The sequence below is a fragment of the Comamonas sp. NyZ500 genome (genome assembly GCF_016772095.1).
In the GTDB taxonomy this organism is placed as follows: domain Bacteria; phylum Pseudomonadota; class Gammaproteobacteria; order Burkholderiales; family Burkholderiaceae_C; genus Comamonas; species Comamonas thiooxydans.
In genome coordinates this window covers 1-53375 of the sequence record NZ_JAEIJE010000012.1, presented here as the reverse complement: position 1 = coordinate 53375, position 53375 = coordinate 1, and the positions used below count along the sequence as shown (strand labels likewise).

Sequence of the window (53375 nt, the reverse complement as noted above, 5' to 3'; positions counted from 1 at the left end):
GGCAACACCTCGGTTGGCTATATCGGCATGGATACCGACATTCCCGTGTCTGGCATGACCTTTGAGGACCTGAAACTGCAGGCCAAGAAGCTGGCGGCTCTGGTGCCTATCAGCAATGACCTGCTCAAGTTCCAGGGCGTCAATCCACAAGTGGACGCGATTGTTGTGGATGATCTTTTTACAAGCGTTGGCTTGTATGAAGACATCACCTTCATCCGCTCCAACGGCAACGGCGGGCTCACCCCTAAAGGTCTGCGCTACTGGGCGCCGGCCTTCAACGTGGTGGCAGCTCCGGCGGGTGCAACCATGGCGGACATTGATGCCTTCTGTGGCAGCCTGATGCTTCGCGTGGAGCTGGCAAACGCCAAGCTGGCTAGTTGCGGCTGGATGATGAATCCGCGAACTGTCCGCTTCCTGCAGACGGTGCGTGATGGCAACGGCAACCTGGCCTTTCCCGAGATCAATGAAGGCCGCTTCAAGGGCTACCCCTACAAGCTGTCCACGCAGATCCCGATCAACCTGGGGGCGGGTGGTGACGAATCCGAAATCTACTTCGGTGACTACTCCGATTGCTACATCGGTGAAACCGGGCAGCTCGCTCTGGCCTATAGCACCGAAGCCTCTTACAAGGACGCCAACGGTGACACCGTCAGCGCCTTCCAACGTGACCAGACTTTGGTGCGCGTTATCAATCACAACGACTTCGGTCCCCGTCACGTCGAATCTATCGCCGTGGGCACTGCCGTGAAGTGGGGCAAGGAGATGCTGGCCTAAGCGTCTTCGCCTCTCCCGCCTGGTAGCAACTGGGCGGAGGTTCAACCTCAAGGAATATTCATCATGAGCAAAGATAAAAAAGTCGCTGTGACGTTCAAGAAGCCATGGCGTGGCTACAACAAGGGCGAGGTGGCCGGTTTCGATGAGGAAACGGCTGAATCCCTGGTCGATGCCGGCCTGGCCGATTTGCAGACTCAAGCCAAGCCCGCGCGCGGAAAGCAGAATGCGGCAGAAGGCGGAGGCGAAAAGACTCCCGCGAATAAGACCGCCGATGGCAAGGGCACCGGCGATGGCAGCGACAAGTCCCCTGATGGCAGCGGCGCCGGCACTGGTGGCTCTGACGACGACCGGCCCTGATCATGGCGCGCCGCATCCGATACACCGGTGAGCCGGTGCTAACACTGGCGGAGGTGGTGGAGTGGGTGCGGGCAGACCCTGCAGCGGCCCAGTCGAACTTGATCACCAACCTGATCATCCCGACTGTGACAGCACAGTGCGAGGCTGAAACTGGCGCGGCAATCCGAGGAGCGGAGTATGTAGAGGTCTGGTCTGTCGGCTCCTGTGCCCGTGCTTTGGACGTGGGTCAGGCCAATGAGATCCTCTCAGTGCAGCCCCTGGATGGCGGTGCACAGCTTTCGCCGGATCAGTACAGCTTGCAGATCGGCCAGCGCGTCAGCGTCTTAACGGTGAAGTCTGGTGGCGCACTGAACATTACCTACAAGGCCGGCCTTGATTTGGCCGTATACCCGTCTGTGCGCTCTTGGATGCTGATGTACGCAGCCACTCTATGGGCGCAGCGCGAGGTCATCGTGCAGGGCGGTGTAGCCCCACTGCCAGGTCCATTCCTTGGTTCCATGCTGGCGGACATAACAGTCCCACCGCGCTTTTAGGTGAGGTGCATTTCATGGCCTGCACATCCTGCGAAGAGCGCCGCCTGTGGCTGCAAAAAATGAAGGAGCTGGCTCATGAGCGAGCGAAGAAAATCCTCGGACATGCACCGTCTGATCCAGAGCAACCTGGCAGTGGCCGAGGCCCTGAATCGACAGACTCAAGCGATGCAGGAGCTGACGGAGGGCATAGCCTGCCTGCTGGATCAGATGGCTGATGATGCGCAGGAAGATGCCCAGCCGCGCATGCTGGACGGGAGCTTGCTGTGATCGCCGCCGGAAAACTGCGTCACCTGGTCAGCTTGCAGTCCCGTCAGACGGGGCGCGATCCTGGCTCGGGCGCCGTGATTGATCTGGGCTGGGTAGAAGTGACCAAGCTCTGGGCGAGCGTAGAACCACTCTCGGCCCGGGAGTTCATCGCAGCTGCAACTAGCCAGTCCAAAGTCACGGCGCGCATTGTCACGCGGCGCGATGCTCGTGTCACCGCAGCCATGCGCTTCGTGCATGTCGGTCGCATCTACAACATCGAGGGCGTGCTGCCAGATCCGGTCAGCGGTCTTGAGTACCAGACACATCCAGTAAGCGAGGGCGTCAACGATGGCTGATATCCAATTCAAGCTGACCGGATTTGATGAGGTCTCCAAGCGCTTGCAGGCCTTGCCTGTGGAGCTGCGGAAGAAGCCCGCGCGCTCGGCATTGGGCAAGGCCGCCACTCTTGTGCGCGGCCAGGCGCAGACCAATGCGATCTGGCTGGATGACAAGGCCACAGGGCGAAAGATTGCGGACAACATCATTCAGCGCTTTCGGTCCCGCTACTCCAAGCGCACGGGCGATGTGATGATCTCGGTCGGGGTGGGGACGGAAAAGGGGCGCATCCCTAAGGGCAACCCTGATGAAGGCCCCAAGGGCAACACCCCGCACTGGCACCTGTTGGAACTGGGCACGGAGCAAGCGAAGCCGCAGCCCTTCTTGCGGCCGGCGGCAGAGCAACAGGCAGAGGCGGCCATTGCCCTGTTTGGCACAGAGCTGGACAAGGCCATCACCCGGCTTGTGAGGCGCATGAAATGAATGCGCCGCCGCTGTACCGCCTGGCCAAGCTGTCGCCCTCTGTGCTGGCCGTGCTGGGTTCCCCAGAGCCTCGCATCTACCCTTGGGGTGAAAACACTGACAAGACTGTTGCCTACCCCTATGCGACCTGGATAGAGGTCAGTGGTGCTCCCTACAACCACCTTGCAGGGCGGCCCAGTGTTGATCGAACCACAACGCAGATTGATGTCTGGGCGAAAGCCGCAGACCCTGCCCAGGCGCAAAGGATGGTCGAGGAGGCGGCCACGGCGTTGCGGGATGCGATTGAGCTGGACTGTTACATCACGGCCTGGCGTCGGCACCCGCGAGATCCCGACACCAAGGTCTACCGCATCAGCTTTGACGCTGAATGGCAACTGAATCGCTGATGCATTGATTACCCACACGGGCCGCCTAGAGCGGCCCTTTCTATTTCTTGAAAGGACTTGCCATGGACCGCATCCTCCCGCAGGGTTCCGACTTTTTTGCGCTCGCACCGAAAAAAGACGCACCTACCGAATATGAGGTCATCAAAGTTGATTGCGCGATCTCCATTGATTTTGGAGAAGACGAGCGTGACGATCTGGAGGACACATGCCTCGAAGAGCGTGACAACCACACCACCATCCCAGGGTTGAATACCCCCGGTGAGTCTGCGGTCACCGTCCGCATCAATCCTCAGAATCCTGGCCACGTGCGTCTGCACCAGCTCTATGACACTGGTGAGCGTCTGCTGTGGGCGCTGGGCTGGTCTGACGGCACTGCTCCGGCGACAGTCAAGGCCGGTTCCACGATGGAGTTTGACCTGCCCACGTCTCGCACCTGGAACGTGTTCCAGGGGCATATAAAGCGCTTTAACTTTGTAGGCTTTGAAGTCGGTGGCGAGCCCATTCAAGGTGCCATCACCATCAAGCGCGCCACCAAGCCCGTGTGGGTAGTGAAGGTGCCCACACCATGAACATTCAAGACCTGATGGAAAAGGGCGGCTTTGTTGATACAGAGCCGGTACGCAAAGAGATCACCTGGCGCGGTCCTGATGGAGTGGAGCGCAAGGGCCACATCTGGGTGGTGCGCCAGCCGTTCGGCGTGATGGAGGGCTTCGCCATGAAGGGGGAGCCGGATCGGAGCCAGGGCGCCAAGATGATCAGCGTCTGCGTTCGCCTGGGCGATGATAAGAAGGAGCAGCTGAGCTACGACCAAGCATTCAACCTGTGGCCTTTGCTGGCCTGGGCAATGGTGGTCGCCATCAATGAGGTGAACTCCCCAAAAAACTCACAGCCGCCGACGAGTTCTTCCACGAGCTTGTCCTCGCCGGCGTCGGCGGCTGGACGGTCGCGCAAGCGAAATGCAACCTCAGTTTCGAAGAGGTCCAGGCCTGGCAAGAGTACAGAAGGCTCCACGGCCCATTGACTCTTGCACCGCATGTTGCCAATGCCGGGGCCACGATGGCTCTGGCGGTCAGCTGCACAGTGCCGCGCAAAAACTCAAGCACAGCACCCAAGTTCAAAGACTTCTTGCCGCAATGGGGACAGCGTTCTGCGAATGATGCAGTGCTGACCCTGGAGGAGGCCATGCGCCTGCTTTGAAGTGGGACTTGCCGGACTGACTAATTAACTATCCATTGCACTGATCGTGCTTCCGCCTTCGGGCGGCTTTTTTTATGGGCGCTTGAAACATGGCACGGCAACTTGGCACACTGACAATCGATCTGATCGCCAAAATCGGTGGCTTTGTCAAAGGCATGACCGATGCTGAACGCGCCGCAGATCGCAAGACCCGAGACATAGAGCGCAAGCTCAAGGCAGGGGCAGAGGCGGTCGAGAAGGCTTGGACAGGGATTGGCGTCGTATTGACGGCTACGCTGGCCGGCATCAGCGTAGGCAGTGTTTTCTCCAAGGTCATCACTGAATCGCGCAATGCCGAGCAAGAGCAGGCGCTTTTGGCCGCAGCGCTCAAGTCCACAGGCAATCAGGCCGGCTACTCGCAAGACCGCTTGAATGAGATGGCTGATGCGATGGAGTCCGTCACCACCATCTCGGCCGGCGACTTTAACCAGGCGCAGACCGTGCTCTTGGGGTTCACCAATATTGTGGGAGAGCAACTGCCCAAGGCTCTCAAGATTGCCGCTGACTACTCAATCCGCACGGGCTCGGATATGAAATCCGCCGCCGAGACCATGGGCCGTGCGCTGGACGTCCCCAGCGCAGGCATGTCCAGCTTGCAGAAGCAGGGCTTCAAATTCAGCGAGTCGCAGATTGAAGCCGCTAAGCAGTTGGAGGAAACAGGTCGAATTGCCGAAGCGCAGCAGATTGTCTTTGATGCACTGGAAGAAACGTATGGTGGGGCTGCAGAGGCTGCACGCGACACGTTCGGCGGTGCACTGGATGGCTTGCGCAACACATTGAACGGGCTTCTGACTGGCGATGCAGGGAGCTTGGCAGAAGCGAAAAAGGCGGTCAATGAGCTTTCAGAGACCCTCTCATCGCAATCCACCAAAGATGCCTTTGCGCAGCTCACCAAGTGGGTTTTTGACCTGGCGAGTGCTTTGGTCACAGCAACGACGCACTTCATCAATTTCGGTACGTTTGTCGGGGAGACTTTCGCAAAGGCGCTTCACGGCAGTGCAGACCCGATTGAGCGATTGGGCGATAGCATCAAGGATGCTCAGGTTGAGTTGGCCGCGCTGAACAAGGAACTCGCGCGTCCACAGAAGTTTGCTGCAGGCAGTGGGTACGATTCGCGTGAGGAGCTGATCAAACGGCGTGATGCACTGCAAAAGCAGGTCAACGCAATGCAAAAGTCCCAACAGGACTTTATCCGCCTGGCAAACAATCCGCCGCCGATATCGGCACCATCCACAGCTCCCGATATGACACCCCGTACTGTCGGGCCAGTCAATTTGAAGGATGGCAACAAGAAATCCTCTACTGGAAAGACGCAAGCCCAGAAGGATCAGGAGGCCGCAGAGAAGTTCCTGCAGGCGCTGCGTGACCAGGCTTTCAAGATTGAGCAGAAATCTGCATACGAGCAGCTGTTCTACGACATTCAAAGCAAGGGTGTAAAGCTGTCGTCGGAGCAGCTTGATTCGGCCATGGGATTGGTCACGGCCATCGATATGGCGAAGGAGGCTGAGCTAACGCGTGCGGCCGCTGTTGAGCGCAACAACGTTCTTTATGAACAGCAAAACCGTCTGATAGCCAAAGAGCAGCAGCTGCAGCTGGAGCTTCTGACCTACGGCATGGGCGACAAGTCTGCCGCTGAGCTGCGCGAAAAGATCTCGCTGATGCAGCAGCACCAGGCAGAGCTGAGAAAGCTGCAGCAAGACCAGGCCAGCGCAGTCATCGGCGCGGATACTGAGAAAGAGCGTCAACGTATCCAGGCCGCGTTTGCTGAGCGTATTCGGATCACGCAGACCGCCCAGCAGCAGGAGCTGCAGCTGTATGAAGACTTCCTAGCTCAGAAGCGTCAGAAAGAAAGTGACTGGGCTGCAGGTGCGGCGTCGGCGCTCAATACCTATCTTGAGAACGCGCGCGATGTGTACTCGCAGACCGAGGATATTGCGGCAAAGGCGTTTGGAGGTATCGCTGATGATCTGACTGATGCAGTCATGACTGGCAAGCTGAGTTTTAGCGATCTGGCTAGCTCCGTCATCAAAGATTTGATTCGTATGGCCATCCAGGCATCCATTGCAAAAGCTGCGATGTCTTTCCTTGGCTTTTTTGGATTTGCTGATGGTGGGGTGGTCAGCGGCGTTGCAAGCATTGGCGCAAGCTTTGGCTTGTTCGATGGTGGCGGCTATACGGGCCCCGGCGGCAAGTACCAGCCAGCGGGGATCGTGCACGCTGGCGAGGGCGTGCTGTCTCAAGAGGACATGGCCGCGCTGGGCGGGCCTGCTGCGTTTGAGGCATTCCGGCGCAATCTGCACGGCATGCCGGGCTATGCCGATGGTGGTGTGGTCGGTGCGCCGCGTATTGCAACGCGTGCCGACTATGCGGCGCAGCTTGCAGGCAGCGCGCCCATCGTCAACGTCATCGAGGACGCCAGCAAGGCCGGCCAGATCGAGCAGACGCAAAACGCTGATGGCAGCTACAGCACGAACGTGTTTGTTCGCAATATCCGCAACGGCGGCGAGGAAGCAACTGCGCTGGAGACAACTTACGGGCTGACGCGCCGAGGACGATAGATGGCAATCACTTCAAACATTGACTGGCCGCAGGGCTTCCCCTGTGTGCTGCGTGAAGGGCACACGACCCGGCACGGCAGCCCGTTGTTGCGCACCAGCATGGCATCGGGCCGGGCGCGGCAGCGCCGTAAATTCACCAGCGTGCCCAGTGTGCACACGTGTGCATGGCTGATGACGCAGGCGCAGGCACAGGCTTTTGAGGCGTGGTTTGCCGAGAAGCTGGTCGATGGTGCGGAGTGGTTCAACATGCCGCTCAGGACGCCCATGGGTTCGGGGAAGCTGCTTTGCCGATTCATGGATATCTATGAAGGCCCCGACCTGGTGGGTATCGACCGCTGGCAGATCTCCGCTCCGATTGAGGTGTGGGCGCGGCCGCTGCTGCCGCCTGGCTGGGGCTTGCTGCCGGAGTTGGTGATCGGCTCCAGCATCATCGACCGGGCGGTGAATCAAGAGTGGCCGGAGGGATAGCGATGGCAACCAGTACAGCTTTGAAGCTGCTTTATGCCGGCGACGATGTGACGACTGTGCGCATCTGTACGCTGGACATCGAGCTCCCGGGTGGCGAGCACATACGCCTTGCGCACAGCTATGAAGACCTCACGCTGGGGGTGGACGGTGTGCCGCAGCTCTTCGAGGCCTGCGGCCTGGAGATCTCCCTGCCGGAGCGCAGCACTATCGGAAACCAGTCTCTGCGCTTTGGCCTGGGGGTGGTCGACGGTCGGGCGCATCGGCTGATCAGTGATGCGCTTGACTCAGGCCAGCCGTCGTATGTGGTCTACCGTGAGTATGTGTCGACCGACACATCGGCGCCGGCGGCCGCACCGAAGCGCATGCTGATCCAAGGCGGCGATCTGAATAGCAACGTCCTGCAGGTGGAGGGCAGCTACTTCGATCTGCTCAATCTGGCCTGGCCGCGTGATCGCTACACGGCGGAAAAGGCGCCTGGCGTCAAGTACCAATGAGGCAGTTCCTGCAGACACGCTATGTGCGCGGCGGGCGCGGCCCTGTGGACTACGACTGCTGGGGCCTGGTGCGCGATGCGCGCTCGGTGCTGTTTGGCCGGGCCTTGCTGCCGACCTTGCAGGGCGCCCGGCCGGGTGATCTGCGCGGCATCACGCGCGCGGTCGACCAGGTCATAGCCCTGCATGGCTTCGCGCCATGCCTCCCTCGGGTGGGCGCGGTTGCCACGGCCTGGAGGGCCAGTCTGTGCGTGCATGTGGGGCTGGTGGTCGAGGTGGACGGCCAGCTGCGAATACTCGAAACCGATGAGCCCGATGGGCCATGTCTGACTGCTCTCAACCGATTTCAGGCCCGCTACACGCGGGTTTTGTTTTATGACGATCAAGATTTACCCCGGTCAGATGCCGAGCCAGCCTGTGGAGTCACACCCATGGGAGGGCACGATTGCGGGCTGGTTTGCGGCGGTCGGCATTGACTATGCGGCACGCGAGGTCCAGCCCATCACGCTGCACCTGAATGGGGTGCTGCTGCCAGTGGAGGCCTGGGCTGAGACGGTGATCAGCAATGAAGACCAGGTTGATATCCGCCCCATCCCTCACGGCGGCGTTTTCAAGCTGGTGGGCAGCATCTTCAACTTCTTCTTCGGCTGGCTGCTCCCATCGACCAGCAACCAGCGCTATGACACGCCGCAGGGCAAGCAGCTGAGCTCGGCCGAAGGCAAGGCCAACACGGCAAAGCTCAACGGCGTGGTGCCTGAGCTGCTGGGCCAGTTCATCCGTTATCCCGACTATCTGACCCCACCGCGCCGCTATTTCAGCACGCCGCGCGAGCAGTGGCTGGAGATGCTGCTCTGTGTCGGCCCCGGCCAGTACCAGATCGATCCGGCCACGGTCAAGATCGGCAACACGCCGCTGAGCACGCTGGAGGGTGCTGAGTTCACCGTGCATGGCCCTGGCGCCGATATCGGCGGCATCACTCAGCATGAAAACTGGTACAGCTGCCCGGAGGTGGGCGGCACCAGCGCCGGCACCGCGGGGCTTGAGCTGAGCGCCATTGACTCGGGTAACGTCAATCCCACGGCTGGCAGCTATACGCTCAACGGCGCACAGATCACTGCCGATGTGGACTGGCCCAATGCCTGGGGCTCTGGCACCGCCATGTCGCTGATGTTTGAGCAGGACGTGACGGTGGCCCTAGAGCTTGAGCCTGGAGAGGGCAGCAACTACTACAACACATTTACCGCCGACTGGCGCGAGATTGCGCCATCGCTGTGGATGCTGCTCACCGCATCCGGTGCGCTTACTGGTTCGCTGCGTGTGGAGTCCGTTGACGGCAACACGATTACCTTGGCTGAAGCGGTCAGTGATGGCGACGGGGGCTTTACTTATAGGCGCATCAGTCACTTGCCCGCTGGTGTCATATCGCTGGCCGTGTGCCGTGCCGGGCGTACCTACACGGCTGCGTCGGTGGCCGGCCAGGTGCTGACGCTTGCACCCAGCGAGGGCGGTAGCTGGGCGGGCTTTGCGCCGCGCACAGTGCCGGCGGCAAAGGCCAGCTTTACCGTGCAGGCAGATACCGTCTACGGTGAGCAGGCTGGCCCCTTTGTAAGCTGCCCGGCCGCTGAGGTCTCCAGCACGCTGGAGGTGGATATCTTCTTCAGCCAAGGCCTTTGCTATGTCTCCGACAAGGGGGAGGTGCAGGGCAGATCCGTGGGGGTGGAGATCCAGTACCGGGACTACGCCACCGGCGGCGCCTGGCAGAGCGTGGTCAAGTGGTACACCGATGCCACCATGGACCAGATCGGCTTCACCGAGCGCATCGCCTTGCCCTATGCCATGCGGCCGCAGGTGCGGGTGCGGCGCCGGGGTGCCAAGAGCACCAGCACGCAGGTGCACGATGAGGTGCAGTGGTACGCCATGCGCACGCGGCTGCCCACGCGCACCAGCTACCCGGACTGGACCACGCTGAGCGTGCGTGTGCGGGGCCTCGGGCAGATCGCAGCCAGGTCTGAGAACCAGGTCAACCTGGTGGCCACGCGCATGCTGCCCGTGCTTCAAGGCGATGGCTCCTGGAGCGTTGAACAGCCTACACGGGATATCTCGGCCGCTCTGCGGCACATCAGCAGCACGGTGGGCTATGGCCTGGACAGCATCGACATGGCGGAGCTGCAGCACCTGCATGGCATCTGGATGGCTCGCGGTGAAACGGCAGACCATGTGTTTGACGAAACCACGGTGCTCGCCGCTCTACAGGCAGTGCTGGCCGCTGGTATGTCCGAGCTGACGATTGATGACGGCCTGCTGCGCTCTGTGCGCGCGGGTGTGCGTACGGTCGAAGACGGCCATGCCTACAGCGCGCAGAACACCACGGAGGGCATTGCGCGGTCATTCAGCGGCATCCGTCCCGACGACAACGATGGCGTGGAGGTGGAGTTCAGCGACGCCAGCGACAACTGGAATACCAAGACGGTGAACTGTGTGCTGCCTGGCTCGCTGGGCATCAAGCTGGAAAAGCTCAAGGTGCTGGGGGTGACAGACCGCACGCGCGCCTGGCGCATTGGCATGCGCCGCGCCCGGCAGCTGCGGTATGAGCGCTGGACGTACAGCTTCACCACGGAGCTTGACGCACTGAACAACAGCTACGGCGACTTTGTCAGCCTGGTGGATGACATCCCCGGCTTCGGCCAATCGGCCCTGCTCACTGGCATCAGCAATGCCAGCGGCCAGGCCCGCCTGGAGGTGACGGAGCCGCTGCGCTGGGATAGCCCAGATCCCTATGTCGTGGCGTTTCGCAGGCCCGACGGCACGCTGGCCGGTCCATGGCCGGCAGCTCAAGGGGTAAGCGCCTATGAAGTACTGGCCCCGATCCCTGCTGAGGAGTGGCCGCAGATCAAGCTGCCGGAGCCGCCTCATGTGTATTTCGGGCCGGTCACCCGCTGGAGCTTCCCGGCCATCGTCAAGAAAGTTAGCCCCAGCGGCACCGATGGTGCCAGCGTGCAGTGCGTGAACTACGACGCACGCCTGTTCGATGACGACAACAACTCGCCACCGCCACTTTGAGTAGCCGGCCACCTGGCCACAGAGATCTTCAACACCCGCCCGCATGGTTCGCCCAGCGGGCTTTTTGTTTTGTGCGAGGACACATGACGACTTACTTCACAGGTAACGCGCCGGGTAGCCAGGACCCGCGCGACCTATTTGATAACTCCAGTAACCTGGACCAGTTCATGCTGAGCCAGCAGCGCACTTTCCCTGATCGTTTGGGGGTTGAGCGCCTCACGCTGAAGGCTCTGGAGGATGCGACGCCTGATGCGATTGAGGCACGCCAGGGCGCTGAGACGGCGCGAGACGTTGCTGTATCAGCCAAAGATGCCGCACTGATTCAGGCAGGTGTCTACGCAACAGAAGCTGCTGGCCGGGCTGCTGTTGCTGATGGCCAGGCGTTCAAGGTTCAGGGTGATGGCATCACCATTGCTGCCTATGAGTTCAGGCGTGTCAACGCTTCAACCTCTACACAAATTGGGGTGTACCCGGCGTCTCAATATGTGTCGAAAGTAGGCCTGCTAGGAGATATAACGTCTCAGGCCCGGTACCAAGAGGAAGTACACCCGTTTCGATATTTGGGTGATTACGCCGCGACTACGTTGTACGGTTATCGCGACATTGTGCGGTTCGGCGACTTCTACTATTACTCGGCCAGTCCTATTACCGACGCGGTGCTGAACTATGCATGGAATCCGCGTTTTGTCAGTACTGGAGCCGGCTGGAGCATTGCCGCCTTTTTAGCGCGCACTGTTTCTGGCGTTGAATTCTCTGTCACGCCGTACACGGCTGCGGGATTGCCAGCGAACTCCGCCCTCCTTAGTGAAGGCAATGACAAGGCTGCGGCAGCAAAGCCCAACGAAGTATTCTCAATGCGGGCCATTGTGCGCAACGATGGCCCGGTTTCCGTCAACGTTTACGGGCGTCTTTTCTTCGTTGGAGCAGGGCTTCCTGTTCGTGGACCGACGATTACTCTTGCTCCCGGTCAAGAGGCCGACGTTACGGCCAGTGGTAGTGCTGCGTCATTGACGACTACAGGCGCTGTCATGGCTGTATACAACGATACAGCTCTTGCGCAGAACCACAAGATAACGATTCGAGAACCAATCATCGTGAAGGGGGCTGTCGTGCCCCCGTATTTCGACGGGAGCAGCCCGACAACTACTGTTGACGCTACCTACTCCTGGGCTGGTACCGCTGATGCTTCGGACTCTGTCAAAACATTGCGCTACAGCACGCGCAAGCTTGGAACTCCCGGAGTCGATGTAGGGTGGCAGAAGCTGATGCCTTCAGTGCAAGCGGAGGTGATTGGCCCAGTTGGCGCTTTAAGTGCGACTCTGACCAGTCGGCAAAGCATGGATATTGTCGACACGCTCAGCGCAGATCGAACTTTAGGCTGGCACATCAATGGGTCCACGCTGCGGCAGACCGCCGACGAGGGAGTGACCTGGACAGCAATATCCACTTTCCCTTCTGAGAACATTGAGTCGGTGATGGAGCTCGCGAACGGTGAGCTGCTTGTGTCTACCGCTCCAGCAGACCTGAGGCGCAAGGTCTATGTTTCCACGGGTTATCGCAAGGGTGGGGCTGTGACTTTTGCAAATGTGCTGACTGCGAGCTCTCCATCGTGCAAATTTTCTTCTTGGGGAATGTTTGTGGATGGGCCCATGGTTTTGCTCAATGAGTATGGTCCAAAGGCGGGCTACACATGGTCTGGTGGTTCGGAAATCATTGAGCCAGGCAAAAACGCGCGCTACACCTACATGAGTCTGGACCACGGCAAGACCTGGCGCACGATCTTCGATCTGAACGCCTGGCTGCCGGGACGCCTCGGCATCCACCTGCACGGCGTAGCCTACGACAAGTGGTGGGATCGGATCTGGCTGACCTTCGGCGACGGCACGCATCGTGGCGACGGACAGGGCGGATCCGGCACTCTTTACAGCGACGACCTGGGTGCGACCTGGCACTGGGCACATGACGGCTGGGATGGTGGCGTCGAAGGGCATCAGTGCGTTGGCATCTTCCCAATGGAGGGGTGCATCCTGTTTGGGTCGGACTGCTTTCCGAATGGTGTGCACCGTATTGACAGATCTCAGGGAAAGCACACCGGGCTGTACTCCATCGAAGTAGCGTTTGCGATATCTGCTGATGACACTTTGACTTACTTGTGTCATCGCATCTGGCAGTCGAAAGATGCACCAGATGCACCGGTCTTCTTTGCCTTTGGCTGTGAAAAGTTGACGCGCCCGTCTTGCATTGTGGCGACGAGAGATGGTTACACGCTTTCAAAGATATGGGAGGACACGGTGGCTCAGCAGACTGGTTACGGTTTGCGTGCTGTTGTGGGGCCCACCCGGCGGGGTCAATTGATCGCGGCAAGTAACGACCAGAGGACTGCGGGAATGTGGTCCGAAATCAAGGGGCCTTGCCCGATTTATTGACAGTGGTTAAAGCTCGCTTCGGCGGGCTCTTTATGCCTGGGAGGGCTATGAGCAACGAAAGCAAGGTTCAAGCATTGATCGAAACCGCCAAGGCCGCGCCGGCCGTGGCCGGGGCAGCAGCGTCCACCATGACGCTAAATCACTGGGTCGCCGTGGCAACGGGCGTCTATATCGTGATCCAGGCGCTCTATCTGTTGCGCAAGTGGTGGCGAGAGGAGCGCGGCAAAGGGGGCTGGCTCAGCGAGGAAGGGGAAGTCACATGATGAACAACAAAACCAGGGTCGCAGCAGCGGCCCTTTCTCTTTCTGCTGCTGCAGGCACGGCTTGGATCACATCGGAGGGGGATGGCCCCAAGAGCGTCAGCCAGTCCGGTGAGGTCCTATTGCACCCGTATGTCCCCACTCAGGGCGATGTGCCCACCATCGGCCATGGATCTACGCACTATGAAGATGGCCGGCGCGTCACCCTGGCGGATCCTCCGATCACTCGCCGGCGGGCAATTGAGCTCGCGCTGGGGGAGTTGGACCGCACCTATGCGCAGTGCGTGCGCGACAGCCTTGGCCAGACGCTGGTGAATCAAACCGAGTTCGACAAGGCCGCGGACTTCGCGGGGCAGTACGGCTGCGGCGCCTGGCGCGGCTCCAGCATGCTGACCAAAACCAGGGCGGGCGACTACCCGGGCGCCTGCCGCGCCTACCTTGGCTACAGGTTCATGACCAGCGGGCGCCGCGAGGGCTCGGGCTGGGCGGCCTATCAGTGGGACAAGGCCGGTCAGGCCACGCGCTGGCGATTTGACTGCAGCACCCCAGGCAACAAGATCTGCGGCGGCGTCTGGACTCGGCAGCTGGCACGCCATAACGCATGCATGGAGTCGCAGACATGACCGGCAAGTCCCGTATTTGGCCGTTGCTGGCCCTGGCGCTGCTGCTGAGCTTGGTGGGCAATTTGGGTCTGGCCTGGCTGTACGTGGGGCAGCGTGACGCTGCAACCCTGGCTAGATCCGATGCCGATCACGCCGCCGAAAAGGAGTCCCTGGCGCGCGGGAGTGCAGACGTGTGCACAAAAGCCGTCGAGGCATTGCAGCTGGTAGGTGAAGGTCTCAAGCGCGAGCGCGACCAGGCCCGCTCACAGGCGGCTGCGGTCGCAGCTGGACACAAGGCCCGCGCGGACAATATCCTGAGCACGCCAGCTTCAGTGCCAGGTGACGCATGCGCAAGCGCACAGGCCCGAGTGGCTGAGCTGCTGGCGTCCCGAAAGTCTGCAGGAGGTCAGTAATGCGCCGTCTACCCCTACTCTCGGCTGCGCTGGCGGCCGCTGTCCTACTGGCTGGTTGCGGTGCTGCGTCGCCGGCGAGGGTTGAGATTCAGCAGGTCAAGGTCCCCGTGCCTGTGCCTTGTGATGAGTCCGAGCCGGAGCGTCCCAATATGCCGACCGAGCAACTGCCGGCCGGTGCTGACCTGGACATGTACGTCCAAGCTGCCGGCGCCGAGATTGAGCGCCGCGAGGGCTACGAAACGGAGTTGCGCGCGGCCTTGGCCAATTGCAAGCGGCCGCTTAAAGCAGACTTCTAATGAAGAAAGCCTCCCCTGATGCTTAGGCGCCAGGGGAGGCTTTTTACTTTTTATGGTCGCACCTTGATTTCGTTTTTATATCTAGTAATATGATGCGACGGCACTAATTAGTTCCGCTTAAAATTGCTGCTTAATGGCGGAGTTTGTAGATGATGAATATAAATGGATGCCTTATTTCGTTTGAAGGAAAAAACCCTGTTCTGATGGACGGCGGTTCAATGAAGATCGAAGAGAGTAATGTCGTATCCACAAAAGATAGCGTTAAGATTTTAAACGCTGACCATGTTGAGATCAGAAAATCAAATTTAGTGTCGAATTCTGATTTCGTCGTTAGAGATGTGGATACTTTTGTCGCAGCTGGAAATAGACATTTCCAGAGTCGAGAGGAGATGGATAAGGAGGAGCATAATAAAAGATCAACCGCGTCCGAATTCAAGATACAGCTTGATCCTTCGGTTGCTAGATCATCAAAATGGCGGGGAGTTAAGTGATTATATTTCTGGGATTGAGAAATGTTTGATATCAAGGGCGCTAAAAAAGTGGATCTTCGGTCTAACAAAACTACTGGCGACAGAGTGGCTAAGGTTAGAGATGTTGACGATCTTACTGCTTATGATAATGAAGCAACTGGTAAGGATAAGAAATCCTGGAGGCGTGAAATAGTAGTCGGTGTAATTATTGGACTAATTATTATGGCTGCGACAGCGTTCGTTAAAAGTAAATATCCTGGATCGCTTTAGCCTGTTCTATGCTCTAGCGATGGGTATCTCACCTATTTTTGTCGTATATCGTGGCGTGCGACGTTCCTGTCGCATGCGCCAGCCGCTTTCATCCTGCTCGGGCACTCCGGTGCTGGCCACATGCACGGTGCCCTTCCCAAAACGCGCATTCACGCGATCCATGGCCTCCATAAGCTTGCTTTGATCGCGGCAGGGTTCCTTAAAAAGCATGTCGCCTTGCTGAACATCTGCAGGGAGCAGGTCTTGAAGCATCACGCCAGCCTTGGAGAGCTGATAGCCAGGCTGGTAGATTGAACGCAATCCGCGCACGGCCGCATTCACAAGCGCCTTGGTGTCGGATGAGGGCGGCTGGAGTTGAAGTACTGCCGTTTCGTAGAACCTGCGGCCTGGCCTGAATGGCGATGTGTGCGCGAAAACATGCAGAGCGCCGGCACGCAACCCGTTGGTGCGCAGTTTCTCGGCTGCTCTGGTTGCAAATTCGCTCACGGCCTCGATAAGGGGCGGCAAGGTGGTGATGGGGTGCCCGAAGCTGCGGGTGCATGCAATCTGCTTTTTGGCTGCAGGGGCCAGCTCCAACGTCATGCAACTCACGCCCTGCAGCTCACGCACGGTGCGCTCCAGCACGACGCTCCAGCCATCGCGCGCGGCATGAGCTGGCAACCTGGCTAGGTCCAGCGCAGTCAGCACGCCTTGCTCGGCTAGCTGGGCCGAGATACGCCGGCCCACGCCCCAGATCTCGCCGGCAGGCGTGCGGCCGAGGATGTCGGTGCGCTGCTGATCGGACAGCTCGGCCCAGTTGCAGACCCGCTGCAGCTCGGCGGGATAGCTGCCAGGCTTGCGCTCCGAATCCTTGGCGACATGGTTGCAGAGTTTGGCCAGGGTCTTCGTGGGGGCCAGGCCCACGCAAGTGGGGATGCCGGTCCATTTCAAGATGCGTGCGCGAATGGCAAAGGCGCGCCGAGTCAGATCCCGTACGCCGTCCAGATCCCCAATGAATGACTCATCGATGCTGTAGATCTCCTGGGTGGGCCCCAGGCCAGCAGCCAGCGACATCATGCGGTCGCTCATGTCGCCGTACAGCTCAAAATTCGGTGAGAGGCAGACTAGGCCCTTGTGCTCGACCAGGTCGCGCAATTGAAAAAATGGCTGCCCCATCTTCACGCCCAAGGCTTTAGCCTCGTCGGAGCGTGAGATGGCGCAGCCGTCGTTATTGCTCAGGACGACCACAGGAATGCCCTGCAGAGCTGGCCTGAACGCGCGTTCGCAGCTGACGTAGAAGTTGTTGCCGTCGATAAGCGCGAACATACATGCTCATGCAAAGCGTTTGATGCAGGACTTAACCACGCCCCAGATCTCTAGCTCTTGGTTTTCTTTTGGGACGATGTCGGGGTAGGTGGGGTTGCCGGCTCGGAGCCTGAAATTGCCGCCAGCGTTGTACAAGACTTTGACAGTGAAGTCATTGTCAAGAACGGCCACGACGATGCTGCCATGGCGAGCGCGCAGTGCCCGATCCACCACGATGAGGTCGCCGTCATCGATGCCGTACTCACGCATCGACGGGCCGGCCACGCGCAGCAGGAACGTGGCCTGCGGGTGCTCAATCAGCAACTCGGCAATGTCCAGCCGTTTGCCTGAGAAGTCCTCGGCTGGAGAGGGAAAGCCTGCGCGCACGCTGCAATCTGCCAGAGGCAAAGCAACTGGGGAGGCAGTGAGTTGGACGGGCATGCCGCTCAATAGTCGATGACTGTACATGCATACAGTATATCGACTGGTGAAAATCAAGCTCTATGAGTCCACATTGGCGCCGCATTTATTGTTCAGCTCCGAAAAGAAGCCGACATAAAAAAACCTCCTGAATAGGAGGTTGGTTGGCGTAGGTTCTAGCGTAGGTTTTACGTTGAAATCAAATCTCTCAGGGGGATTTACGCCGATGCATCATCGGCGTATGCGCCGAGAGGTCAGTCATGTCTGGGGAGTAGGGCAGCGACGGGGATTCTGTGCTTGTCTGGGTCATCGCTTCAGCGGTATGCAAAACAGGGGGCGCCGCGCCGGTGCTGGGCGGGCGCCGAATGCTGCATTATCCGTGATGCCCAATAGCAGGGGGCATGGCTGTTTTTTGGCTATTTGGCAGAGGCCGTCTGCACGCCTTGCTCGGATTGAGAGCCAGAGCCTTGATCGTCGTCATGAATGGGGCGGTAGCCCGGGCCGAAGGACACATCGCCCAGCCTCCAGCCCGCGCGGCAACTGAAGGCTCCCCAGAAGCGCTTCAAGGTGTACCACTGCATGGCGATCAGGCCGCGCTCGTTGTCGGCATCGACCTCGGGGTCGCTCACGCCCGTGGGGCGTAGTTCCTCGTCGTGATAGAGGGCTGTGCCGAACAGCTGATCCCACCAGGGCAGAACCTGGCCGAAGTTGCAGTTGTGGCGCTCGGGGCGCTCGGCATCGCGCAGCATATGGTGATTGCGGTGAAAGCGTGGGCCGACCAGCAGGCGCTCGCCCATTTGGCCCAGCCAGCCCAGACGCAGCGCTACGTTGGCATGGGAGAAGTTCTGCACCAGCTCGCTGAGCAAGCCCAGCATGGCGAACTCGGAGGGCTCCACGCCCATGGCCAGACCTACGCTGGCCAGCACAAAGCTTTGCAGCATGCCGTCCAGATAGTTGCTGCGGTCGTTGCTCCAGCAGCTCATCTGGCGCTGGCTGTGGTGCATGCTGTGCATGGCCCACCACCAGGGAATGACGTGCTGGGCGCGGTGCATCCAGTAATACGTGAAGTCGTAGACCACGTAGTACACGGCAAACAATATATAGGGGTGGCCTTCAAACCAGGGCAGCCAGGCCTTGAGGCCGCTGGCCTCCTCGGTGGCAGGCCCGCCGCCCAGCATATGGGCGACCGGCATGAGGATCAAAAAGCTGAACAGCGGAAACAGGCCCAGCAGCATGAGCAGGGTGTAGTTGCGGTCCACCGTGGTGTGGCGTCGGTCGGCCCAGCGTTCGGCGGGAAGCAGACTCTCCAGCGGCCGCATCACACAGCCGATCAGAAACAGCTGCAGCAGCGCGATCAGGATGCCGGCGGCTATCTCGCGCGGATCGCCTGCTGCCTCTGCAATATGGAGTGCGTTGACCACGGGAGTCACCGCATGCACGGAAACCCAGTCAATGGCCAGCGCCCAGTGCTGGCTGAAGAAGTCCATCATATTGTTCTGCCCATTTGTCGTCGGGCAGATTCTGGACCGGGAGTTTGTGGATTCTGTGGAGAGACGTACACCTCCAGCGCTTGTCCACTGCTTGTGGACTCGGCCTCCAAGGAGTGTTTATTGCCTGGGGGCGGCCTGGCGGCATAAAAAACTGCTCGTGTCAAGCCCTGAGCGCAAATCGCCCAGGGCTTGAAACTCTATATGGGACGCGAGGTTAGCTCTGTTTCGGGCAGTTTGGATTGACTGCTGCGTTGTGGGCTAGGTGCCACATAAGAGCGATGAGGAAGAAAGCCGGAGCGCGTTGCATCGGGGGACGTTTCCCAACAGCAGGCCGACTTGCCTTTCTCCTTTCTCTATAGTAGCCCAACTGCCCCCGGAACGACAAAGCGCAGCCTCAGGCTGCGCTTTGTCGTTGAAGTGGCGGCAAGGTCGTCAGGTCTGTTTCTGCGGAACGACCTTGGCGGTCGTTCCTTTCCTGAATCCACGATCCCCCGCCATGAATGCCTCCAGCATGTGCGGGATCAGCGTCGCCGCATCGACCGTTTCGCCGTAGGTCTGCGCATGTAGCGCGGCATAGCGGTCAAGGTCTGTCTTCAAGCCAGCGGGACATGCGAAGGTCAGCTTGACACTCTCGGTCTTCGGCAGCGGCCCCAGCCGCAGCTTCTTGGTCGTGCTCATCGCATCGCTCCCCGGTTGAAGAACAACGGTTGGTACGGCCGAAGCACGAGATCGCGGTTCACGATGATGCGAACCGGCAGGCCCGGCCGCTCGGTCAACGTCGGCTGGATGTTCATGTTGCGCCGGGTCATCTCCTGGCCTACCTGGTTCACGCTGTCCTGCAAACTGCCCTGTCCGGCGATGATGACGCGGTTGCCGTCCTGCCGGTTCTGCGGCGCGGCCAGCTCGGCGCCCACGCCCAGCAGCGTGGTCAGAGCCGCGCCGGCAAAAACGCGATCCCAATGCCAATCGACCCCATCCTCCAGGCCGGCATAGCCGGCCGGGTCGGTACCCGCCAGGTTGTCGAGCGTCAGCGAAGACGTGTCCGGCAGGATGATGCGGTTCCACACCACCTGCACGCGGCTCTGCCCGTAGCTCACCTGGCTGTTGTACTTGCCCATGAGGCGCGAACCCTGCGGGATCAGCAGGAACTTACCCGTGGCCGAGTCGTAGACAGGCTCCGTCACCGTGCCGATCACGTCGCCCGGCAGGTCGGACTTGATACCCGTCACCAGCGCGCCAGCGATCACCGTTCCGGCCATGACCTGGTACGGCGAAGCCGGCAGGGTCAGTTGGCCGGAATTGCGGGTTTCCGTAGAAGCGCCTTTCAGGAAAGCCTCTTTCTGGTCTTGTCGGTTCTGCACGGCGGTCGGGTCGGACGCGGATTGTTGAGTTTGTGCCGCCGTCGAGGCCGGCCCGGCGGCGAGCGGATCAAAGCCCGCCAAGGCCGATGCCGGGCCCGCCGCAGCGGCTTGCGCAGTCGCCGGTGCAGCGGTCTTGCCTGGATTGCCCGAGCGGAAGAACACCGTCGAGGCCGCAGCGGCATCGGCTTCCTTGCGCCGAGCATCCTCCGGGTCGTGGCCTGGCGGCGCATAGGCCGGTGTCACCGGCTGCTGTGACTTCACGATGGCCGGGCCGAGGTCGCCCGGCAGCGGTGGCCCCAGCTCCGGCACCTTCGCCGGCAGCTTGGAATAGTCGGAAGGCAGGCCGTCCAGCCCTTCGGACTTCGAGACGCGATCCACGTTGTACAGCTCGGTTTGCTCGCCCGCGCCGCGCCGATGCGGCTGCAACGACCAGATCGTGGCCCCAAGCACGGCGACCGACAGGCCGCCGGTGAGGATGGCTAGCGTGCGCCGATTCAACCGAGTCACCGGACGCGGCTGCGCGCGCAGCGCCATTGCCTCGGGCGCCACCTTGCCGGTCTGCGGCGCGGCATGGTCGGGAATGTCGTCCTGGCTCATGGTCAGTTCCTCCGCGTGCCATCCGTGCGCTCGATCCGCACCACGTCGCCCTTGTCCCCGCCCAGGCGCAGTTCGGCCGCGCCAAACAGCCGATCCACGATGTAGTACGGTGAGCGGAATCGGTAGTTGACGAGCTGGCCGTCGCCCTGCGCGCCGATCACGAACAGCGGCGGCAGCTCGCCTTGGGCAATGCCCGGCGGAAACTGGATGTAGACCTTCTCACCGTCATCGAAGGCACGCAGGGGCTTCCACGGCGGATTGCTGCCGCTGACCGCGTAGCGGAAACGGATCTTCTCCAGCGACAGGCCCGCATCGACCGGCGCAGCGGCGCTGGCCGCCTGCGCCTGGCGCTGCAGGGCCAGCATCTTGTCCTTGGGGTACTCCCAGGACACCGACGCCATCCACGTCTTCTCGGTCGAGGTCAGCTCCAGCAGGTAGGTGCGTCGGCTTGTGGTGATGACGAGATTCGTCTTCAGGCCCGAGCGGATCGGCTTGACCATCACGTTGACGCGCAACGCCTCACCGCTGCCGCTCGATGTGTCGCCCACGATCCAGCGCACCGTGTCGCCAGCGGCGACCGTCACCAGTTCCTCGCCGGGCTGGAGCGCGATCACCGTCACACGGCCCACGGCCGCATAGACCTGGTACAGCGCGCCATCAGTGAAGGGCCACACCTGAATCGCATTGACGTAGCCCTCGCGCGTGGGCGCGATGCGCGCCTCGGCATTGGCGCGGGCCACGCGCACGGTTTCATCGGCGGGTTCCACCGCAGACTTGGCATCCGGTACGGGCTTCATCTGCGCCGGCATCGGCAACACCTCGGGCACGGTCACGACCTCCACCGGCTTCGGCGCCTCGGGCAGCGGCTGGGCTTGCACCGGCTCGTCGAGCGAGATGACCGGCGGCGGCTTGCCCTGCGTGGCGCAGCCCGAGAACAAGACGCTGGATGCCAGCAAGATCAGCGGCAAGGCGGATTTACGGAAAATCGCATTCATGGTTTTGCTCCTTCGTTTCCTTCCAGTTCGCGGCTCCACGACAGTCCGTTGACGTAGATGCCTAAGGGGTTCTTACGCAGGCGCTGCTCGGTGCGCGGGGTCTGCTGCACGATGGAAATCACCGCGTTCCAGCGCTCGGTGCGATCCAGGGCGCCGTTGACGTAGCGCGTCTCCGTCCAGCGCACGTTGAAAGACGTGTCGCTGGCGCGGGTCACGCTGGTGATCTGCACCGTCACCGACTCCTTGCCGATGCGCGCGAACGGATCGTTCACGCGGGCGTAGTCGTTTAGCACCACGGCGCCCTTGTCGGTGGTGTAGTTGTAGGCATCGAGCCAGTTCTGCCGAACCACGATGGGGTCGATGGACAGCGAGCGCACCAGGCCGATGAAGCGGCCCAGGTGGTAGGCCACCTGCGCATCGCTGGGCCGGTACGGCGTGGCGGCTTCGCCCACGGTACGCACCTGCCCAGCCTGATCGACCTCGATCACATAGGGCGTCACGATGGACTGCGCCGAGCGCCAGACCAGGCCACCGGCCATCAGCAATGCGAGAGCGAGGCAGCCGAAGGCCATCAGGCGCCAGTTCTTCGCCTGCACGCGCGGCGAGCCGATGCGCTCGTCCCAGACCTGGCCTGCGGCTTGGTACGGCGTGGCGGGCTGCGACGTGTCGGCGTAGCGCACCTGGGGTCTTTTGAATCGCATGGTCTATCTCCTTATGAGTCGGAATCGCGCAGGCTGGGGCCTTGGCTGGAGCTGCCGCCATCGCCACCGCGCAGCGTGTGGGCGGCAGTCGTCGCGGCATGGGTCAGTTGCTGCCTGCGATGCAGGCGCTTGGCCCAGGCGGGCTGTTCGGCAGCGGTAGGCGCTGCCGAATCGGCTGCGCTCTGCGGGCCACTGGATGCAGGGGCGTCATCCGGCCGGAAGGCAGCGGCGACACGCTCCTTCATCGAGCGCGCGCCATCGGCCACCTTCTGCCCGGCGGCCTGCGCGCCGGTCTTGGCGACATTGCCCACGCCGGCGGCTGCGCCTTTGAAGCCACCGCCAGCGGACGCGGAGCCGGCCTGAAACGCCGACTTCGCGCTGCTGGCGGCCCCGACGGCGGCACGTGCACCGCTGCCGGCCAGCTTGGCCGCAGCCGGAGCCATGCGCGCGCCGGCTGCGACAGCACCGCCGACGCCCGTGGCCGCTGCACCCACGGCAACCGCAGCGCCGGCCGCGCCCAGCGCGGCACCGGCCATCGCGCCCGCGCCGAGCTGCGGGCCACCCGACACCAGCCCGGCCGCAATGCCTGGCCCGAAGATGCCCAGCGCCAGCAGGGTCAGCGAGGCCAGCATGACAACGACCGAATGGTCGATGGATGGCTCGGCCGGCTGCACCTGGAACTCGGCGAACAGGCCCGAGCCAATGCCCACGATGACGGCCAGCACCAGCACCTTGATGCCCGAGGACACCACGTTGCCCAGCACCTTTTCTGCCAGGAACGCGGTCTTGTTCCACAGCGCGAACGGCACCAGCACGAAGCCCGCGAGCGTGGTCAGCTTGAACTCGATCAGCGTGATGAAAAGCTGGATCGCCAGCACGAAGAAGCACAGCAGGACGATCAGCCAGGCGAGGAACATCACGACGATGGGCGTGATGTTCACGAACACCTCAGGAAATCCCGCCATGTCGCCGATCTGCTTGAGGATCGGCGCCCCGGCGTCGATGCCGACCTTGGCCAGCCTGCCCGGTTGCAGGAAGTTCTCCATGCTCAGGGTCGAGCCGCTGGCGGTCAGGCCCAGGCCCGCGAACGAACGGAACACGATGCCGGCCAGCCAGTTGAAGTTGCCGATGATGTAGGCGAAGGCGCCGACGTACAGCACCTTGCGGATCAGCTTGGCGATCACGTCCTCGCCCTGGCCGGTGGCATGTCCCATCGCCCAGAAGAGCCCGGCGATGGTCATGTCGATGACGATCAGCGTGGCAGTGAGAAAGGCCACCTCGCCATGCAGCAGGCCAAAGCCCGAGTCGATGTAGCGCGAGAACGTATCGAGAAAACGGTCGATGATGGTCACGTCGTTCATGGCGAGTCCTCCTGCCCTGGCCCGTTGCCATCGGCGGGCTCATCGAAGCTGGGCGGAATCGGCGGCAGGTCGGCGGGCGTCTGGTACTCGCCGGGGCCGGCCTTGCCGGAGAGAAAGCGGCGCAGGTCGGCTTGCGCCACCTGCGCGCAGAACGCGCCGCCGTGCTCGCCCGCACGGCATTGCGCGCGCAGCGTGTGCAGCCGGGACGGGTCAGCGGCCAGTGCATCCACCGCGGGCGGCCGGTCGCAGCCGGCCAACAGGGACGTGAGAGCGAACAGGACGGGCGCGTTCTTCATGGCCGTCCCCGTCAGCGGTTGTAGAAATGGACGGGCTGCGGCGTGTACGGCGTGCCTTCGCCCAGGAAGCGGCGCGTCACCTCGCGCCCGCGCTCCGTGGCCGCGGCCTGCCTCGCCAGCTCCAGCGAGGCGGCCCGGTCTTGCGTGATCTGGAGCCGCTGCGTCTGGATCGACTGCTTGGCCTGCAGGGCGAGCAACTGGTTCATGGCCTGCATCGCCTGCAACGCGCCCTCCGCCGACTGGCTCTTGCCCACGAGGTCGGCCAGCACGCTTTCGTCGTCGCTCAGGTTCTGCGACGCTTGGGCCTGCATCTGCATGGTGGTCTGCAGGCCGTTGAGCGTGTTCTTCCAGCGCTCCTGCGCATCGAGGTACATCTGATTGCCGCTCACCGTGGCGGCGTACTTCTCGGGGTACAGGCGCGAAAACTCGCGGTCGATGTTCGTCACGTCGTAGGCCAGGCCTTTGGCCTGCGCGATGAGGCGCTGGGTGGTCGCCAGGTTCGCGCGCAACTGGCCCACCACGCTGGACGGCAGGCTGGCCAAGTTGCGCGCCTGGTTGATGAGCATCTGCGCTTCGTTCTGGAGCTGGCGGATCTGGTTGTTGATCTGCTCCAGCGTGCGAACGGCGGTGAGCGTGTTCTGCACCAGATTGGTCGGGTCGAGCACGATGTCGCCGACGCCGAACAGCGCGTGCGCGGGCTGCGCGATGCCGAAGGCGAGCACGCAGGCGGCGGTCAACGCGGCGAGCTTGGGAGCATGGGTTTTCATGGGTGGTTCTCCTGCGGATGGGTGGGAACAAAGGCGGCGCCCGGCGGCGTGCCGGGGAAGTCACGCAGCAGCTCGGCCGCCCAATCGAGGCTGCGGTGGCGCAGCCATGCGGCTGCGAACGTGGAAGAAGCGGTGGAAGCCACGGTGAGCACCGCGTCGATGTCGCGCTGGTCTTGCGGCGTGGAAGCGCCCGCGAAGGCCAGCACCGCCGGCCCCAGGTCAAGGTCGAACAGGCGATTGCCGAGACGGGATTGGTAGTAGTAGTCGCGCTTGGGCTGCGCGGTGGCGACGATCTCGATCTGCCGGCTGTTGAGGCCGAAGCCTTCGTAGATCGTGCGAATCTGCGGTTCTGTCGCCTGCGGATTGGCCAGGAAGATGCGGCTGGCGCAGCTCTCAATGATGGCCGGCGCGATGCTCGAATCCTTGATGTCCGCGAGCGACTGCGTGGAGAAGATGACGCTGACGTTCTTCTTGCGCAGCGTCTTGAGCCACTGGCGAATGCGCGCGGCAAACGCGGGCTCGTCGAGGAACAGCCACGCCTCATCGAGGATCAGCAGCGTCGGCGCCCCGTCGAAGCGCTCATCGAAGCGGGCGAACAGATAGCGCAGCACCGCCTGCACCGCAGCCTTGCTGTGCATTAGCTCTTCCATCTCGAAGCCTTGCACGTCGGCCATGCCCAGTCGGTCGCGGTCGGCGTCCAGCAGCTTGCCGTGGGCACCGCCCAGCACATAGGGCGCGAGCGCCTGGCGCAGCGCGTTCGATTGCAGCAGCACCGACAGGCCGGTCATGGTGCGCTGTTCCACCGGCGCACCGGCAAGGCTGCCAAGTGCCGACCAGACCGCCGCCTTTTCTTCGGGGCCGACGGCGACACCTTCGTGCAGCAAGCGGCCCTCGATCCATTCGGCGGCCCAGGTTCGGTAGCCATCGCGGTCGATGCGCGCCAAGGGCTGGAAAGCGATCTCGCCATCCAGCCCGAGGTCGTAGTGCTCGCCGCCGAGGCCCAGGATCGTGGCGCGCATCGAGCGCCCCATGTCGAACGCGAAGATGCGCGAGCCGCGATAGCGGCGGAACTGCATCGCCAGGGTGGCGAGCAAGACCGACTTGCCCATGCCGGTCGGGCCGGCCACCAGCGTGTGGCCCACGTCGCCGATGTGCGTCACCAGCCGGAACGGTGTCGCGCCTTCGGTGCGCGTGACGATCAACGGCGGGCCGTCGAGGTGTTCGTTCTTCTCCGGCCCGGCCCACACGGCGGACACCGGCATCAGGTGCGCCAAATTCAGCGTCGAGACGATGGGCTGGCGCACGTTCGCGTAGGCATGCCCCGGAATCGAGGACAGCCACGCATCCACGGCGTTGAGCGTTTCGGGGATGGTGACGAAGCCGCGCCCCTGGATGACGCGCTCCACCATGCGCAGCTTTTCATCTGCCACGGCGGGATCGGCATCGAGCACCGTTACCGTGGCGGTGAGGTAGCCGAAGGCCACTTGATCGCTGCCCAGCTCCTGCAAGGCGGCGTTCGCGTCGGCGGCCTTGTTGCTGGCATCCGTGTCCACCAGCGGGCTTTCCTGCTGGAAGATCGTTTCGCGCAGCAGCGCGATGACGTTCTTGCGCTTGGCGAACCACTGGCGGCGCAGGCGGGCGAGTTCTTTTTCCGCCTCGGATTTGTCGAGGCAGAGAAAGCGCGTGCTCCAGCGGTACGCAAACCCCAGGCGGTTGAGGTCGTCCAGAATCCCCGGCCAGGTCGAGGTCGGGAAGCCCCGCACTGTCGCAATACGCAGGTGCTGGTCGCCCAGCATCGGCGCGAGGCCGCCGACCAGCGGGGCATCGGCCAGCAGCGCATCGAGGTGAAACGGCACTTCAGGTACGCCCACACGGTAGCGCCGCGTCGAGATAGCCGCGTGCAGGTAGGTCAGCGTCTGGCTGTCGTCCAGCCAGGCAATCTCCGGCATCACGCCATCAAGCAGGTCAAAGACGCGATCTGTTTCCGCGATGAAGGCGGTCAGTCGCTCGCGCCAGTCCACGCCTTCGGTGGGACGGTTCTCGTACAACATGCCCGCCGCGCGGGCGCGGGATTCCTCGGGCGGCAGGTACACCAGCGTCAGGTGGTAGCCGCTCTCGAAATGGTTGCCCGATTCCTCGAACGCTGCCCGGCGTTCCTCGTCCACTAGCCAAGACAACGGTTCGGGAAAGTCGGAATGTGGGTAGTCGGCCGCAGCGCGGCGCTCGGCCTCGATGAACAGCGCCCAGCCCGAGCCCATCCGGCGCAGCGCGTTGTTCAAGCGGGCCGACGTGGCGATCAGCTCGCCTTGCGTGGCGCTGTCGAGGTCAGGCCCGCGAAACCGCGCCGTGCGCTGGAAACTGCCGTCCTTGTTCAAGACGACGCCCGGCGCGATCAGCCCGGCCCAGGGCAGCCAGTCGGCCAGCAGCGCGGGCCGCTGGCGGTATTCGGCAAGGTTCAGCATGGCGGCGTCCCCTCACACGTCCAGCAGCGGGCGGTGCTTGATGTGCCGGGCAAACACGGCCATGAACTGCGGATCGACACGCGCACCCCAGACCGCCAGCGCGTGGCCGACGATCCAGAGCACCACGCCCGGAATCCACAGTTGCAGGCCCAGCCCGACGGCGGCGGCCAGCGTGCCGTTGGCAATCGCCACGGTGCGCGGTGCACCGCCCATCAAGATCGGCTCGGTCAGCGAGCGATGCAGCGGCACCTCGAACCCGGCCGCGAAGGTGTCAGACCCGCTCATACGACAGCTCCGCCGGAGAAGCTGAAGAAGGACAGGAAGAAGCTCGAAGCCGCGAAGGCGATGCTCAAGCCGAACACGATCTGGATCAGCTTGCGAAAACCGCCCGACGTGTCGCCAAAGGCGAGCGCCAGGCCCGTCGCGATGATGATGATGACCGCGACGATGCGCGCCACCGGCCCTTGAATCGACTCCAAAATCGACTGCAACGGGCCTTCCCAGGGCATCGAGGAGCCGGCGGCCTGCGCGGTGCCGGCCAGAAACAGCAGCAGCGCGGACAGCAGCAGCCCTTGCGCCGCAGGGCGACCCAGGCTGTGCAGCCGCGACCGTGTGGGCAGGCGCAAAGCCGGATTTGCAGAAAAACGGAAAGCAGGAACGATCATCTGCGTCATGGCAGTTCTCCAGGTTGGTCAGGGGACGGGGAAATCGCCGCAGCGGGTGCGGCATCGGGAAGTGGCAGCAGCTCGGGGAACGGCGTCTCCAGTGCGTCCGCCAGTTGGTAGCCCACGCCGTCGAAGCCGACGACGCGGGCGATGCTCTCGATGCGGCGCTTGCGCCCACGCCCAGCGATGTGGATCACCACGTTGACCGCCTCGGCGATCAGCGCACGCGGCGGGTTCACCGCCACTTCGAGAATCAGTTGCTCCAGGCGCAGCAGCGCGCCCAGTGCGGAGCCGGCGTGGATCGTGGCGATGCCGCCGGGGTGGCCCGTGCCCCATACCTTGATGAGATCCAGCGCCTCGGCGCCGCGCACCTCGCCAACGACCACGCGATCCGGGCGCAGGCGCATGGATGAGCGCACCAGCTCGGTCATGGACACCACGCCAGCGCGGGTGCGCAGCGGTACGTGGTCGCGGGCCGCGCATTGCAGTTCCACCGTGTCTTCGAGCACCAGCACGCGGTCGCCCGTGGCGGCTATCTCGGCGAGCAGAGCATTGGCAAGGGTCGTCTTGCCGCTGCTGGTGGCCCCGGCGATCAGGATGTTCTTGCGCTCGCGCACAGCGCGAACCAGAAAGCCCGCCTGTGCGGCCGTCATCATTCCCTCCACGACGTACCGCTCCAGCGGAATGACGCCGATGGCGCGCTTGCGCAGCGCGAAGGCCGGCCCCGGTGCAGCGGGCGGCAAGATGCCCTCGAAGCGTTCGCCGGTTTCGGGCAACTCGGCCGATAGCAGCGGCTGGCCGCGATGCACTTCCGCACCGACATGGGCCGCGACGAGGCGGATGATTCGCTCGCCATCGGCTTCGGGCATCTCCACGCCCATCGGGGCGCGACCCGAGGACAGGCGATCCACCCAGAGGGTGCGATCCGGGTTGAGCATGATTTCCACCACGTCCGGGTCTTCGAGCGCGGCGGCGATCAGCGGCCCCATTGCCGTGCGCAGCATCTGGATACGTCGGTCAAGCGCCGCAGTGGTCATGGATTGGGGAGTGGTGCTCATGACGCACGCTCCTGGGCCTGGGCGGCTGCCGCCGTGCCCCCCATTCGCATCGGGTCGGGATGCAGTTCCTCCACCACGTCACGCACGAGGCTGCGCCCGCGCAGCAGGTGGCGGCCGAGCTGTTCGACGAACTGCTCGAAGCGCGCCTTGCCCTGGGCGCGGGCCGCGTCTTGGTGGGCCTCGGGAACCGGCGTGCTGACCGTGAGGTAGTAGCGGATGAACAGCGCCAGCGTCTCGATGGCGATGTTCTGGTCACGCTCCATGCGCTCGGCTTGGCGCGACAGCCGATCCAGCCGCTTGGCGATGGCCGCTTCGCGCTGGTCGGCCGCGTCCGGCGACAGCCAAGACGCTAAGGCGGCAGCGACGATGCTGGACTTGGACACGCCTTTCTTGGCGGCCAGTTCATCGAGCCGCTGGGCGTGCTCGGGCTGGATAAAGAGGTTCAGGCGGTAGTGGCTCATAGCTCGATTCCGTCGTTGGGGTCGAGGGATGCCAGCCGGGCCGTGCGCTGCATGGCCGGATCAAGCTGGCGCGGAAGGGGAAGCGGCAGGTCGTCGTCGTCATCGAGCAGGCCGAGGTCGGCCGCGGGCGCGGCGCTCTCGGGGTCGTAGGCGACGGCCTCAGTTAGCTCTGGCTGGCGGCGCGGGCAGCCGTCGTCGGCCGTGCCCAGGTGTTCCAGGCCATCGGCGGATGACGTAGCCGGTGCGGCAGGCGTCGGCGGAATCGCCAGTCCGCTCCAGTCGTCGGGGCGTACCGGAGGAACATCGGCATAGCGCCCGGCAGCGAGCACAGGCGGTGACAGCACGCGCCGCTTGAAATTGCTGTCTGCGTAGTAGCGCAGCTTCTTGGCCTTGATCGGCGCGACGCTGGAGACCATCACCACGGCCTCGTCGGGCGGAAGCTGCATGACTTCGCCCGGCGTCAGCAGCGGGCGGGCCGTCTCCTGCCGCGACACCATCAGGTGGCCCAGCCACGGCGCGAGCCGATGACCAGCGTAGTTGCGCTGCGCGCGTAGCTCGGTAGCGGTGCCAAGCGTTTCGGAAATGCGCTTGGCGGTGCGTTCGTCGTTGGTGGCGAACGTCACGCGCACATGGCAGTTGTCCAGAATCGAATGGTTCTGCCCATACGCCTTGTCGATCTGGTTGAGCGACTGCGCGATGAGAAAACTGCGGATGCCGTAGCCCGCCATGAAGGCCAGTGCCGTCTCGAAGAAGTCGAGCCGGCCCAAGGCCGGGAATTCGTCGAGCATCAGCAGCAACTTGTGGCGGCGCTCGATGCCATCGCTGCCGTCGAGTGATTCGGTGAGCCGCCGGCCGATCTGGTTGAGGATCAGGCGGATGAGCGGTTTGGTGCGCGAAATGTCCGAAGGCGGCACCACGAGGTACAGCGATACGGGGTGCTCGACGGAAATGAGATCGGCGATGCGCCAGTCGCAGCGCGAGGTGACTTCGGCCACCGTCGGGTCGCGGTACAGGCCGAGGAACGACATGGCCGTGGACAAGACGCCCGAGCGCTCGTTGTCCGACTTGTTGAGCACTTCGCGCGCCGCAGAGGCAACCACCGGATGCGGGCCATCGCCCAGATGGGGCGTGGTCATCATCCGGTGCAAGGTCAGCTCGAATGGGCTGGCCGGATCGGAGAGGAAGTTGGCGACGCCGCGCAGCGTCTTGTCCTCGCCCGCGTAGAGCACATGCAAGATGGCCCCGACCAGCAGCGCGTGCGAAGTCTTCTCCCAATGGTTGCGCCGCTCCAGCGCGCCTTCGGGATCGACCAGAATGTCCGCGATGTTCTGCACGTCGCGCACTTCATGCGCGCCGCGTCGCACCTCCAGCAGCGGGTTGTAGGCCGCCGACTTCGCATCCGTGGGGTTGAACAACAGGCAATGCGAGAAGCGCGAGCGCCAGCCGGCGGTGATCTGCCAGTTCTCGCCCTTGATGTCGTGGATGACGGCGGACGCGGGCCAGGAAAGCAGTGTCGGCACCACCAGGCCAACGCCTTTGCCGCTGCGCGTGGGCGCAAAGGTCAAGACGTGTTCTGGGCCTTCATGGCGCAGGTACTGCCGGTTATGCTGGCCGAGGAACACGCCGGCTGGCTGCGTTAGACCCGCCTTGCGAATGTCCTCCGCGTTCGCCCAGCGGGCCGAGCCGTAGGTGGTGACGAGGCGTGATTGGCGCGAGCGCCAGATCGACATGCCGATGGCAACCAGCACGGCGACAAGGCCGCTGCCGCCGGCAATCGCGCCGCCAATGTCGAAGACACGCGGTGCGTAGGCGTCGAAGAAGAACCACCACTCGAACAGCCGCCACGGGTGATAGACCGGCGTGCCCAGGAAGTCGAACCAGGGCGAGCCAAGGCGTACTTGATAGCCAAGGGCTGCTGCCGTCCATTGTGTGGCTGCCCACACGCCGGCGATCACGATGCCGAATACGACGGCAATCTGACCGAACAGCACGTTCGTCCCTTGCATGACCTTGTCTCCAATCACGGCACACGGAGGTGCCGCAGCACTGAGGATCAAGGCGCGTGCGCAGGTCGGTCAAAGGCCGTTCTGGCGGCAATTCAGGCTGAAAAGGCCAGATTTCTTGCAAGGGCGAAGACAATAAAAACGCCGCGAACGCGAGCGCGTTGCGGCGTGATGAGGTAACGGCGCGAATTCTGTCGCGGCGTAGCGACTGCGAGGGGCGCTACTTGGATTTCTGCTCGGGTCGATCACCGAAGAAGCGCCGATTGGCGGCTTCGGCCGCGCGCACGCAGAGTTCGTCGCCGACCTTCGCGCGATCCTCCTTGCATTGGCGCTGGAGTTCCTTGATGCGCTCAGGATGGGCCACAAGGTAGTCCACAGTTTCCGAAGGTTGGGATTGACCGCATGCCGCCAATGCGGCGGCGATCATCAGCAGCGGTAGCAATTTGTTCATGGCTCCAGTCCTTTCATCGCAGTTCTGGAAATCTTAGGCAGTGCCAATGTCATCTGTTGAATCGAGGCAAGCAACTCGTTCAATGAAGCGAGTCAACATCTCGCATGGCTCCATGTCGCGGCGAAGTAGATAGGTTGTCAACATCGGTGGTTGTCCCGCTAACGGCCGACCTATGACGCCAGGCTCGCGGCTGCCTGTGATGTGCGCCGTGCCGGCCAACCCCAATGCAATTCCAGCAGAAACGAGTGTCATCATCAGATCGAAGCTGGCGACGTGCTGGACGATCAACGGCTCTTGTTCATGTTTGCGCAGGATACGTTCGACCTGCCGTGCATGGCCCTCGCATACGGCTGGATCGCCCAGAACCAGCGGATGGCGCAATACTTCCTCCAACGGAACGCGCTTATAGGCCAGCACCGGATGGCGTGCCGGCACCGCCAGCATCAATTCATCTTCCCAGGCGGGAGCAACCAAGATGCCATCACCCACGTCATCTGCCATCGAAAATCCAGCATCGTATAGGTCATCGTGAAGACCCTTGATCTGCTGGGCTAGTGGCACTTCAAACAGCCGTATCTCTACTTCGGGATCTTCTTCACGGCATCGTGCCAGCAAGGCCGGCAAGCGCGAAGGCGTCACACCATCGGACAAGGCGATGCGCAACTGACCGTGAAAGCCGTTGGCAGCGGATTTGACGCTATCGCGCGCTTGCTCCAATGCAGCGAAGATGCGCGGCACGTGCTCCAAGAGTAGTCGGCCAGCGCGGGTCAATTGCGTGCTGCGGGTGGTGCGAACGAAAAGGCGTGCGCTAAGTTCTTCCTCTAGTTCCTTGATGGTACGGGATAGCGGCGACTGGTCAATGTGCAGTCGTTCGGCGGCACGAGCGAAGTGGAGTTCCTCCGCAACCGCAAGAAAGCATCGTAGATGACGTAGCTCCATGTTCGTGGATCGAGCTACAGCAGCGACTTGCGCTCGTTGCGAACCCGAATGGCTTTCATTAGTCCCGCGAGCCAGCAGGCGGGACACCCGCGCATAAGATAGATGGCCAAACCAAATAGCCCTGCCGCAGGCCAAAAGTTAGGGGTTAAAACGATGGCGCCCGCAATGGATGTCACGGCCAATGCGCCACGAACCAATTGCGCTTTAACAGAAGTGCTGCAATACATGATGCGCTCCTATCACCTGGGAACGGTGCGACGGGAAGAACTGAGAGATGCTGAGGACGCCCCCCTTGGGCGGCCGCACTACTCCCTCCTGCCAATAAGAGGGGCGCAACCGCCAAAACGGTTCGCCGCATGTGCAAAAAAGCTGGCCCTGCCAAAAGCGGGGACAGATTCCGCAGTGCGGCCTCGCAGATTTTTTTCGCTCGGATGCGAACCATCTTGACGACTCCCCGCCTCTTAGGAAGAGGCCGTCACTCTTGGCGACCGTGTTCGCCCGCGCGAGTCATCGCCTTGGGCGGTTCTCCCCTTATTCAGGATTACGCCCATGAAACTACGTATGACCGCCGCCTTTCTCGCTCTTGCCACGTTCGCCAGCATCGCCAGCGCCGGGGAGATCAAACCGTTCAGCCAAGCCGAGTTCGACCGTCTGACGCAGGCTGGCCAGCCCGTGGTAGTGGACGTCAGCGCGACGTGGTGCCCGACCTGCAAGGCGCAGAAGCCGATCTTGGAAACCCTAATGAAGCAGCCCGCCTACAAGGACGTGACCTTGCTGACCGTGGACTTCGACAGCGAAAAGAGCACCGTCCGGGCCTTCAAGGTCAGCATGCAAAGTACGCTGGTAGGCTTCAAAGGCACCCAGGAAGTGGCCCGCTCCGTGGGCGACACCACCGAGGCCGGCATCGAGGGCCTGATTCAGAAGACCACGCGCTGATGACGCTCGGCCTCGGTTCCTACGGCCTCGGACTGCTCGCGGGGGTGCTTTCCACGCTGTCGCCTTGCGTCCTGCCCATCGTACCGATCCTGATTGGCTCGGCGGTCAACGCCCATCGGCACGCGCCGTTGGCCCTGGCGGGCGGCCTCGCTCTGTCCTATGCCATTGTCGGCACGGCGCTGGCCTGGGCAGGCGCCTCGCTCGGCATCGACACAACGATCTTCCGGGGCGTGGGCGCGGCCGTCCTGGGACTGTTAGGCGTGGTGCTCATGTCCAGCGCCCTCCAGCAGCTGTTTGCGTCGCTGACGGCCGGCATCGGCAATGCCGGGAACGACCTGCTTGCGCGTGTCCAACTGGACGGGCTGACGGGGCAGTTCGTGGTGGGCCTAGTGCTGGGGCTGGTCTGGAGTCCCTGCGTGGGGCCGACGCTTGGCGCGGCCATCGTTCTGGCCAGCCAGGGTACGAACCTGGCGCAAGCAGGCTCGATGATGGCGGTGTTCGGTATCGGCGCGGCATTGCCCCTGGTTGCACTGGCCTATGTGTCGCGCAGCGCGATCGGCCGCACGCGATCCAAGCTCCTGCACGCCGGCAAGGCCGGGAAAGTCCTGTTGGGCGCGATCATGCTTGCCCTGGCCGCCCTGATCCTGACAGGCGCCGACAAGCCGATGGAAGCATGGCTTGTGGAACATTCACCGGCCTGGCTCACACAACTGACGACGAGGTTCTGAGCCATGCCGCGCCCGAATTTCACCTTCGTTTCGACAGGGTGACGCCGTGGGAAACATCTTGGACAGCATCGCGCGCCGCTGTGGAGAAGGACTGAGCCGCTACCTCAGTCGGCCCCACCATGTGCATAGCGTGGCCCCGCCGACCGATCCAGACCTTCTCATGGCGTGCCTGCAGCCCGGCGACGTGCTGCTGGTCGAAGGTCAGAGCCGGGTCAGCGTGGCCATCAAGTACCTGACCCAATCCACCTGGTCGCACGCGGCACTGTTTGTCGGCACGGCCGGCAGGCCGACCGATGCCGAAGGGCGGCCCCGTTGCTTTCTTGAAGCCGATCTACGCGAAGGCGTGCGTCTGGTCAGCGTGGCCGAGTTCGCCGATCTGCATACCCGAGTGTGCCGGCCCGTGGGCCTGACCGCTGCCGAGATTGACACCCTGGTCGGCACGGCGGTGGCTCGGCTGGGCCATCAGTACGACTTGAAGAACGTGATCGACCTGGCCCGATATCTGTTGCCCACGCCGCCGGTGCCGGTGCGTTGGCGCCGTCGCATGCTCGGCCTGGGCAGCGGCGACCCCACCCGCGCCATCTGCTCGACGCTGATCGCCCAAGCTTTCCAGTCGATTCGCTATCCGATCCTGCCGCTGATCGAGACCGTGCCGTCGCAGGACCCGATGTGCCCCGGCTGTGTGGCCGAGATTCTTCATGTGCGGCACCACAGCCTGTTCGCCCCGCGCGACTTCGACGTCTCGCCCAACTTCGCCATCATCAAACCCAATCTGGAAGCCGGAATATTTCCACTTAGGAGCACTCCATGAACGCCAAGCTGACACTGCCTCTTCTTACCGAAGACACCGCCCCTGAAAGGAGCCGCGAGTTCCTGAGTAACACGCGCAGGAAGCAGGGATTTGTTCCCAACATGTATGGAGAAATGGCCCACGCCCCTGGCGCGCTCTCGACCTACCTCCATGGGTATGACTGGTTCCGCAAGGAATCCGGCTTCACGCCGGCCGAGCAGGAAGTCGTGCTGCTGGTCATCAGTCGGGAAAACGGCTGCCACTACTGCGTGGCCGCTCACAGCATGATCGCCGAGAAGGTATCGAAGGTGCCGCCGCAGGCGCTCCAGGCAATCCGTGAGGGCACGCCGATGGATGACCCGAAGCTGCACGCCCTTACCGCCTTCGTCAAGGACATGGTGCAGACGCGGGGCAATCCGTCGCAGGCGAGTTTGCAGACCTTCACCGACGCGGGCTACAGCGAGCAGCAGGCTCTACAGGTGGTGCTCGCCATCGCCGTCAAGACGATCTCGAACTACACCAATCACCTGTTCGACACACCCGTGGACGCGGCCTTTGCGTCCTACGCTCTGCCGATAGGGACGAAATAAGTACGGCGCCCCACCTTGGAGTCAACCATCACTTGCCCGAGGTGGGCCTTCAAGAAAATGGATGTCGTGGATGGAAGGCATGAGATTGTTTGGTATACGGCGATCGTCGCTGCCGTGGGGATTCTTTGGGGAGTTGCTGACGGCGCTCTACATGGGTGTCATCGCGTGGATCGCGGCGGCCACGCATGTTCACTACATTCTTTTTCCCGAACTAGGCGCCCTGGCCCATGACATCATCAAGCGACCGCACGGCACCTGGGCCAAAGCGCCGGGGATGCTGGTTCTCACACCGCTTCTTACCGGGCTGGTAGGCACGATCTTCGCCCGAAGCATGGGCAGCGGGATCGTGCCGATCCTGCTGGCGACCGCAGCCGCGATGCTCATCATCCGCATATTGAAGTCATCGATTGCCCCGGCCATTTCGGCGGGCGTGCTGCCAATCTCACTCAACATCACAAGCTGGTACTACCCGGCATCGTTGCTGGTCGGCCTGATATTGCTCGCCGCGATCTCCCTTGTCTGGCCTCGCTTCGTCCCGCTACCGCCGGTGCGAACCGCCTCCGATGTGGCCGATGACGTTACCGAGGAAACTCCAAGCACCTACTCGTGGCTCCCGTTCTTTCTGGTGTTTCTGGTAGGCACGGCGATTCTGGCCGAAGCCACGGGTTGGCGGTTGATCCTGTTCCCGCCGCTTATCGTGATCGGCTTTGAAATGTTTGCCCATGCGGACGTTTGCCCTTGGGTCAAGAAGCCGCTGCTGCTGCCGGTCGCGTGTACCCTGAGCGCATTGATCGGGGTTGCACTGGTCACGACGTTCGGGGGCGCCCCGCTGGCGGTGATCTCCAGCGCGGCATGCGGCATCCTAATCTTGCGATTATTCGATCTGCACGTGCCGCCGGCGCTCGCCGTGGGCCTGCTGCCGTTTATCATCCCAGCCGTCGATTACCGATTCGCGGCCTCCGTGGGCATTGGCACCTTAACTCTGACCATGCTGTTCCTCGTATGGGGCAGGCTGAGAAGGATGCGCCTTTCACCGTCCTGAGGGGGCGCAACCTTCTTAGCTTTTGCTATCCAGCGCAGCACGATAGCTGCTTCACGTCCTTGCTGAAGGTCTGCGCGGCGAGCTTCAGGCCCTCGACCATCGTCAGATACGGGAACAACTGGTCGGCCAGTTCCTGCACCGTCATGCGCGCGCGGATCGCCAGCGCCGCTGCCTGGATCAACTCGCCCGCTTCTGGGGCCACCGCCTGCACGCCGATCAAACGGTGGCTGCCTTCCTCGATCACCAGCTTGATGAAGCCGCGCGTATCGAAGTTGGCGAGCGCGCGCGGCACGTTGTCGAGGGTGAGCGTGCGGCTGTCGGTCTCGATGCCGGCGTGGTGCGCCTCCTGCTCGCTCAAGCCCACGGTAGAGACCTGTGGGTCGGTGAACACCACCGCTGGCATGGCGGTCAGGTCCAGCGACGCGTCGCCGCCGGTCATGTTGATCGCGGCGCGGGTACCAGCCGCCGCCGCGACGTAGACGAACTGCGGCTGGTCGGTGCAGTCGCCGCCGGCGTAGATGTCCGGGGCGCTGGTGCGCATGCTGAGGTCGATCTCGATGGCCCCTTGCTTGTTCACCGCCACCCGGGCGGCTTCGAGGTTGAGGCTGCGCGTATTAGGTGTGCGGCCCGTCGCCACCAGCAGCCGGTCGGCACACAGTTCGCCATGGTTGGTGGTCAACACAAACTCGCCGTCCACGTGCGCGACCTGGCTGGCTTGCGTATGTTCCAGCACCTCGATGCCCTCCAAGCGAAACGCCACCGTCACGGCTTCGCCGATGGCCGGGTCTTCGCGAAAGAACAGCGTGCTGCGCGCCAGGATCGTGACCTTGGCCCCAAGCCGGGCGAAGGCTTGCGCCAGCTCAACAGCCACTACCGATGAGCCGATCACGGCTAGGCGTGCGGGAATCGTGTCGCTCACCAGCGCCTCGGTTGAAGTCCAGTAGGGCGTGTCCTTGAGGCCTGGGATCGGCGGCACCGCCGCGCTCGCGCCGGTGGCGATCAGGCAGCGGTCGAACGAAACCACGCGCTCGCCGCCCTCGTTCAGCCGCACGGTGAGGTTGCGGCCGTCCTTGAAACGGGCTTCGCCCGCTAGCCGCATGATGGCTGGGTTGCCGTCCAGGATGCTTTCGTACTTGGCATGGCGCAACTCATCGACGCGCGCCTGCTGCTGGGCCAGCAGCCGTTCGCGCAGGATCAGCGGCGGGTTCGCCTGGATGCCGCCATCGAACGGGCTTTCGCGGCGCAGGTGGGCGATGTGGGCGGCGCGGATCATGATCTTCGAGGGCACGCAGCCGACATTGACGCAGGTGCCGCCGATGGTGCCGCGCTCGATTAGCGTCACCCGTGCGCCGCGTTCGACGGCCTTCAGCGCCGCCGCCATCGCGGCCCCACCGCTGCCGATGACGACAATATGCAGGCCGCCGTCGTGGCTGGCCTTGTCGCCGCCGTCGACCCAATCGCGCATGCGGTCGAGCAGTCCGCCTTTGGGAAGCGCGTTCGACGCATCGGCCAGCGCCGCGCGGTAGCCGAGTCCGGCGACAGCCGCGATCAGGGCATCGGGTGAAGTGCCGGCCGCGATGGCGAGCTGGGCGCTGCCCTTGGTGTAGGACACTTCGGCCGATTGCACGCCAGGCACGTTTTCCAGTGCTTCCTTGACGTGGACCGCGCAGGAGTCGCAGGTCATGCCGGTGATCTTCAACTGTGTCATGAAGTCATTCCTTTCAATTCGTTGTGGCGCAAGCCAGTCAGCCGTGTTTCGCGGGCAGTTCGCAGCCGTCAGGACCGCAGCGGCGGTTGGCCTGAGATACCAAATCCCAGACCGAAACGACGGCCATCAAGGCGATCCCCGTATAGACCAGGGGCCGCATCCAAGCGGTGCCAAGCAGCCAGACCGCGCCCACGATAACGATGGCGGGACCGACCATACCCAGCAGACTCCGGTGCCATTGCCGGTGGCGTAGCCAACCGAGCGCGTTGGCCGCAAGCGCCAATGCAGCAAACAATGGCAACAGCCTGGAAATGAACAAGCCTTCGTATTGCTGGAGAAAACCCAGCCCGATGGCCGCGCCTAGGCTGGCGAGTGCGGGAAAGCACATTGCGCAGCCCATCGCGGAGACGAGGGTGCCCAATGCCCCGGCTTTGTCGGCGATACGCGCAATCGGTTTCATGGCATCGCTCCCGGTTTAGCGCTTGACGCTGGACGGATAGCCCGCGTCTTCGGTGGCTTTGGTCAGCTTCTGGACGCTGGCCTTGGCATCATCAAAGGTGACGACCGCTTCGCGCTTCTCGAAGGTCACATCGACTTGGCTGACGCCCTCGACCTTGGAGAGCGCCTTCTTGACGGTGATCGGGCAAGCGGCGCAGGTCATGCCGGGCACGGCCAGCGTGACGGTCTGGGTAGCGGCCCACACTGGAACGGTGACGGCAACGAGCGCAAGGGAGGCAAGCAGTTTTTTCATGGTGAACTCCCGATCAATAGAAGAAAGGCAACACGTAGGGAAATCCGAGCGCGACCAGAACGAGCGCTGCCACGATCCAGAAAATCAGCTTGTAGGTGGTGCGAACCTGCGGGATCGCACACACCTCGCCCGGCTTGCAGGCAGTTGCCGGCCGGTAGATGTGTCGCCAGGCGAAGAACAACGCCACCAGCGCCGCGCCGATGAAGATCGGGCGATACGGTTCCAGTGCGGTCAAGTTGCCGATCCAGGCACCGCTGAAGCCCAGAGCGACCAGAACCAGTGGCCCCAGGCAGCAGGTCGAAGCGAGGATGGCGGCCAGCCCGCCGGCGGCGAGGGCGCCGCGCCCGTCTTGCGATTCCGACATCAGGTTCTCCTTTCGAGGATTTGCTCGTTGGAGTAACGTTACTTCCGTAGTCAACTACGGAGTCAAGCGGAATGGAAAACACCTTGGAAAGCCTGACCATCGGCGCCTTCGCCAAGGCAGCCGGGGTCAACGTGGAGACGATCCGCTTCTATCAGCACAAAGGGCTGCTGCCGACGCCGAACCGGCCCTACGGCAGCATTCGACGCTACTGCAGCGCCGACGTGGCGCGGGTGAAGTTCGTGAAGGCGGCGCAGCGGCTGGGATTCAGCCTCGATGAAATCGGGGAGTTGCTGAAGCTGGAGGACGGCACCCATTGCAGTGAAGCAGCCGACCTTGCCGCACTGCGGCTGGCCGATGTTCGCACCCGCCTGAACGACCTTATGCGGATGGAACAGGCGCTGTCAAAATTGGTGAACGAATGCTGTGCGCATGAGGGCCATGTGTCCTGCCCGTTGATTGACGCGCTGCATGGCGGTTGAACTGGCATATGGACGGCTGCTGACACTACGGCGTGATCGCAGCGTTCGTCAGTACCGCCCTCGATTGCCGATTCGCAGGCTCTGTGGACATTGGCGCCTTGTCTCTGAACATGCTGCCCCCAGTATGGCGCAGGCGGAGCAAAACAGGCGCTTCACTGCCCTGACGGTGAGGCCAAGACGGACGAGCGCGCTCACTTCCGAATCGCCTCCTGCGTCATGCCGCCCAGCGCCTTGGAGATGTTTTCCACGACGGGGCCGCAGTTGTCGGCGCCATGGCGCGATGCGAGATACTTCGGATCGTTGTAGCCAAGCCACACTTGCCCAGTCGCGTCCTGCCAGGCCAAGGCCTTGAGCGGAAGGTCGATACCGGCAGTCTGCGCGCATTCCATCAAGGGGGTGCCGCCCTGGGGATTGCCGAACACCAGAAGCTCGGTCGACCGCAAGTCCTTGCCGACCTTCTTCGCGCCCTGCGCGTGATCGAGGCGCAGGAAGATATAGATGCCCCGAGACTTGGCGGCCGTCTCGAAACGGTCAATCGTTTCCTTGACACTGTACGGGCTTTGTACCGCAATCAGCCCATCGGCAGCTCCGGCCCCCGAAGCAAAGAAACCTGCCATCACGAGGGATATGGCGCGCAATGCAAGCATGCTGACCTCCTTGTCAGGCCGAAGCCTCGCAATGCTCCAAGAAGCCGCGAATCCCATGGTCGAGTGAAAGCCGGCCCGGCCCGATAGCGATCAGGGCAATCGCCATCGTCGCCCAGGGCAAATGAAAGTTCGCCCACCCGTCCGGCACGATGAGCTGGATCACCGCCGTCATGCCGAGCAAGCCCAGGGCACTCATGCGCGTGCCAAGTCCGAGAATCAGCAGGATCGGAAAGATGATCTCGGCCGATCCACTGGCGAAGGCGAGTACGTCCGGCGCAGGCAGGTCATAGACCTTCCCCAGGATGTGCAGCTTGAATTCATCTTCAAACAGAAAACTCGCCGCTGGCGACAGCGACAGGAGACCGTCCCATTTGGTGAGGCCCGACTTGAAGAAGGGCAAGGCCAGCGCCACCCGAAGGAACAGCGGCGCGGCCATGCCGGCGATCTTTGCCAGCCAGTGCAATGCACAGTTCGCCGCGCCAAGTATTCCGGGCCAACCTTTCGGCACTTGGAAGTTACTCATGATCGTTCTCCCCGGCTTCCAACGCGAAGCCGACAAAGGCGCCCATCTGGATCAATTCCCGCAAGTTCTCCGACAGGTCAAAATCGCCGTCGGTGGCGAGGGCCGTTTCCATGGCCTGCGATAGCGTCAGGCCCTGGCCGAGCGCGGCTACGAAGTCATGGCTCGCGGGAAGTATCTTGCGCACGTCCACCTCGGCGTCGGGGCGTAGCACCATCGTGTCCTGCGCTTCGGAGAGGTCAACGGGTGCTGGCGTGCCATCCGAGGTGTTCATCCTCCAGATGGTGAAGGCTGGGAATGGCGAACGCACCAGGCGCACGGAAGGGTGGAGCCGAAACCGCAGCATGGAAGCTTGGTCAGGCGGTACTCCTGCAAGCACGCTGGGCGCCAAGGGTTCTGCCTCGTGCGCGTGGTACGCCTCGGTCGCGGCGCGCTCGATGCGGGCCACGTCGGCGAGATAGGGTAAGGGTTCCGCGGGTGGAAAGGACGCGATGAAGTCCGGGAACTCGGCGCCGTAGTGCAGCAGCACCGGCGAGCTGGGCGGCGTGGCGGCCGCGAAGACGCGGGCCATCGCCGCGAAGAATTCGTCGCCCACCAGCTTGACGACGCAGGGAAAGCCCGCGCGCAGCGCGTCCGTCAGGCCAACGAACACATTGTTCCGATAGACGGCAAAGCGCCGTGCGCTCGGCTCGCCGTCGGGGCCGACCAGCCCCTCGGGCACCGCGCGTTCCGGGTCGAGCAGCGCCGAGGCGAATTCCTCCAGGCGTTCAGCCAAGCGTGCCATGGCGTCGCTCCTGTACGTTGGACATGCCCATCAGCACATCGGCCATCACGGCCTCTGTTTGCAGCTCGGGCCATGCGGGAATGTTGGAATCCCACTCGATCAGCGTAGGGACTGGCCCGATGCATTGGATGACCTGCCTAAAGAGGTTCCACACCCGCTCATCCACTCTTTGGTCGTGTGAGTCGATCAGCAAAGGGCGTCCCTTCTCGTCCGTCTGAAGGGAGTGGCCGGCCAAGTGGATTTGCTGCACATGGTCGAGGGGGAAATCGTTGATGTAGGCGCGCGCGTCCCATTGCTGATTCGTGCTCGCCACGTGGACGTTGTTCACGTCCAGCAGCAGACCGCACCCGGTTCTCCGGGTGATCTCCCTGATGAAATCCGTCTCGCGCCATGTGCTCTCCTTGAACCAGATGTAGGTCGCGGGGTTCTCCAGCAGCATTTGCCGGGCCATAGCTGTTTGCACCTGGTCGATGTGCTCGCAGATGCGGTTCAGCGTGTCGTCGGTGTACGGCACCGGCAACAGATCATCGAGGTAGCTGGTGCCATGTGAAGACCATGCCAGGTGTTCGGAAAGCAGGCCGGGTTCGTACCGCTCGTTCAGCGCCTTGAGACGCAGCAAATGCGCTTGGTCGAGTGGCCTGTCGGCACCGATGGACAGGCCCACGCCGTGCAACGACAGGGGATAGTGTTCTCGGATGGCCGTCAGGTAGCGATGGGGCGGGCCGCCAGCGCCCATGTAGTTTTCCGCATGAACTTCAAAGAAGCCCATATCCGGCCGCGTTTCGATGATGGTTCGGTAGTGGTCGGCCTTAAGGCCTACGCCGGCTCGCGCAGGGATTCCCCGCCCGGCGGCGTGCGCAGTTTGGTGAATGCCCATGTTGATCCTCGTTGTCACAAGCTGGCGGGCGGGGCGACAGGCCACCGCCCACCAAGGTGAATGCTCGCGTCAGGACTTGGCGCTGAGACTGCCGTGCCCGTTGGGCGTCGAGATCGTGGTGCAGGTGCCCTTGGCGACCAGCTTCCAGGCGTTCCCCTGGTAGTCGGCGGTGCTGGTACCCGCGCAACTTGTGCCGGCGCCGGCGAAGCAGTCGTTCTGCCCCTTCAGGGCAACGCCATAGCACTTGTCGAACTTGCCGGTCTTCATCATCTCCATGCTCTTGGCTTGGTTCTCCTGCATCTTCTTCTGCATGTCGGCCTGGCTCATGCCCTGCGAAAAGGCGGGGGCGGCGAAGGCTGCGACAAACGCCGTGGCGACGGCGGCGGACAACATACGGTTTGACATTGTGATCTCCTGATAGGAAAGAAGCAGCCGAGTGAGCTGCGGGTAATCGGCCAGCAATCGCCAGCCTCATTTCCTAAGAGGCGACCGCCGTGCAAAACGGTTCGGTAGAAAGCAAAAAAACCTCAATCACTGGCCTGGGCCTAGCAATTGAGGGTTATCCATGACAATGCGCAAGAAATTGCCGCCTCGCTTGGCGAGGCGGCCCGGACGAGGACTCAGCTTGGCTATTTCGTCGGTGTGCGGTGTCCGTGCCCCGAGGATGGTTCTGAACTGAGCATGTATTCGCGCACTAGCTCGCGGGCACGATGGAGCCGACTCTTGATCGCGCCGGGCTGCTCACCCAACTGAGCAGCGATCTCGGCAATGGTCAATTCCTCGAAGTCGCGCAGAAGTACCACTTCGAGGTAATGGGCAGGCAACGACTCCAGGGCATTGGCAAGATCGATTCTCAATTCATCGTCGGGACGATGAAGCAGCAGCTCCTCGGCTACTTCATCAGGCAGTGGCTCGTGCTTGAACATCATCCGCGCGAGCTTGCGGCATTCGTGCTTGATGACCGTGAACAGCCACGATGAAAAGGCCGCAGCCGCTTTTAGCCCGCTGACCTTGCGAGAAATGATGAGTAGTGATTCTTGAACCGCATCATCAACGTCGCTCGCATGGCAGTGCTTGTACGCATAGCGGCGTGCATCGGCTTGGCACACTGCCAGCAGACGGGAAAGGGCGGCCGCGTCTCCAGTCTGTGCCGCCATGATTAAATTGTTGCGGTCGCCAACAGGGGTGCCCATGCTGATCTCCTGTGCTGACTCGATGATTGGTTAATTCAGCGAGCCTTTATTTGTATTTCGCTCCGATTCTCGGGTCTTCGGCTACGATTCCTAATTTTCTGATAAACACCTGTCGCAAGCAAAGCGGGAGCTGCTACAACGCAAACCGGGCAGACAAAGCCTGCTAAAACGCTGGTGGCTGTCACATAGCTACCCAGTCCAAGGCCCAACCCGACGTAGAGCGTACTGTTATCCGGCGGAATCTCGCGTTCCGCCGTAGCCTCTGTGTCCTTCATCATTTTCGTATCCTCAATATGGCAATTTCTGCTCATTAAGAAGTTGCAGTCCGAACAGCGCACGAATTGGCATTGAGCCGACCATAGGTGTAGCCCAGCACTGCGCCCCAAATGAGGTGCATCATCAGGGTCATCATCGGCGCCATCATCCCCAGGTTCATCCCGAACAGGCCTGCGTCGGCCATTGGCATCGGACCGATCATCATCATGAGCCAAGCTAGCAAGGAAAACGACATTCCCTTGAGCAGCGCACTGCGCCCTGGCAGCCTGCCATACAGCAGTTGGAACAGGATGCCCCACACGACGGTGCCAATCATGAAGTGCGCCACCCATCCGACCATGGGCGAAGCCGGCATACCCATTTTTGCGTGCGCCATCTCCGTGAGCATGGCGATTGGATTCAATTCGGGCATCAAGCCCATGGCGCCCTTCATCAGCATCAGCAGCGACAGCGCTACAGTGGCGACAAATCCAGCCACCATCGAACGAACGTAACAAGACATGGTTACAAGCTCCTCAAGGTTGGGGATCGTTGATCCCGGATTGGATGGAGGCACCGACTGCTCCCATTTTTCCTATAAGAGGCGCCGAACTGGAAAAACGATTCGGTTGATCCGCTAAATTGTTGGGCCGAGTTGCCGTCCCCACCTCCAGGACACCTGCCCGCCGCGCACCGTTGCGGCGATTTGCTGCCCCAAGCGCTGCTCGATCACCGGCCGCCACGGCACGAGGCTAAATCCCATGCCGTCATCCAGCATCGCGTAGCGCCCGCTGGCAAGCATGACGCTGCGCCGGTAGATGCCGGCCACGCGCTGCCCGTCGGCCACGGGTCGATGCTCCAGGCCGGTGTCGGCGGCAATGTCCTTGGCGGACTGCGCCAGTTCCCGGTTGCGCAGCGTGCCCAGCAGGTTGCGCGCCAGGATCACGCGCTGCCCGCGCCGCTCGGCCAGCCCCTGTTCGGCCAGGAAGTCGGCGCGCTGCTGCATCGCCTGCTTGGCCTCACCGCCAAAGCCCAGGTCGCCCAGGCCGGAGCCGCCGCCGATCAACTGCTGGTCGAGCCAGGTGGCCCCGATCACGCGGGCCTGCCGCTCGATGGGCAGGTGCGATTTCAGCTCCACGGCTACGCCGCCCAGGCGTTGCGCGTCGTAGCGGCGGCCCTGCTCGGGCAGGTCGCCCGGCACCTTCCATAGCCCCTCGGCCACCCGCTCCACGATGCCCGCCCGGCGCAGGGCTTCCAGCCTGCGGACGTGGGCCGCCACGACCTCCTGCGGGTCGCGGCCGGGCACGGCCTGGCCCTGCGCGATGGCGAGGTGATGGTCGGTGCGGTACAGGCCATCGCTCGCCAGCGCGGCGATGTTCTTGTCGGCCGCGCGCACGTCGGCCGATCCCTTGACCTCCACCACGGCGCCGGTCGGGTAATTCGCCAGCTCGTCGTGGGCGTTGAGCGCGACGTAGTGCGCCTTGCCGTCCACGCCGTCGATGACCAGATAGCCCCGATCACGCAGTTCGTCGGCCAGTCCTTTCGCGGCCACGCGCCCGAGGATGCTGCGGCCACTTCCATCCGCGTCCTGCCCTGGCTCGAACACCGCCAGCTCGCGCGGCTCGCCGCGCATGGCCCGCTGCATGGTGCGGATGATGTCGCCGCGCTCGCCCAGGGCGCGCAGGGTCTTTTCCGCATCGGCATGCACGGCCCAGGTGCCGGGCTGCGTCTCGTCGGCCAGGCCCAGGCGCTGCAAGCGTTGCAGGCGGCCGATCAGCAGCAGGCGCTGGCGTTGCAGGCGGGGTTCGTTGAGCCGTTCGACATGCACCAGGCCATCGTCGCCGGCCTCGCGCTTCAAGGTGCGATCCAGGCTCGTCCACCGCTCTTGCTCTACCTCGTGCTGCAAGGTCTGCTGGATCTCCAGCTCGGTGCGCGGCCCCAGCCATTCGGTCGCCAGTTCGGCGGCGCGATGGCGGAAGCCATCGGCAATGTAGTCGCCCGCGATGATGAGGTCTTTGCCCGTGTCGTCGCGCCCGCGCACGACGATGTGCGTGTGCGGGTTGTCGGTGTTCCAGTGGTTGACCGCCACCCAATCGAGGTCCGTGCCCAGGTCGGCCTCCATGCGGCCCATGAGATGTCGCGTGTAGGTACGCAGGTCTTCCAGCTCCGCGCCATCCTCGGGCGAGAGGATGAAGCGGAAATGGTGCCGGTCGTCGGCGCAGCGTTCCTTGAAGGCGTCGAGGTCGGCCACGTCGGTCTGCGGCCCGTAGGCTTGGCCCGGCTCGCCGTCGCGGCCCACGCCGTCGCGCTCGATGTAGTGCAGGTGCTTGGCGAGCGACTGCGGGCTGGCCCGCTGGTGATTCACCAACAGCGTCTTGATGGTCACGCGCCGAGACATGGGCGTCAGCTTCGCCCCGGCGAAGCGCGCCGCTGTGTAGCCGCGCCCCAGTCGCGAGCCGGGCCGCTGGCCCGTGCCACCCGTCGCGCCAGGACGGCGCATCGTGGACTTGCCGCTGCTGGCCTTGCCTGCCTGCTTGAGCACCTTGGAAACGAAGCTCTGGCCTTGGCCCTTGCCCCGGTTCTTCGGGGCGCTGGGGCGCACGCGGAAATCGTCATCGCGGCGGTCAGTCATGGTCGTTCTCCCTGCAAGCTCTGGCGTGTCTGATCGTGCGAAGCACGCGGACATGCCCGTATTGGCGCGGGCCTCGCGCCACAAGCGGCACGGCGGCAAAGCCGCGCCGTGCTGCGCCAACCCCACGTGCAGACTGGCTTTCGACGCGGCCCGGTGCCGCGTCCTTTTGTCTTGCCTTCCGCCTTTGCCCCTCGCTGGCGCTCCGGGCAGCGGCGGCCCGGCGGCGCTGCTGCGCGAGCAGCCAGCACGCCGGCGAACGCGGCGACGGCCACAGGCCGGGCGCGTTCGAGGCAAGACGCCTGCACACGGGAAGGCAGCGCGAAGTGCGGCGCCCGATACGCAGGATCGGCGCTCGCACGACATGCGCGACGGCACGAAGAAAGCCACCGGATCGACATGCCCGATGGCACGATGAGATGCACGGCGACGTGCATCTCATCGGCAGCCATCATGGACGCTTCTCCAGCCAGACCGGGTGCGCGATGCCGATCACGGCGGACGTGCGCACCGGCCCGAAATACCGGCCATCGAACGATGCCGGATTGGTCACGCTCAACAGGAGCAACTCGCCCGGTTCGAGGCGGCGGCACTGCTGCCAGGATGGCAGCGGCCGGCCCCAGCGGTCGGCGCGCAGCACGGCGGCCGAAGGCACGCCGTCGATGCGGACGATGCCGCCAGCGATGCACACCTCCTGCGGCGCGATCGCGCCCACGCGCTTGAGCAGCGGCACGCCCGCCGGCAGGTAGCGGCGTTGCGCGGCCAGCGCTGCGGCATCTGGCGGCAGCGAGGCCAAGACGATGCTGCCCACGGACAAGGGACGTGGCAGCGAGCCGGGCCGATGGTTCAGCGGATCGACGCGATACCAACCCATGGGAACGCTGTCGGACGGGTTGTAGATCAGGCGCGGCAGCGGATGCACGAAGGACGCCCAGGCCAGCGCAGCGAGGCCGCAGGCGGACAAGCCCGCCAGGACGAGGCGCGCGCGAGAACGCGGCGCAGTGCCGATGGTGGAAGCGGCGGTCATGGCAGCGCCCTCCCGGCTAGCCAGGCGGCGTGCCGCTCGGCGCTGTAGTCCGGCAGCGGCAAGCGCGCAGCGAGCCGATTGCCCAGCGTGCGCCAGTACGCGGGGGAGGCGTCTGCGGGCGCGATGCCCAGCGCCTCGACGCCGTCGATGCGTTCCAGCACGGCGCGCACGTTGGCGTCGCCTTCGGCGTGTAGCAGCAGGCGCGCGCCCGGCTGCACGCCGGGGATGCGCTGCGCGCCGGCCAGCGGCGTGCAAGTCTGCATCACCATGAGTTGCCAGCGGATCGTGCCGTAGGCGTTGGCCTGCCAGCGGATGCGGCAAAGCATCGCGCCGGGCAGGAACAACGCGCATCGCCGCCAGTGGTCGAGGCGAAGGATGCGCGACGGCTCGCCGAAGCGCAGATAGAGGTCGAAACGCTGGTCGATGTAGGCGAGCGCCACGCGCGTCATCGGCGCACTGGCAGGCTGGCCGATAGGCGCAGCCAGTGCAGCCGTGGCCGCGACAGCGGCAGGCGAAACGGATGCGGTCATGGTGTGTTCTCCCTGCGGTTCTCGGGAAACTCTCGCTCTAGCAGGCCGCGCAGCAGGTCGGCCACGGTCACGCCTTGCGTGAAGGCCGATACCTTGATGCGCGCCCGCATGGCGGGCGTGATGTCGAGAGTGAGGCGAGCCGTGTAGAGGTCGCCCTTGCCCAACGCATCGGCGTCGCCCTGGCGAATCCACGCTTCAGCGTGCGGATTCGCAGGCGGACGCGCGCCGATGCCGACGCGCTTTGCCGTGCGTTTGCTGTTGGGTGGCGGCTTCGCTGTCATGTCGTCCACCGCAGCAATTCGTCCACTAGGGCGGTGATTTCGCGGGCGGCGGCGCTGCCCGGCGCCGTCTCGCGTGAAAGGCGGCCAGCGGCCACGCTGTCGGCGAACACGATGCGCTGATGCACTTCCGCGCGCAGCGCAGGAAGCGGCTGGTCGGCGAGCGCCTGGCGCGCTTCGCGCCCGATCACGGTGGTGCTGACGCGCCGGTTGATGACGAAGGCCGCGCGCAGCGCAGGCCGGAACACTTGGGCCTCACGGATCAGTGCGACCATCTCGGCACTGGCCCACAGGTCGTAGGGGCTGGGCTGCACCGGGATCAGCACGCGCTCGGCCGCGAGTAGCGCGGAGCGCGCGAGGGCGGCGATGCGCGGCGGGCCGTCGATGACGACGTGATCGGCCCGCCTGGCGAGTTCTGGCGCTTCCTGATGCAGCGTTTCGCGTGCGAGGCCCACGGCGCTGAACAGCCGAGGCAAGCCTTGCTGGCTGCGTCGTTGCGTCCAGTCCAGTGAAGAACCCTGCGGGTCGGCGTCCAGCAGCACGACATGCTGGCCGCGCATCGCCAGCTCGCCGGCGATATGGGTGGCGAGCGTGGTCTTGCCCACGCCGCCTTTCTGGTTGAGCAGCGCGACGATCATGGCCTGGCCCTCCATGCTGGAAGAGCAGGCTTTGTCTGCTGCGTTTGTGGCCGCGCAGCGGTTGTCCACCGCGACGGCGTTTCCCTACTACAAGTTAGAGAATTTAAGTTAGGTAAGTTAAGGGAGGTCGAAACCCGCGCCGTTATTGGCTTTGCGGACGATCCGTACTCCTGATAGCACGATAGTCGTACTCCCGATAGCACGATACCCCGTACTCCTGATAGCACGAGCCCGTCCACCGCTTTTCCCGAAGTTATCCCCGTGCCGTGAACGGCACGGGCCGAAACATCAGCAACTCGACTCCATCGCCCGGCATCCGCTCGATGCTCAGGACATAGCCGGGCAGCGACTGCCGCGCGACGAGCGCGCGCAGGTCGTAGGCAAAGTCCGAGAAGCGCGTGACGCTGCCCGATTTCCGGTACAGGTGCCGGAAATCGAATTGCCAGCCGCCTTCCTGCCGCCCGCCGTGCTTGCGCACCAGGCGGTACAGCCACCGTTCGATGCCGCCCGTCAGCCGGAAATACGCCGGGTCGATGGTCAGCACCAGAGCGGCATCCATCACCCCACCAAAGAACCAATCCGGCAGGATCAGCTCCAGCCCCAAGGGCGTGCCCTTGGCATCGGCCAGTTCCTTCCACTCGTTGATCCACGAAAACCGATGCAGGCGTCGCCCGGTTGTCTCGCGGATCGACGTGGCCACGGTCGTGGATTGCAGCCGATCCAACGCGGCTTTGAGGCGCTGGTAGTCGCGCAGCGACGTACCGCGCCCGATGAAGCGCAGGATCTCGTAGGGCGTGGCCTGCATCAGCCGCGACGGGCGTAAGCCTGCGTCGCGCGCCTCCACGATCTGCGAAGCAGCCCAGATCAGCACGTCCGCGTCCCAGATCGTGGCGATGCCGTGCTCCTGTGTGCCTTCCACGCGGATCGTGACGTTGCCCGCCCGGAAGTCGATGGGCGCCGTGCGCCGCGACTTCGCCAGCGAGAAGAACGGAAAGGCCATCAAGTCCTGGCTGTCGCGCGGCGCCATGTCGCCCGGCAAGGCACGGAACAGGTCGAGCTGTTCGCGTTCTTGCGAGGGCCGCTGCCGGGACGGCAGCGCGGGGCTGGGCATGGCGGTGGCCTGGCGCGTGCCAGCGATCAGCGCGCACGGCTGTCCGCCGAGTGCTGTTCGGCGTACTCAGGATCGGAAGTCGTCTCGAAGCTGCGGTCGGCGGCCCAGGCGTCGAGGTCGGCCACGGCGTACATGACGCGCCGGCCGAACTTGCGAAAGCGCGGGCCACCGCCGATCACGCGCTGCTTCTCCAGCGTGCGCGGCGACAGGCGCAGGTACTCGGCGGCTTCGTCGTTGGTGAGGTAACGCTGCGGTTGTGCGGCAGCGGTCGGGACAGTGGCGGCAGGCCGCAAGGGAGCGGGACGCATGGTGTGAACCTCCATAGCTTTCAAAGCTCCGGCCACACAGCGCAACCGGATGGAGGCAGTCTCAGAAAACGAAGCTCCGCTGCTCAGGGACGTTTTGCGTCCCCATCAAAACGTCCCTTCTCAAGCGGCGGCAGTTGTGCTAGCCGGCGATAACCGCCGCGCATCAGTGCATCGCCGCGCCGCACCAGGCGGCGCACGCGGGCGCGCAGGTCGCCGTCGGCGTGCCAGTCCGCCGCCACGGCATCGGCACCGAACAGCCCTTCGGCCACGTCGCGCAAGGACGCACCCGCCAGGGTCGCGTCGAGCGCCTGCAGGGTGTGCAACTCCAGCATCGCGGCCGGTGTAGGCCGGGGCCTGGCCGCGGCCAGCGTCGCGCTGCGCGTAGGCGCAGGTGCGGCAGCGCCGCCGCCACCTCCGCGATTGGCATAGGCGACCGCCATGCCATCTTCCAGGCCGGGCGCCAGCGCGAAGCGCGCGCAATGGCCGGGGTTGTGCGCGATCAGCGCCAGCCCTTTACCGTCGTGCAGCAGTTGCTTGTGACCGGGGATGTGCCAGAACGCGAAGGCCGCCGCATCGGGCGGCGGATCGGCATCGGGATGGAGTTGCACCACGGCATCGTGGCCGGGCAGCCAGGCCGGATGCGCGTCGCGCGCATCCAGGGCCGGGTCTTCCAGCAGACGCAAGCCCCAGCGAAGCGCCGCCTGTTGCGCCGCTTGCGGTCGGCGCTGGTGGCGCTGCCAGTCGAGCCGGTAATCGGGGTGGCGGCGCAGGTACTCCCAGGCCAGTGCGAGCGTGTCCAGGCACAAGATGTAGAGGTACGCGGCGGTCGGATACCAATGCGCGATATGGTGAGGATTGACCATGACTCAAGCTCCCGTCGAACAGCAGGAACGTCGTCACGGGCGTTCAAGAACGGAGCCACCGCATCCACATCAAAACATCATCCGAACCTGTTTAAGCTGTACATCAAGTGTCAAGACCGATTGGCTCCGGGGTATTGCGCAATGCGTCCGAATACGACGGCCGCGCAGTCCAAAAAAGTCACGCGGCACAAATCAAGGTGCCGTAACTCGCGCCAAAGATCGTGGCCGTTTCCGTCTCAAAGGCCCTGTTTTGGTGCAAGAGTGCGAATTGAGACCGGACAAATCCGAATTCCGACGGAAATAGTCTCAATACGTCCGGCTGCGCCGGAACGCGATTGGCTTAATCGACAATGCCGCCGTTCTCCTGGGCCAGCCGGACATATTCCGACAGGGGCCGCGCCGCCTGGAAATACCGATCCCGCATCACAGGCTGCTTGCGCGGCCCGACGATGGATGCCAGATCGGACAGCTTCACGGTGCCCAGCTCAGGCATCCCCAGGCCCAGGTCGATCAGGCCGTAGGCCGTATCGCCGTCGGCCGGGTCGAGCGAAGCGAGCAGCCAGGTGAGGTGTGCGTCCGGTGTGAACAGGCGCACCACGGGCAGCGGGTCGCCGGCCTGACCGTCAGCACGTGCCTGGCCGTGGGTCAGCAGGCGTTGGCGCTCGTCCTCGGTGATGAGTGAGTTCATGGCGATCTATTCCCAATTCACAAATCCGCCCAAGCGTGAAAACGCAAAGCCGCATCGGCGGATTTGGGAAAAAGCACGATTGTGATTCCGTGGCTATGCGCCTTTGTGGAAATCCGCAGAGGCACAAATGCGGATTCCCGTAAAAACGCAAAACAGTGAGGTTTCACTGAAAGAGTTAAAGATAACGTGGTTTTAATTGTGCTGCGACTTGACGCTTCTGTCTATGCAGAAGCGACCCATTCAGCGCGGCCGACCGGCCGGCGCCACCACCTACGATGCCGAGTTGGCGCAAGCCTTCGGCGCGGCGGTGCGCGCGTTGCGGACGGAGCGCGGCATTGCGCAGGAATCGCTGGCGCACCTGGCTGGCGTCGAGCGCTCGCACATGGGCAAGGTCGAGCGCGGCGAGCACATGCCCACGCTGGCGATCATCTTCAAGATCGCCGGCGCGCTCGAATGCAGCACGGCAGTGCTGATGAGCGAGGCTGAAAGCCAGCTCGCAGCGGCGGCCCATCCGTAGGCTCCGGCTGCATCGAGGGGCGCCAAGCTGTGCGCGGCGGGGATAGCTCGTAGGGCTTTCCCTCGGAGGCGGGGTCTCCTCGTTTTCAGTGCAATAAGTGACGGTACGCAAAGCTAGCACTGGCGCGGGGGTGGTCTGGGTAGACC

The 53375-nt window shown here is 63.3% G+C and carries 67 protein-coding genes (1 of these 67 running past the window's edge); 28 read left to right on the top strand and 39 right to left on the bottom strand.

The window, feature by feature from the left end:
- The 21 genes from JAO85_RS17380 to JAO85_RS17280 all read left to right on the top strand — a co-directional run.
- Positions 1–774, top strand: the 3' portion of a protein-coding gene (locus JAO85_RS17380) for a phage major capsid protein (protein WP_202788617.1). 552 nt of this gene lie to the left of the window's left edge; the window shows 774 of its 1326 coding nt (coding positions 553–1326); its start codon lies off the left edge, out of view; the stop codon is at positions 772–774.
- A gap of 63 nt (positions 775–837) precedes the next feature.
- Complete coding sequence (locus JAO85_RS17375) at positions 838–1131, top strand: hypothetical protein (RefSeq protein ID WP_202788616.1); 294 nt, start codon at positions 838–840, stop codon at positions 1129–1131.
- Positions 1132–1133: 2 nt separating this feature from the next.
- The gene (locus tag JAO85_RS17370; protein WP_202788615.1) at positions 1134–1664 is read left to right on the top strand and encodes a phage gp6-like head-tail connector protein; all 531 of its coding nucleotides are present in this window, start codon (positions 1134–1136) and stop codon (positions 1662–1664) included.
- A gap of 75 nt (positions 1665–1739) precedes the next feature.
- Positions 1740–1931, top strand: a complete 192-nt coding sequence (locus JAO85_RS17365; protein ID WP_131361380.1) for a hypothetical protein — start codon at positions 1740–1742, stop codon at positions 1929–1931.
- The gene (locus JAO85_RS17360; RefSeq protein WP_202788614.1) at positions 1928–2266 is read left to right on the top strand and encodes a phage head closure protein; all 339 of its coding nucleotides are present in this window, start codon (positions 1928–1930) and stop codon (positions 2264–2266) included. Before JAO85_RS17365 ends, JAO85_RS17360 begins: the two co-directional genes overlap by 4 nt.
- Positions 2259–2729 carry an HK97-gp10 family putative phage morphogenesis protein gene (locus JAO85_RS17355; protein WP_003069302.1) on the top strand — a complete coding sequence of 157 codons (471 nt, stop codon included), beginning with the start codon at positions 2259–2261 and terminating at the stop codon, positions 2727–2729. Before JAO85_RS17360 ends, JAO85_RS17355 begins: the two co-directional genes overlap by 8 nt.
- Positions 2726–3115 (top strand): DUF3168 domain-containing protein, encoded by a 390-nt coding sequence (locus tag JAO85_RS17350; protein WP_202788613.1) that lies wholly within the window; start codon positions 2726–2728, stop codon positions 3113–3115. Before JAO85_RS17355 ends, JAO85_RS17350 begins: the two co-directional genes overlap by 4 nt.
- A 62-nt stretch (positions 3116–3177) precedes the next feature.
- The gene (locus tag JAO85_RS17345) at positions 3178–3684 is read left to right on the top strand and encodes a phage tail tube protein (protein WP_052263575.1); all 507 of its coding nucleotides are present in this window, start codon (positions 3178–3180) and stop codon (positions 3682–3684) included.
- Positions 3681–4136, top strand: coding sequence for a phage tail assembly chaperone family protein, TAC (locus tag JAO85_RS17340; protein WP_202788612.1), 456 nt, complete (start codon positions 3681–3683; stop codon positions 4134–4136). Before JAO85_RS17345 ends, JAO85_RS17340 begins: the two co-directional genes overlap by 4 nt.
- Before the next feature lie 265 nt (positions 4137–4401).
- Complete coding sequence (locus JAO85_RS17335; protein WP_202788611.1) at positions 4402–6909, top strand: phage tail tape measure protein; 2508 nt, start codon at positions 4402–4404, stop codon at positions 6907–6909.
- Positions 6910–7377: a hypothetical protein gene (locus JAO85_RS17330; protein ID WP_202788610.1), complete on the top strand. Its 468-nt coding sequence runs from the start codon at positions 6910–6912 to the stop codon at positions 7375–7377.
- 2 nt (positions 7378–7379) lie between these two features.
- On the top strand, positions 7380–7871 hold the full coding sequence (locus JAO85_RS17325; RefSeq protein WP_202788609.1) for a DUF1833 family protein: 492 nt from the start codon (positions 7380–7382) through the stop codon (positions 7869–7871).
- Positions 7868–8344 (top strand): hypothetical protein, encoded by a 477-nt coding sequence (locus JAO85_RS17320; RefSeq protein ID WP_202788608.1) that lies wholly within the window; start codon positions 7868–7870, stop codon positions 8342–8344. The genes JAO85_RS17325 and JAO85_RS17320 overlap by 4 nt, the downstream gene beginning before the upstream one ends.
- On the top strand, positions 8244–10928 hold the full coding sequence (locus tag JAO85_RS17315; protein ID WP_202788607.1) for a host specificity factor TipJ family phage tail protein: 2685 nt from the start codon (positions 8244–8246) through the stop codon (positions 10926–10928). Before JAO85_RS17320 ends, JAO85_RS17315 begins: the two co-directional genes overlap by 101 nt.
- 83 nt (positions 10929–11011) lie before the next feature.
- A complete protein-coding gene (locus JAO85_RS17310) occupies positions 11012–13354 on the top strand; it encodes a sialidase family protein (RefSeq protein ID WP_202788606.1) in 2343 nt (780 codons plus the stop codon).
- A gap of 47 nt (positions 13355–13401) precedes the next feature.
- Positions 13402–13617, top strand: coding sequence for a hypothetical protein (locus tag JAO85_RS17305; RefSeq protein ID WP_202788605.1), 216 nt, complete (start codon positions 13402–13404; stop codon positions 13615–13617).
- Positions 13614–14237, top strand: a complete 624-nt coding sequence (locus JAO85_RS17300; RefSeq protein WP_202788604.1) for a glycoside hydrolase family protein — start codon at positions 13614–13616, stop codon at positions 14235–14237. The genes JAO85_RS17305 and JAO85_RS17300 overlap by 4 nt, the downstream gene beginning before the upstream one ends.
- The gene (locus tag JAO85_RS17295; RefSeq protein WP_202788603.1) at positions 14234–14629 is read left to right on the top strand and encodes a hypothetical protein; all 396 of its coding nucleotides are present in this window, start codon (positions 14234–14236) and stop codon (positions 14627–14629) included. The genes JAO85_RS17300 and JAO85_RS17295 overlap by 4 nt, the downstream gene beginning before the upstream one ends.
- Entirely contained in the window at positions 14629–14925 is a 297-nt protein-coding gene (locus JAO85_RS17290) for a hypothetical protein (protein WP_202788602.1), read from the top strand. Before JAO85_RS17295 ends, JAO85_RS17290 begins: the two co-directional genes overlap by 1 nt.
- Before the next feature lie 149 nt (positions 14926–15074).
- Positions 15075–15416 carry a hypothetical protein gene (locus tag JAO85_RS17285; protein ID WP_202788601.1) on the top strand — a complete coding sequence of 114 codons (342 nt, stop codon included), beginning with the start codon at positions 15075–15077 and terminating at the stop codon, positions 15414–15416.
- A gap of 21 nt (positions 15417–15437) precedes the next feature.
- Positions 15438–15665 (top strand): hypothetical protein, encoded by a 228-nt coding sequence (locus tag JAO85_RS17280; RefSeq protein ID WP_202788600.1) that lies wholly within the window; start codon positions 15438–15440, stop codon positions 15663–15665.
- 6 nt (positions 15666–15671) lie between these two features.
- On the opposite strand, the gene JAO85_RS17275 is transcribed toward JAO85_RS17280, so the two are convergent.
- The 19 genes from JAO85_RS17275 to JAO85_RS17185 form a co-directional block, all read right to left on the bottom strand.
- The gene (locus JAO85_RS17275; RefSeq protein ID WP_202788599.1) at positions 15672–16970 is read right to left on the bottom strand and encodes a Y-family DNA polymerase; all 1299 of its coding nucleotides are present in this window, start codon (positions 16968–16970) and stop codon (positions 15672–15674) included.
- A 6-nt stretch (positions 16971–16976) separates the two neighbouring features.
- Positions 16977–17390: a LexA family transcriptional regulator gene (locus JAO85_RS17270; protein WP_202788658.1), complete on the bottom strand. Its 414-nt coding sequence runs from the start codon at positions 17388–17390 to the stop codon at positions 16977–16979.
- Positions 17391–17785: 395 nt separating this feature from the next.
- Complete coding sequence (locus JAO85_RS17265; RefSeq protein ID WP_003069342.1) at positions 17786–18859, bottom strand: sterol desaturase family protein; 1074 nt, start codon at positions 18857–18859, stop codon at positions 17786–17788.
- A gap of 432 nt (positions 18860–19291) precedes the next feature.
- Positions 19292–19537: a DUF2274 domain-containing protein gene (locus JAO85_RS17260; protein ID WP_019726312.1), complete on the bottom strand. Its 246-nt coding sequence runs from the start codon at positions 19535–19537 to the stop codon at positions 19292–19294.
- On the bottom strand, positions 19534–20817 hold the full coding sequence (locus JAO85_RS17255; protein ID WP_019726311.1) for a TrbI/VirB10 family protein: 1284 nt from the start codon (positions 20815–20817) through the stop codon (positions 19534–19536). The genes JAO85_RS17260 and JAO85_RS17255 overlap by 4 nt, the downstream gene beginning before the upstream one ends.
- A 2-nt stretch (positions 20818–20819) precedes the next feature.
- A complete protein-coding gene (gene trbG, locus JAO85_RS17250) occupies positions 20820–21812 on the bottom strand; it encodes a P-type conjugative transfer protein TrbG (RefSeq protein WP_019726310.1) in 993 nt (330 codons plus the stop codon).
- A complete protein-coding gene (trbF, locus tag JAO85_RS17245) occupies positions 21809–22513 on the bottom strand; it encodes a conjugal transfer protein TrbF (RefSeq protein ID WP_019726309.1) in 705 nt (234 codons plus the stop codon). The genes trbG and trbF overlap by 4 nt, the downstream gene beginning before the upstream one ends.
- 11 nt (positions 22514–22524) lie before the next feature.
- Complete coding sequence (gene trbL, locus JAO85_RS17240; protein WP_019726308.1) at positions 22525–23874, bottom strand: P-type conjugative transfer protein TrbL; 1350 nt, start codon at positions 23872–23874, stop codon at positions 22525–22527.
- On the bottom strand, positions 23871–24170 hold the full coding sequence (locus tag JAO85_RS17235; RefSeq protein ID WP_019726307.1) for a hypothetical protein: 300 nt from the start codon (positions 24168–24170) through the stop codon (positions 23871–23873). The genes trbL and JAO85_RS17235 overlap by 4 nt, the downstream gene beginning before the upstream one ends.
- A gap of 11 nt (positions 24171–24181) precedes the next feature.
- A complete protein-coding gene (trbJ, locus tag JAO85_RS17230; protein WP_019726306.1) occupies positions 24182–24937 on the bottom strand; it encodes a P-type conjugative transfer protein TrbJ in 756 nt (251 codons plus the stop codon).
- Positions 24934–27399, bottom strand: a complete 2466-nt coding sequence (gene trbE, locus JAO85_RS17225; RefSeq protein ID WP_034112274.1) for a conjugal transfer protein TrbE — start codon at positions 27397–27399, stop codon at positions 24934–24936. The genes trbJ and trbE overlap by 4 nt, the downstream gene beginning before the upstream one ends.
- A gap of 12 nt (positions 27400–27411) precedes the next feature.
- Positions 27412–27684 (bottom strand): VirB3 family type IV secretion system protein, encoded by a 273-nt coding sequence (locus JAO85_RS17220; RefSeq protein ID WP_034112276.1) that lies wholly within the window; start codon positions 27682–27684, stop codon positions 27412–27414.
- The gene (locus tag JAO85_RS17215) at positions 27681–28073 is read right to left on the bottom strand and encodes a TrbC/VirB2 family protein (protein WP_034112278.1); all 393 of its coding nucleotides are present in this window, start codon (positions 28071–28073) and stop codon (positions 27681–27683) included. The genes JAO85_RS17220 and JAO85_RS17215 overlap by 4 nt, the downstream gene beginning before the upstream one ends.
- Positions 28070–29122: a P-type conjugative transfer ATPase TrbB gene (gene trbB, locus JAO85_RS17210; protein WP_034112280.1), complete on the bottom strand. Its 1053-nt coding sequence runs from the start codon at positions 29120–29122 to the stop codon at positions 28070–28072. The genes JAO85_RS17215 and trbB overlap by 4 nt, the downstream gene beginning before the upstream one ends.
- Positions 29119–29583, bottom strand: coding sequence for a CopG family transcriptional regulator (locus JAO85_RS17205; RefSeq protein WP_034112282.1), 465 nt, complete (start codon positions 29581–29583; stop codon positions 29119–29121). The genes trbB and JAO85_RS17205 overlap by 4 nt, the downstream gene beginning before the upstream one ends.
- On the bottom strand, positions 29580–31589 hold the full coding sequence (locus JAO85_RS17200; protein WP_034112285.1) for a conjugal transfer protein TraG: 2010 nt from the start codon (positions 31587–31589) through the stop codon (positions 29580–29582). Before JAO85_RS17200 ends, JAO85_RS17205 begins: the two co-directional genes overlap by 4 nt.
- Before the next feature lie 217 nt (positions 31590–31806).
- Entirely contained in the window at positions 31807–32037 is a 231-nt protein-coding gene (locus JAO85_RS17195; RefSeq protein WP_034112288.1) for an EexN family lipoprotein, read from the bottom strand.
- Between the two features lie 33 nt (positions 32038–32070).
- Positions 32071–32976 carry a LysR family transcriptional regulator gene (locus tag JAO85_RS17190; RefSeq protein WP_034112290.1) on the bottom strand — a complete coding sequence of 302 codons (906 nt, stop codon included), beginning with the start codon at positions 32974–32976 and terminating at the stop codon, positions 32071–32073.
- Between the two features lie 14 nt (positions 32977–32990).
- Positions 32991–33203 carry a hypothetical protein gene (locus tag JAO85_RS17185; RefSeq protein ID WP_141698137.1) on the bottom strand — a complete coding sequence of 71 codons (213 nt, stop codon included), beginning with the start codon at positions 33201–33203 and terminating at the stop codon, positions 32991–32993.
- Positions 33204–33525: 322 nt separating this feature from the next.
- Between JAO85_RS17185 and JAO85_RS17180 the strand changes: the two genes are divergently transcribed.
- The 5 genes from JAO85_RS17180 to JAO85_RS17160 all read left to right on the top strand — a co-directional run bounded on the left by JAO85_RS17180 (position 33526) and on the right by JAO85_RS17160 (position 37062).
- Positions 33526–33912, top strand: coding sequence for a thioredoxin family protein (locus tag JAO85_RS17180; protein ID WP_034112292.1), 387 nt, complete (start codon positions 33526–33528; stop codon positions 33910–33912).
- A complete protein-coding gene (locus JAO85_RS17175; protein WP_034112294.1) occupies positions 33912–34640 on the top strand; it encodes a cytochrome c biogenesis CcdA family protein in 729 nt (242 codons plus the stop codon). The genes JAO85_RS17180 and JAO85_RS17175 overlap by 1 nt, the downstream gene beginning before the upstream one ends.
- A 160-nt stretch (positions 34641–34800) precedes the next feature.
- Positions 34801–35451 carry a YiiX/YebB-like N1pC/P60 family cysteine hydrolase gene (locus JAO85_RS17170; protein ID WP_079760963.1) on the top strand — a complete coding sequence of 217 codons (651 nt, stop codon included), beginning with the start codon at positions 34801–34803 and terminating at the stop codon, positions 35449–35451.
- The gene (locus tag JAO85_RS17165; protein WP_034112296.1) at positions 35448–36020 is read left to right on the top strand and encodes a carboxymuconolactone decarboxylase family protein; all 573 of its coding nucleotides are present in this window, start codon (positions 35448–35450) and stop codon (positions 36018–36020) included. The genes JAO85_RS17170 and JAO85_RS17165 overlap by 4 nt, the downstream gene beginning before the upstream one ends.
- A gap of 61 nt (positions 36021–36081) precedes the next feature.
- Complete coding sequence (locus JAO85_RS17160) at positions 36082–37062, top strand: HPP family protein (RefSeq protein WP_196680222.1); 981 nt, start codon at positions 36082–36084, stop codon at positions 37060–37062.
- 25 nt (positions 37063–37087) lie between these two features.
- Here JAO85_RS17160 and merA read toward each other — a convergent pair whose 3' ends face one another.
- Genes merA through merT form a run of 4 tightly spaced genes read right to left on the bottom strand, consistent with a single transcriptional unit; the run spans position 37088 to position 39885 of the window.
- Complete coding sequence (gene merA, locus JAO85_RS17155; protein WP_034112300.1) at positions 37088–38770, bottom strand: mercury(II) reductase; 1683 nt, start codon at positions 38768–38770, stop codon at positions 37088–37090.
- Positions 38771–38807: 37 nt separating this feature from the next.
- The gene (merC, locus tag JAO85_RS17150; RefSeq protein WP_034112301.1) at positions 38808–39230 is read right to left on the bottom strand and encodes an organomercurial transporter MerC; all 423 of its coding nucleotides are present in this window, start codon (positions 39228–39230) and stop codon (positions 38808–38810) included.
- 15 nt (positions 39231–39245) lie between these two features.
- Positions 39246–39521, bottom strand: a complete 276-nt coding sequence (merP, locus tag JAO85_RS17145) for a mercury resistance system periplasmic binding protein MerP (RefSeq protein WP_034112302.1) — start codon at positions 39519–39521, stop codon at positions 39246–39248.
- Positions 39522–39534: 13 nt separating this feature from the next.
- The gene (merT, locus tag JAO85_RS17140) at positions 39535–39885 is read right to left on the bottom strand and encodes a mercuric ion transporter MerT (protein WP_034112303.1); all 351 of its coding nucleotides are present in this window, start codon (positions 39883–39885) and stop codon (positions 39535–39537) included.
- Positions 39886–39956: 71 nt separating this feature from the next.
- On the opposite strand from merT, the gene merR reads away from it, so the two are divergent.
- Entirely contained in the window at positions 39957–40364 is a 408-nt protein-coding gene (gene merR, locus JAO85_RS17135; RefSeq protein WP_034112304.1) for an Hg(II)-responsive transcriptional regulator, read from the top strand.
- A 191-nt stretch (positions 40365–40555) separates the two neighbouring features.
- Here merR and JAO85_RS17130 read toward each other — a convergent pair whose 3' ends face one another.
- From JAO85_RS17130 to JAO85_RS17055, 16 genes are all read right to left on the bottom strand, one after another.
- Positions 40556–41011: a DUF302 domain-containing protein gene (locus tag JAO85_RS17130; RefSeq protein WP_034112305.1), complete on the bottom strand. Its 456-nt coding sequence runs from the start codon at positions 41009–41011 to the stop codon at positions 40556–40558.
- Between the two features lie 13 nt (positions 41012–41024).
- Positions 41025–41534, bottom strand: coding sequence for a DoxX family protein (locus JAO85_RS17125; protein ID WP_052229528.1), 510 nt, complete (start codon positions 41532–41534; stop codon positions 41025–41027).
- A complete protein-coding gene (locus JAO85_RS17120) occupies positions 41527–42315 on the bottom strand; it encodes a DUF2063 domain-containing protein (protein ID WP_034112307.1) in 789 nt (262 codons plus the stop codon). Before JAO85_RS17120 ends, JAO85_RS17125 begins: the two co-directional genes overlap by 8 nt.
- Positions 42299–43192, bottom strand: coding sequence for a DUF692 domain-containing protein (locus JAO85_RS17115; RefSeq protein WP_052229529.1), 894 nt, complete (start codon positions 43190–43192; stop codon positions 42299–42301). Before JAO85_RS17115 ends, JAO85_RS17120 begins: the two co-directional genes overlap by 17 nt.
- A gap of 69 nt (positions 43193–43261) precedes the next feature.
- Positions 43262–43597, bottom strand: coding sequence for a DUF2282 domain-containing protein (locus JAO85_RS17110; protein WP_034112309.1), 336 nt, complete (start codon positions 43595–43597; stop codon positions 43262–43264).
- Between the two features lie 224 nt (positions 43598–43821).
- Entirely contained in the window at positions 43822–44385 is a 564-nt protein-coding gene (locus JAO85_RS17105; RefSeq protein ID WP_034112311.1) for an RNA polymerase sigma factor, read from the bottom strand.
- A 310-nt stretch (positions 44386–44695) separates the two neighbouring features.
- Positions 44696–45163 (bottom strand): DUF6789 family protein, encoded by a 468-nt coding sequence (locus JAO85_RS17100; protein ID WP_034112313.1) that lies wholly within the window; start codon positions 45161–45163, stop codon positions 44696–44698.
- Between the two features lie 114 nt (positions 45164–45277).
- Positions 45278–47272 (bottom strand): relaxase/mobilization nuclease and DUF3363 domain-containing protein, encoded by a 1995-nt coding sequence (locus tag JAO85_RS17095; RefSeq protein ID WP_034112315.1) that lies wholly within the window; start codon positions 47270–47272, stop codon positions 45278–45280.
- Between the two features lie 448 nt (positions 47273–47720).
- Positions 47721–48296, bottom strand: coding sequence for a S26 family signal peptidase (locus JAO85_RS17090; RefSeq protein ID WP_019726289.1), 576 nt, complete (start codon positions 48294–48296; stop codon positions 47721–47723).
- Positions 48293–48826, bottom strand: a complete 534-nt coding sequence (locus tag JAO85_RS17085; RefSeq protein WP_025981541.1) for a DUF2840 domain-containing protein — start codon at positions 48824–48826, stop codon at positions 48293–48295. The genes JAO85_RS17090 and JAO85_RS17085 overlap by 4 nt, the downstream gene beginning before the upstream one ends.
- Positions 48823–49107 (bottom strand): hypothetical protein, encoded by a 285-nt coding sequence (locus JAO85_RS17080; RefSeq protein WP_025981540.1) that lies wholly within the window; start codon positions 49105–49107, stop codon positions 48823–48825. Before JAO85_RS17080 ends, JAO85_RS17085 begins: the two co-directional genes overlap by 4 nt.
- On the bottom strand, positions 49104–49742 hold the full coding sequence (gene parA / locus JAO85_RS17075) for a ParA family partition ATPase (protein WP_019726286.1): 639 nt from the start codon (positions 49740–49742) through the stop codon (positions 49104–49106). The genes JAO85_RS17080 and parA overlap by 4 nt, the downstream gene beginning before the upstream one ends.
- A gap of 253 nt (positions 49743–49995) precedes the next feature.
- A complete protein-coding gene (locus JAO85_RS17070; RefSeq protein ID WP_019726285.1) occupies positions 49996–50853 on the bottom strand; it encodes a replication initiator protein A in 858 nt (285 codons plus the stop codon).
- Between the two features lie 26 nt (positions 50854–50879).
- Positions 50880–51161 carry an AlpA family transcriptional regulator gene (locus JAO85_RS17065; RefSeq protein ID WP_019726284.1) on the bottom strand — a complete coding sequence of 94 codons (282 nt, stop codon included), beginning with the start codon at positions 51159–51161 and terminating at the stop codon, positions 50880–50882.
- A gap of 83 nt (positions 51162–51244) precedes the next feature.
- Positions 51245–52024 carry a DUF2285 domain-containing protein gene (locus tag JAO85_RS17060; protein ID WP_019726283.1) on the bottom strand — a complete coding sequence of 260 codons (780 nt, stop codon included), beginning with the start codon at positions 52022–52024 and terminating at the stop codon, positions 51245–51247.
- Between the two features lie 340 nt (positions 52025–52364).
- On the bottom strand, positions 52365–52712 hold the full coding sequence (locus JAO85_RS17055; protein ID WP_019726280.1) for a DUF2958 domain-containing protein: 348 nt from the start codon (positions 52710–52712) through the stop codon (positions 52365–52367).
- A 223-nt stretch (positions 52713–52935) separates the two neighbouring features.
- Here JAO85_RS17055 and JAO85_RS17050 point away from each other — a divergent pair, with 223 nt between their 5' ends.
- Positions 52936–53229, top strand: a complete 294-nt coding sequence (locus tag JAO85_RS17050) for a helix-turn-helix domain-containing protein (protein ID WP_019726279.1) — start codon at positions 52936–52938, stop codon at positions 53227–53229.
- Positions 53230–53375 lie beyond the last annotated feature (146 nt).

Bases quoted from the DNA above. Each gene is read 5' to 3' on its own strand.
- JAO85_RS17275 (WP_202788599.1), bottom strand. From the start codon at position 16,970: ATGTTCGCGCTTATCGACGGCAACAACTTCTACGTCAGCTGCGAACGC.
- merR (WP_034112304.1), top strand. From the start codon at position 39,957: ATGGAAAACACCTTGGAAAGCCTGACCATCGGCGCCTTCGCCAAGGCA.
- JAO85_RS17085 (WP_025981541.1), bottom strand. From the start codon at position 48,826: ATGACCGCATCCGTTTCGCCTGCCGCTGTCGCGGCCACGGCTGCACTG.
- JAO85_RS17335 (WP_202788611.1), top strand. From the start codon at position 4,402: ATGGCACGGCAACTTGGCACACTGACAATCGATCTGATCGCCAAAATC.
- JAO85_RS17170 (WP_079760963.1), top strand. From the start codon at position 34,801: ATGGCGTGCCTGCAGCCCGGCGACGTGCTGCTGGTCGAAGGTCAGAGC.
- JAO85_RS17095 (WP_034112315.1), bottom strand. From the start codon at position 47,272: ATGACTGACCGCCGCGATGACGATTTCCGCGTGCGCCCCAGCGCCCCG.
- JAO85_RS17125 (WP_052229528.1), bottom strand. From the start codon at position 41,534: ATGAGTAACTTCCAAGTGCCGAAAGGTTGGCCCGGAATACTTGGCGCG.
- JAO85_RS17190 (WP_034112290.1), bottom strand. From the start codon at position 32,976: ATGGAGCTACGTCATCTACGATGCTTTCTTGCGGTTGCGGAGGAACTC.
- JAO85_RS17115 (WP_052229529.1), bottom strand. From the start codon at position 43,192: ATGGGCATTCACCAAACTGCGCACGCCGCCGGGCGGGGAATCCCTGCG.
- JAO85_RS17290 (WP_202788602.1), top strand. From the start codon at position 14,629: ATGCGCCGTCTACCCCTACTCTCGGCTGCGCTGGCGGCCGCTGTCCTA.
- merA (WP_034112300.1), bottom strand. From the start codon at position 38,770: ATGACACAGTTGAAGATCACCGGCATGACCTGCGACTCCTGCGCGGTC.
- JAO85_RS17180 (WP_034112292.1), top strand. From the start codon at position 33,526: ATGAAACTACGTATGACCGCCGCCTTTCTCGCTCTTGCCACGTTCGCC.
- JAO85_RS17160 (WP_196680222.1), top strand. From the start codon at position 36,082: ATGTCGTGGATGGAAGGCATGAGATTGTTTGGTATACGGCGATCGTCG.
- JAO85_RS17215 (WP_034112278.1), bottom strand. From the start codon at position 28,073: ATGACGCAGATGATCGTTCCTGCTTTCCGTTTTTCTGCAAATCCGGCT.
- JAO85_RS17070 (WP_019726285.1), bottom strand. From the start codon at position 50,853: ATGCCCAGCCCCGCGCTGCCGTCCCGGCAGCGGCCCTCGCAAGAACGC.
- JAO85_RS17200 (WP_034112285.1), bottom strand. From the start codon at position 31,589: ATGCAAGGGACGAACGTGCTGTTCGGTCAGATTGCCGTCGTATTCGGC.
- JAO85_RS17345 (WP_052263575.1), top strand. From the start codon at position 3,178: ATGGACCGCATCCTCCCGCAGGGTTCCGACTTTTTTGCGCTCGCACCG.
- JAO85_RS17330 (WP_202788610.1), top strand. From the start codon at position 6,910: ATGGCAATCACTTCAAACATTGACTGGCCGCAGGGCTTCCCCTGTGTG.
- JAO85_RS17280 (WP_202788600.1), top strand. From the start codon at position 15,438: ATGTTTGATATCAAGGGCGCTAAAAAAGTGGATCTTCGGTCTAACAAA.
- JAO85_RS17110 (WP_034112309.1), bottom strand. From the start codon at position 43,597: ATGTCAAACCGTATGTTGTCCGCCGCCGTCGCCACGGCGTTTGTCGCA.
- JAO85_RS17305 (WP_202788605.1), top strand. From the start codon at position 13,402: ATGAGCAACGAAAGCAAGGTTCAAGCATTGATCGAAACCGCCAAGGCC.
- JAO85_RS17165 (WP_034112296.1), top strand. From the start codon at position 35,448: ATGAACGCCAAGCTGACACTGCCTCTTCTTACCGAAGACACCGCCCCT.
- JAO85_RS17050 (WP_019726279.1), top strand. From the start codon at position 52,936: ATGCAGAAGCGACCCATTCAGCGCGGCCGACCGGCCGGCGCCACCACC.
- JAO85_RS17260 (WP_019726312.1), bottom strand. From the start codon at position 19,537: ATGAGCACGACCAAGAAGCTGCGGCTGGGGCCGCTGCCGAAGACCGAG.
- JAO85_RS17175 (WP_034112294.1), top strand. From the start codon at position 33,912: ATGACGCTCGGCCTCGGTTCCTACGGCCTCGGACTGCTCGCGGGGGTG.
- trbB (WP_034112280.1), bottom strand. From the start codon at position 29,122: ATGAGCACCACTCCCCAATCCATGACCACTGCGGCGCTTGACCGACGT.
- JAO85_RS17315 (WP_202788607.1), top strand. From the start codon at position 8,244: ATGACGATCAAGATTTACCCCGGTCAGATGCCGAGCCAGCCTGTGGAG.
- trbG (WP_019726310.1), bottom strand. From the start codon at position 21,812: ATGAATGCGATTTTCCGTAAATCCGCCTTGCCGCTGATCTTGCTGGCA.
- trbJ (WP_019726306.1), bottom strand. From the start codon at position 24,937: ATGAAAACCCATGCTCCCAAGCTCGCCGCGTTGACCGCCGCCTGCGTG.
- JAO85_RS17195 (WP_034112288.1), bottom strand. From the start codon at position 32,037: ATGAACAAATTGCTACCGCTGCTGATGATCGCCGCCGCATTGGCGGCA.
- JAO85_RS17355 (WP_003069302.1), top strand. From the start codon at position 2,259: ATGGCTGATATCCAATTCAAGCTGACCGGATTTGATGAGGTCTCCAAG.
- JAO85_RS17370 (WP_202788615.1), top strand. From the start codon at position 1,134: ATGGCGCGCCGCATCCGATACACCGGTGAGCCGGTGCTAACACTGGCG.
- JAO85_RS17100 (WP_034112313.1), bottom strand. From the start codon at position 45,163: ATGTCTTGTTACGTTCGTTCGATGGTGGCTGGATTTGTCGCCACTGTA.
- JAO85_RS17220 (WP_034112276.1), bottom strand. From the start codon at position 27,684: ATGAGCGGGTCTGACACCTTCGCGGCCGGGTTCGAGGTGCCGCTGCAT.
- JAO85_RS17055 (WP_019726280.1), bottom strand. From the start codon at position 52,712: ATGAACTCACTCATCACCGAGGACGAGCGCCAACGCCTGCTGACCCAC.
- JAO85_RS17270 (WP_202788658.1), bottom strand. From the start codon at position 17,390: ATGCCCGTCCAACTCACTGCCTCCCCAGTTGCTTTGCCTCTGGCAGAT.
- JAO85_RS17235 (WP_019726307.1), bottom strand. From the start codon at position 24,170: ATGAAGAACGCGCCCGTCCTGTTCGCTCTCACGTCCCTGTTGGCCGGC.
- JAO85_RS17205 (WP_034112282.1), bottom strand. From the start codon at position 29,583: ATGAGCCACTACCGCCTGAACCTCTTTATCCAGCCCGAGCACGCCCAG.
- JAO85_RS17120 (WP_034112307.1), bottom strand. From the start codon at position 42,315: ATGGCACGCTTGGCTGAACGCCTGGAGGAATTCGCCTCGGCGCTGCTC.
- JAO85_RS17255 (WP_019726311.1), bottom strand. From the start codon at position 20,817: ATGAGCCAGGACGACATTCCCGACCATGCCGCGCCGCAGACCGGCAAG.
- parA (WP_019726286.1), bottom strand. From the start codon at position 49,742: ATGATCGTCGCGCTGCTCAACCAGAAAGGCGGCGTGGGCAAGACCACG.
- trbF (WP_019726309.1), bottom strand. From the start codon at position 22,513: ATGCGATTCAAAAGACCCCAGGTGCGCTACGCCGACACGTCGCAGCCC.
- JAO85_RS17105 (WP_034112311.1), bottom strand. From the start codon at position 44,385: ATGGGCACCCCTGTTGGCGACCGCAACAATTTAATCATGGCGGCACAG.
- JAO85_RS17375 (WP_202788616.1), top strand. From the start codon at position 838: ATGAGCAAAGATAAAAAAGTCGCTGTGACGTTCAAGAAGCCATGGCGT.
- JAO85_RS17320 (WP_202788608.1), top strand. From the start codon at position 7,868: ATGAGGCAGTTCCTGCAGACACGCTATGTGCGCGGCGGGCGCGGCCCT.
- JAO85_RS17310 (WP_202788606.1), top strand. From the start codon at position 11,012: ATGACGACTTACTTCACAGGTAACGCGCCGGGTAGCCAGGACCCGCGC.
- JAO85_RS17090 (WP_019726289.1), bottom strand. From the start codon at position 48,296: ATGACCGCCGCTTCCACCATCGGCACTGCGCCGCGTTCTCGCGCGCGC.
- trbE (WP_034112274.1), bottom strand. From the start codon at position 27,399: ATGCTGAACCTTGCCGAATACCGCCAGCGGCCCGCGCTGCTGGCCGAC.
- JAO85_RS17300 (WP_202788604.1), top strand. From the start codon at position 13,614: ATGATGAACAACAAAACCAGGGTCGCAGCAGCGGCCCTTTCTCTTTCT.
- trbL (WP_019726308.1), bottom strand. From the start codon at position 23,874: ATGAACGACGTGACCATCATCGACCGTTTTCTCGATACGTTCTCGCGC.
- JAO85_RS17265 (WP_003069342.1), bottom strand. From the start codon at position 18,859: ATGATGGACTTCTTCAGCCAGCACTGGGCGCTGGCCATTGACTGGGTT.
- JAO85_RS17185 (WP_141698137.1), bottom strand. From the start codon at position 33,203: ATGTATTGCAGCACTTCTGTTAAAGCGCAATTGGTTCGTGGCGCATTG.
- merC (WP_034112301.1), bottom strand. From the start codon at position 39,230: ATGAAACCGATTGCGCGTATCGCCGACAAAGCCGGGGCATTGGGCACC.
- JAO85_RS17295 (WP_202788603.1), top strand. From the start codon at position 14,234: ATGACCGGCAAGTCCCGTATTTGGCCGTTGCTGGCCCTGGCGCTGCTG.
- JAO85_RS17340 (WP_202788612.1), top strand. From the start codon at position 3,681: ATGAACATTCAAGACCTGATGGAAAAGGGCGGCTTTGTTGATACAGAG.
- JAO85_RS17325 (WP_202788609.1), top strand. From the start codon at position 7,380: ATGGCAACCAGTACAGCTTTGAAGCTGCTTTATGCCGGCGACGATGTG.
- JAO85_RS17365 (WP_131361380.1), top strand. From the start codon at position 1,740: ATGAGCGAGCGAAGAAAATCCTCGGACATGCACCGTCTGATCCAGAGC.
- JAO85_RS17080 (WP_025981540.1), bottom strand. From the start codon at position 49,107: ATGACAGCGAAGCCGCCACCCAACAGCAAACGCACGGCAAAGCGCGTC.
- merP (WP_034112302.1), bottom strand. From the start codon at position 39,521: ATGAAAAAACTGCTTGCCTCCCTTGCGCTCGTTGCCGTCACCGTTCCA.
- merT (WP_034112303.1), bottom strand. From the start codon at position 39,885: ATGTCGGAATCGCAAGACGGGCGCGGCGCCCTCGCCGCCGGCGGGCTG.
- JAO85_RS17060 (WP_019726283.1), bottom strand. From the start codon at position 52,024: ATGGTCAATCCTCACCATATCGCGCATTGGTATCCGACCGCCGCGTAC.
- JAO85_RS17350 (WP_202788613.1), top strand. From the start codon at position 2,726: ATGAATGCGCCGCCGCTGTACCGCCTGGCCAAGCTGTCGCCCTCTGTG.
- JAO85_RS17065 (WP_019726284.1), bottom strand. From the start codon at position 51,161: ATGCGTCCCGCTCCCTTGCGGCCTGCCGCCACTGTCCCGACCGCTGCC.
- JAO85_RS17285 (WP_202788601.1), top strand. From the start codon at position 15,075: ATGATGAATATAAATGGATGCCTTATTTCGTTTGAAGGAAAAAACCCT.
- JAO85_RS17130 (WP_034112305.1), bottom strand. From the start codon at position 41,011: ATGCTTGCATTGCGCGCCATATCCCTCGTGATGGCAGGTTTCTTTGCT.